Origin of the sequence: Ovoidimarina sediminis, assembly GCF_032586175.1 — a bacterium.
Taxonomy (GTDB): domain Bacteria; phylum Pseudomonadota; class Alphaproteobacteria; order Rhodobacterales; family Rhodobacteraceae; genus Ovoidimarina; species Ovoidimarina sediminis.
The window spans coordinates 1-54,799 of the sequence record NZ_JAWHTE010000006.1 but is presented as its reverse complement, the minus strand read 5'-3'; the positions used below and the strand labels follow the sequence as shown (position 1 = coordinate 54,799).

Genomic DNA, 54,799 nt, shown 5'->3' with positions numbered 1-54,799 from the left:
AAGAGGGCCCAATGACCCCTTTAGAGCTGATAACCGTTCTGTTTGCGGCGCTTTTGGCCCTGTGGCGCTGGCGGGCCCTGAATGGGCGCAGAGACAATCGCAAGAAAGACCCCAGACATCCGGGCAGGTAGGTCTTCGAAATTCTTGCTGTGTCCCGGCGGCCCGCGCTTTGGCGTGCGGAGCGGCGTCGGGCACCTTTCCGGCCGTCAGGGCCCCTGCATGTGTCGCCGATATGCTTCAGAAATGGTCAGTTCGGGGAAAATGCGCTGAAGAATTGCGCAATCAGACGGGTGGCGGGCGCCGGTGCGGCGCTGATCGGTGACTGGCCGCGGTGCCTCCGCATAGTTGAATGTGCAGGGCATCTAGGGTTCCGCCTCCTCCTCCTCCCGAGGGACTGGTCCGAGAGATGCCACCCGCGGCGGCAAACTCCGCCTCGGGACACGGCGGGGCAAAATCCCGGGAGAGTACTGCGCATTGGGAAGGGCCGGTCTCTCGAGTTCCGCCACGGGCCCCCAATCCTTGATGTTTCCGGCGGAACGCTGCCAAGGGAGCTTTCCCATGCTTAGATTTCGCCATATCGCGCTTGGAGCCGTTGCGCTGAGCCTCGGGCTTGGCGCCCCGGCCATTGCCCAGGAAAAAACAGAGTTTCGGGTCGCCTGGTCGATCTATGTCGGCTGGATGCCGTGGGGCTATCTCGAAGACTCCGGCATCATGGACAAATGGGCCGAAAAGTACGGCATCGATATCGAGATAGTGCAGATCAACGACTATGTGGAATCCATCAACCAGTACACCGCCGGCGCCTTCGATGGCGTTTCGGCGACGAACATGGACACGCTGTCGATCCCGTCAGGCGGGGGTGTCGATACGACGGCGCTGATCGTCGGCGACTTCTCGAACGGGAACGACGCGGTGATCCTGAAGGGCGAGGGCGATCTGGCGAGCCTTGCGGGCAAGCCCGTGAACCTGGTGGAGCTGTCTGTGTCGCACTACCTTCTGGCGCGCGCGCTTGACAGTGTCGGCCTTCGCGAGGCCGATCTTGCCTCGGTCATCAACACGTCGGATGCCGACATGATCGCCGCGTTCCAGACGGCGGATGTCGAGGCGGTGGTGACGTGGAACCCGCTGGTGTCCACGATCCTGGAAGATCCGAACGCGACGAAACTTTTCGACAGTTCGGATATCCCCGGCGAGATCATCGACCTGATGGTGGTGAACACCGAGACGCTTGAGGCGAACCCCGATTTCGGGAAGGCGATGGTGGGCGCGTGGTACGAGGTGATGGGGCTGATGGCGGCGGGCGACGCAGATGTGCTGACCGCGATGGCGGAAGCGTCGGGCACCGATCTTGACGGCTACAAGGCGCAGCTTGCCTCGACCGAAATGTTCTATGATCCCGCAGATGCGGTGGCCTTTACGCAGTCGCCCGAATTGCCGGCGACGATGGTGAACGTCGCGGAATTCCTGTTCGACAAGGGCATTCTGGGCGAGGGCGCGCCGTCGGCCGATTTCGTGGGCGTCGCCTATCCCGACGGGACGACGACGGGAGATGCGAACAACGTGACGTTCCGGTTCGACACGACGTACATGCAGATGGCCGCCGACGGCGCGCTTTGAGGCGGGCGGACTGACCGCGGGGCAGGGCGATGCGGCTTATCAACCGGCAGCCGGGCGTCGTTCTGAGAACGGCGCTTGTCGCCTTGCCCTTCGTGCTGGTCTTCGTCGCCTATTCGATAGGCTCGGAGATCCGCCTTGCGGCCAACCCGTCGGACAAGCTTCTGCCCGCGCCCTCGACCATCGCGGCGACGGCGGAGCGCCTGTTCACCGAACCCGACCGGCGGTCGGAGCGGATCCTCCTCTGGCATGACACCGCGGCGAGCCTGATGCGCCTTGGCCTGGGCGTCGGCATCGCGGCGGCGCTGGCCACGATCTTCGGCCTGCTGATCGGGCTTCTGCCCCATGTGCGCGCGACGCTTGCAGGCTTCGTCGCGGTACTGTCCATGATCCCGCCGCTCGCCGTTCTGCCGATCCTCTTCATCGTATTCGGGCTGGGCGAATTGTCCAAGGTCGTGCTGATCGTGGTGGGCATCCTGCCCTTCCTGATCCGCGATCTGAGCCAGCGGGTGCTGGAGATCCCGCGCGAGACGATCGTGAAGGCCGAGACGCTGGGGGCGTCGTCGCTCGTGATCGCGCTGCGGGTCGCGCTGCTGCAGCTTCTGCCCCGGCTGATCCAGGCCGTCCGGCTATCGCTGGGCCCGGCGTGGCTGTTCCTGATCGCGGCGGAGGCGATCGCGGCGGAGCAGGGGCTGGGCTACCGGATCTTCCTGGTGCGCCGGTTCCTCGCGATGGATGTGATCCTCACCTACGTCATATGGATCACCTTTCTCGCCTTCCTGATGGATCTGGCGCTCAGGTGGCTGTCGCGCCGGCTTTTCCCGTGGACGGAGGCGGGGCTGTGAGTTTCGTCGTCGCCGAGGATATCTTTCAGTCCTACGGGGCGCGCCCGATCCTCGAACGGGTGAACGTCACCGTAAAGGAGGGGGAGTTCATATCGATCGTCGGTGCCTCGGGCTGCGGGAAATCGACCTTCCTGCGGCTTCTTCTGGCGCAGGAACGGCCGACCCGGGGGGAGATCCGCGTGGCCGGTGCGCCGCCCGCCGACGAGCCGGGGCTCGACCGGGGGGTTGTGTTTCAGAAATACTCTGTCTTCCCGCATCTGACGGTGCGGGAGAACATCGTGGCCGGCGAAAGCTTTCGCACGCGGTTCGGCTGGTTCCGGGGGGCGGAGCGGCGCGCGGCGCGGGAGCGCGCGGACCGGACGCTGGAGCGGATCGGGCTCGACCACGTGGCCGATCAGTTTCCCGCCACGCTGTCGGGCGGGATGCAGCAGCGGCTTGCCATCGGACAGGCGCTTGCCGCGAAGCCGCGCATTCTGCTTCTTGACGAGCCCTTCGGCGCGCTCGATCCCGGCACGCGGCTGTCGATGCATGACTTCCTGTCCGAGTTGCGGGCCGAGACCGGCATGACCGTCTTCATGGTGACCCACGACCTGGAAGAAGGGTTCAAGCTGGGCGACCGGGTTCTGGTCTTCGACAAGCCCCGCTGGGATCCGACCGATCCCAACGCCTACGGCGCCACCATCACATATGACTTCGATGCCCGCGACGGCGGCATCCCCTTTCAGCGTATCGAGGAGGATACCCATGTTCTTCGCCCCGCGTGACCGGTCCCGGTCGCACAACCCCGCGGATTTCGGCCATGACGCGCGCCGCTTTCACCATCCGGATCTGACCCGGCTTCAGGGCTGGAAGTCGATGAAGGCGGAGGCCGATCTTCCCGAAGGCCGCTGGGACGAGGAACGGCGCTGGGCCTTGCGGATGGGGCTGACGGGGGCGGATTCGATCGAGGACAAATCGATCCCCACCTTCGCGCGGGGCGAGCTGCCCCATTACGCGGGCATCAACACCTTCCTGAAAGCGCCCTATGCCGAGGACGTGACCGAGGTGAAGGATTATGACGCCACCGTTCTGGGCATCCCTTTCGACGGCGGCACGACCTATCGCCCCGGCACGCGGTTCGGACCGCAGGGGGTGCGGAAGATCTCTGCCCTCTACACGCCCTACAATTACGAAATGGGGGTGGATCTGCGGGAGCAGATGACGCTTTGCGATGCGGGCGATGTGTTCACGATCCCCGCCAATATCGAAAAGAGCTTTGACCAGATCAGCCGGGCGGTCAGCCACGTGTTCAGCTCCGGCAGCCTGCCGATCATGATCGGGGGCGATCATTCGATCGGCTTCCCCTGTGTGCGCGGGATCGCGGAATGCACTTCGAAGAAGATCGGGATCGTGCATTTCGACCGGCACGCGGACATCCAGGAAAAGGATCTGGACGAGCGAATGCATACGACCCCGTGGTTTCATTCGACGAACCTGCCGAACGTGCCGGCGAAGAACCTCGTGCAGGTGGGCATCGGCGGCTGGCAGGTGCCGCGCGAGGCGGTGAAGGTGGCGCGGGAACGCGAGACCAACATCATCACCATGTCGGACATGGAGCGGATGGGCATCGACCGCACCGCCGAAATGGCGCTCGAGATGGCGTGGGACGGGGTCGACATGGTGTATATGTCATTCGACATCGACTCGATCGATTGCGGCTTCGTGCCCGGAACCGGCTGGCCGGAACCGGGCGGGTTTCTGCCGCGCGAGGCGCTGGCGCTAGCCTCGAAGGTTGCCGCCGAGGGGATCTGCGGGATGGAGCTGGTGGAGGTCAGCCCGCCCTACGATACCTCGGACATAACCGCGCTGATGGGCACCCGCGTGATCGTCGATGTGCTGGGCTCGATGGTCGCGAGCGGGAAGCTTGGCGCGCACAAGCCCCATATCGACAAGCCGGTGACGATCCCCCACGGCGAGTTCGAAGGAAAGAGGTGGTCCAATGCCACATGACATCGTGAACGGGCATATCGGGCACAATCACGGCCACGATCACCTGCACAGCCACCTGCCGCCGGAGGATACGGCCGCCGCGCTTCAGGTGCTGGCCACGCAGTTCATCGACGGCTTCGTGCAGGCCGCGGACAAGACGGCCTACCTGCGCCTTGCCGGGGTTCCCTTCGAGCGGCCCGGGGCGGGCGGGGCGACCGCGCTGAAACTCGTCGACGTGTCGCTGACGACCGAGTGGCAGGTGGGCACAGCCTCGCCCTCGTTCGGATCGCGGGAACTGAGTTATCTGCCGTTCCCCGGGGAGATGGTGCGGGAGCGGACGAACATGGCGCTTGTCTATGTTTCGACGGAAGAGAAATCACTGCTCGATATCCGGGAGTTTCTGGCGGCGAGACAGCAGGAGTACGACCTGTGAGGCCCCCGGTGCTTGGCCTGGCTCTTTTGCCGGTGGCGACGCCGGCCAGCGGGTTTGCGCGCGGCGTGGCGGAGGAGGCCGAGGACAGACCGCTGCCCTGGTATCTGCCATTATCCGCCTGGTTCTCGGGTGACGCCGTAAAGGCCGCTGAGGTGCCCGGCCCATTGTGCCAACCGGTCACTGATAGAGTTCGAGTCGGGGGTCATGGAGGGAATGACGGCTTTCGCTGAAAGCGGACGCTTTTCAGAACCGGCCCGATGCCCGGGATGCGGGACAAAGCTTACTGTCCAGGTAGTCTTGCGATTTCCGCCTGCCTGCGCTTCGCGCGTTCGGAAAGACAGTTGATCGAGATCAACGATCTGAACACCGCCTCCTATCATGATTTCCGGAAGAAGCGGCGCGGCCATCTAACTCGTTCGAATTAAGAGAAAGCTCAATAGAGTTGAACTTCTATTCCGTTTCATTTGCGGCCGGTGTTGTCGGGCTGTCAGTCTTGCCTGGCGCGGCCCGGGCCGATTCAGCCGTGTATTTCTACCGGGCCAATACCACGATCGAACAAAAGCACGCTGATGCGACACGATGCGCTGATTTGGCTCAGAAGAAGATGCCTAATGCTGACAGCACGAACGTTGATTTCATCACAGCTGTGATCCAATGCATGCGATCCAAGAAATACAGCTTTGGCGTTTTCCCGGAATGTGAATCGAAGGCCGTCCAGAAAAGCCTTGTTCCTATCCTTCGGAACAAATCGCGTCCGCCGCGCGAAGGCGCCTGCGTCATCCAAGTGACTGGTCGCACGGGAAATCTCGTTTACGCCGACGAGCAGTGATGTCCTCGAACCCTCTGTTCAAGAGGGGCCCGGCGTGCTCGCCATCGGCCGCTCTGGGCTCTAAGTGAACTTCTGACGGATTCGGCCAGGCTTTCTTGGCTGCTCTTACGCCTCGATGACCGCTTTGCGGACGAAGTGGCCTTCGGACTCTGACCTGCGGATGTCTGTTTTGCGCTCTCGGCGATTGCTCAGTACAGGAACAATGGGCAGAGGCCGGCACTCTTTCTGCGAACGCGGATGCATTGCCTTTTGAGTGGCGCCGCGTCGACTGGGTGCTGGTTTGGTCAGGCGCGCAGGCGTTCTCTGTCCAGTGTGAAGTCGACCACGCCACGTGCCTCGATGCAGGCGGCGGCCTCGTCTGCGGTCATGGGTTGTTCGAAGTGGAAGGCCTGGAACAGGGTGCAGCCCATATCCTGAAACGTTTTGACGTCTTCGTCCGAATCCACGCCTTCTGCCAGGACCCCGACCCCGAGATTTGTAGCCATTTCAATCATGGAGGATGCCAAGAAACGTTTGCGCGCATCCTCCGCGACGCCGGCTGCGAAGGCTCGAACTATCTTCACCAGCGCAATCGGCAGGTTCGCCAGGCTGAGAACCGAGGCGTGACCGGTGCCGAAGTCGTCCAGTGCAAGGGTAGCCCCCCTGCCAACAAGCCGTTCGCAGGCCTCAGCGATTTCGGTCCCGTTCTCGTCGAAGATCACCGATTCAACCATCTCCAGAACCAACCGTTGCGGCTCGATGTCTCTGGCGTCCAGATCCCACAGCAGAGCATCGCTGAAATCGGGGTTGAGCAGGTCTTCGCTTGTCACGTTCAAGCTCAATTTCGGCACAACCAGCTCGCGGCTATCCCATTCAGCAAGTTTATCCAACGCGAACCTGCGCACCTCGCGATCCAAGGCCTGCAGCAATCTTGACCGTCGCGCCGCGCTTAAGAAATGGTCGGGACTCAAGAGCCCGTGTTGCGGGTGGTTCCACCGCATCAGCGCCTCGAACCCCACCAAGGCGCCACTTTCCGCATGCACCTGAGGCTGGAAATACGCAATGAACTCGTGCGCGCCAAGCCCCCGGCGAATGTCTGCTGACAAACCCTGGAACGCCGAATGCGCGCTTAGCATATCCGGTGTGTACAGTTTTGCGCATCCCCGTCCGCTGCGCTTGGCTTCGTAGAGCGCAAGATCGACGCGGTGCATCAGCTCGTCCGCTGAAAGACCATCGCTGGAGATGGTTCGGGCCAGACCAACGCTCGCACCGATCTTCAGATGCTCGCCTCTGAACTGAAACGGCGCGGATACCGCCGCAACCACGGCCTGGCCGAACTCTGCAAGCTTGGCCTCCTGCGCAGCCCCCCTCAGCAGCACCACGAACTCGTCGCCGCCCAAGCGGGCGCACATGGCTTCGTCTCCGAACACCGAACGCAGGGCAGAGGCCGCATGCTGCAACGCCGCATCTCCGGCCGCATGGCCGTAGGTGTCGTTAATCTCCTTGAATCGATCGAGATCGACGTGAACAATAGTCAGAGGTTCCTTCTGCGCCACATCGCCAAGTTCAATCATCAATGCGCGGCGGTTCGGCAAGTTGGTCAGTGTGTCGTGGAGCGCGATGCGCTCGGCCTCGTCATAGGCGCTCTTCAGGCGGACGGCGGCCCGCTTGCTGTCGGCCGCCATCTCTTCTTGCATGGCCAGCAGGGGCAATAAATCGGGACTTCCGTCACCCGCGCTGAAATCGCACGTCCGTAGGCCTTGCTCCTCTATGAGCCTGCGCGCATTCACGCCAGGGGTCATCACCAGCGCCACATGAGGCAGACCGTCGATAGTGATATTGAAGGCCATGCCGAATACGGACACGGGGCCGTCGTTTCCGGGCGTTTGCACTTCCATGGTGATCCGCGCACCAACGACGTCCTGGAAAACCAGCTCCGGCTTCAACAGACGGGGTTTCCTGAACGAAAAGACCTCGAACACCGGCCGCCCAACCCCGCAGGCCGAGCCGGCGATCTTCTGCAGGCTTGGCCCGAGGTTGCGCACAATGCCACCGGCATCCACGATTACGCCGAACGGCACGATACGCTCGAACGTCTCCATGGAAAGGCTGAGCGCCTGAGGCGCCTCGGCCGTTGTCATAAGATCAGGCCGCTGCCTCGGATGTCATGATGGACAGTCCGAACACGTCATGATCCGCTCCATCGGCCTTGGCAACGAGGTGATCGATCCGCACTTCGATGCCGCACTCCTCGGCAAGGCCGTGCAGCAGGCCCACGACCATGGGCGCAAGCCCGTTGCGTGATGAATGGTAGTGCAGCCTTCGGCTGCCGTCGGGCATATCTTCCAGATCGAAACCCGGAGGATCGAGCTCCGGCATGGTGTTCCGGATACGCTCATGCATGTCGTCCAGGCCGCGAAGTCGATCCCAGAATGTGTTGCCGCTCATGTCGATGAGTTTGCCGATTGCGGTGGATTGGGCAAACCCCACCCAGTAGCGACCGAACACTTCCAGCACCGTCTCGACCGTGAGGCCCAATGTCTCGCTCACAGCGCCTACCATGGCGTTGGTGATTGCGTCGTCGTAAGCGGTCATGGTTTCGAACTCTTGCTCGTCGACGCCGGCCTTGGCGCAAATCGCGCTCCAGCACGCTGTGCCATGATGCTCGATAACGTAAGTACGCACCCCGTTGTTCACCAGACCGTACATGTCCCATCTCATGCTGATATATGTGTGTTGGTCTTGGTACCAAACGAGTCTTTCGCCTTCGTAAAGCGCCCTCTCAGGGATCAATGCCCCCACCAGAGACCTACCGCCGGAAACCGGTTCTTCCGGCTGCGCCGATCACGCGCAGCATCTGGTTGCGTGCCGTGGCCATGCTGCGAACTGTTCGCCCCAAACGAAGGTCGGCGCGACGTCGCAGCCGCACAGGAAGGGGCACGTCAGATGGACCTGCGGACGAATAGACGAGGACGGCGAAAGGTTCGTTACCGAGGCAGCGAAGGCACCGTCTTGATCAGTGGAGAAGGGCCGCTTCTTCTTGGGCCAAGGTCAGCTTTGCGAGACGCGTCGTCATCAGTCCCGCGCGGCATTCAGGAAGTGGGGGCTCAAGGCCGTCATGGGGTTTGGCTGGATGACCGCTGTTCGGCGCTGAGCGGTTATCCAGGGTCGTCGAGACGCAGTTTCGGGCCCCAACGTCCGCTTCGGCCGACGTCAGACATTCCCAGCATCAGGCTCGAAGACCGCTTTGCGGGACGAAGCGGCGCTTCTTCAACCTTCCGTCGCGTACCCGCAATTCATCACAGGATTCCCCAGAGATCGGCGTCGTCGATGCGGGCGTAGCTTTCAATCTCCGCCAGGTCCGACCGATCGTCGAGCAGCACCACGGTCTCGACGCTGCGTATTTCGATACCGATTTCGACGAGGGCATCTGCAAAGTACGCGCCAAGATCGAGTGCGGCGTTCACGGTGTCCCGGGCCGCATTGCCCAGCGCAAGATAGAGCGTGTCCACTCCGCCACCGCCGGCCACGAGATCATGATATGCGCCAGTGCCATCGCCTGTAAGAGCAGGATCGATGAAGACGAAGGCATCGTCTCCTGCACCGCCGAAGGAACGGTCTGAGCCAAGCCCACCCACGATAAGGTCGTTTCCGGTTCCACCGCGCAGGACATCGTTACCGTCGTTCCCGGCAAGAACATCGTGCCCGGCCCCGCCAAGGGCGATGTCATTGCCCGACCCGCTGAGCACGAGGTCATCACCCGCACCGCCGACTGTCCTGTCGTTTCCCAGTCCGGCCAGGATGGTGTCGTCACCATTTCGGCCGAGGCAGAGATCGTTGCCGCCAGAAGCAAGGATGAGATCGGCGCCGCTGGTTCCCCGAAGCATATCGGCACCGTCCTGGCCGTTGATCGTCTCATGGGTCACGACTGCGCCCTGGTAGGCGGCAATCACCCCGTGCCCGGCCTCCGTCGGATGCACGACATCCCAGAACGCGAACTGATCTTCGTCGAACCCATCGACGGCCGGATTGAAAACCGGGTTCATCGCGTCGTCGAACCCGACAACCTTGAACGCGCCGAGAGGTGCGACGAAGCCAAAGGCGGTCGGGTCCGCCGTGATCTCGTCAGACAATACCTGGAGGTCGATCAACTCCACATCCAGACCTGCCGCCTGCTGACTGGCGATCAGGCTTTGGAGCAATGCATTGTGCAGTTCGACGCCGAACTCCGCCAATCCACGGATGGGGGCAGGCGCATTGGCCGTGAACGGGATGAAGCCGGCGCTGGGCAGGTTCGTGATGTAGATTTTCGCGATCCCGGCCTCCGCGAGCCTTTCGATCTCGGCCCCGATTGACGAAACGACGGTGGTGACCAGGGCCTGCCCCTCGGCCGGGCCGGGGTTCTCCGAGGTCAGGATGAAGTTCAGGTAGTCGTTCAGCCCGGCAAAGATCCATCCAGCCGTAGACGAGAGATCCGCGCCCCCTGCATCGGCAAGAAAGCGGTCCACCTGGGCGCCAAGATTGATGTCGTAGGACAGCGAGGGATCTTCCGGTGCCACCGCGAGGAGCCCCGTCAACTGCCGAAGCGCCAGGTATTCCAGCAGAGGCTGCGTTCCGGCAGCTTCGGCCCCCCCGACTGCATAATTCGCATCGTCGACGCCGAGCGTGTCAGACAGGATCTCGGTCCATATGTCGCCATTTGAGAAGCTTTGCTGATAACCGAGGATGTCGAACGGATACGGCAACCAGAGGACATCGCCGGTCAGGCTGTAGATGCGGCCCGTATCACTGTAACTGTCTCCGAAATATGCAAACCGTTCGGCGGTAACATCATCAGACATATCATCCCCTTTCGCGTGGCGGGGCTGGATCGCAGGCCCGTCCTCTGCTGTTGTCAGGATCAGGTCATCGGGGGGAAATGCGAACGCGGGTGGATTTCCATGGATGTGTTCGCGGCGCGGTCACACGGGAAGGATGCGCATCCATCACAGGTACTGATCGAAATGGAACAACCTAAAGAACGTGGTCACGGCGCCGTCCATGAACGACCCGACCGGTTCGCTGCTTCGGCGGCGGATCCCGTTGCGGTCCCGGTACTCCCATAATTCGGCACCGTCCGGAGCGATCTTCAGCCGATAGCCGTAGCGTTCCGCCACACGACGATACCGGTCGAGAAGCCAGGCCGCCAGGGCAGGGCTTTCAATTCGCATCAGGAGTTCCGCGTTCTGCTGCAGCGATCTGGGATCGAAGTTCGGGGAGCCGATCAGGGATACGGTTCGGTCAATCACCGCGAGTTTCGTGTGCATGACCACCTTGGGGTGGTACGCGACACCGCCCTCTTCGTATCGGCGCACTGCATGCCCCCGAAACTCATGGATACCGACGCCGGCATTCAGCAGCCTTTGCCGATACCGCATATACCCGGCATGGACCGAGGGGTGGTTCGTTGACGCGTGAGAGTTCGTAAGGATCGTGACCGATACACCGCGAGCCGTCAGGGCCTCCAGCAGGCGGGCGCCATGCGGCTCCGGAATGAGGTAGGGTGTGACGATGAAGACGTCTGACCGCGCTGTGGACAGGGCCGTCAGGAAAGCGGCCTCCACGGCCCCCGCCTGTCCGGATTGGGCCGCGCGAATGCGGGCGGGAGGATCGGCGTGCAGACTCGCCCGGGCCTTGAATGTGGGCAGGTTGCGATGGCTTGCGGCGTCTTCGCCCGGAGCCGCCCCGTGGGGTTCAGATCGTGTGGAGAGCAAGAGATTTTCGTCTTTGCCGCTTCGCTCGGATTCTCGGTAGCGGGCGCTCAGGTCGTCCTGCCAGAAGGCTTCGAACACCGCACTGAAGCGGCCGACATCGGCCCCTTCGATCCGAATATCGAAATCGGTGAAATACGTGTCCGGATCCTTCAGAAAGTACTCGTCCGCGATATTCCGGCCGCCGACAATCGCGAGATTGCCATCTATCAGCAGCATCTTGCTGTGCATCCGGCGGTTCAGGCGCGGGAATTCCGCGAAGAAGCCGAGGGGCGCAGGCAGCGCCCGGCTGTGCGGATTAAAGAGCCGCAGCGTGACATTCGGGTGGGCCCCCAGTTGCGAAAGATCGCCGCCTTCCCAGCGGTGAAAGAAGTCGTCAAGCAGGACCCGCACCCTGACCCCCCGATCCGCAGCAGCAAGCAGCGCATCCTGAACTGCAAGCCCGACCGGATCAGACCGGAAGATGAAGGTCTTGATGTCGATCGATTGCGTCGCTTCCGCGAGTGCCTCCAGCCAGGCGTCCAGGGCTTCCGGGCCGTCCGGCAATGGCTTTACCTCAAGGGCGATGCCCTCCAGGCGCGAGACCGGCTCGACAGCCCCGTGCGGGAGGTCACTGTCGAGCCGGCTTGTCGGCGGCCCGGGACGCGCCGCCGACCGCTCGGAAAGCGGGCTGCACGCGGCGATCGCAGCGGCAAGAACCCCCACAAGTGCCATCTGCAAACCGGTCATACCACTCTCCTGACTGTCGCGCCGGTGGAGGCGCGCGACGTTCGGCGTCGGGCCAATGCCAATGCTAGGAAGCCGCGGCAGGCAGACCGAAGTTTCTTGCCCTTCCACAGGCGCCGAGCGCTTGGTCGCGGGGAGTTGAACGCGTCGGCACCCGTGACCCTTCGGGCGTTCCGTCACGCAATGGATTTCCAGGGCCGGGGCGTACGGTGTCCGCACTCAAAAGGAGTAAGGACATGTACGCAAAACTCTTCCTCTTCCTGGCAGTTTCGAGCCCGTTGCTTCTGACGGCCTGCGAAAGCTGGATGAAATGAAACCGGGGCAGGCTCTGAGCAGGGGCCTGCCGCCAACCTGGGATCCGGGGAAGACGGCAGCGTCGCATGCTGCAATACATCCTGATCGTGACGTTCCTGATATTGCCGGGATGCAGAGACCCCGCCGTGGGCGGGCGCTTTCTTTTCCGGCACGGCATGCCGGGTTCCTGCGTCTGATCCCCGGCAAACAGAGCTTGCGCCCTGCGCCCCCGCCCGTACGGAAAGGGGCGCAATGGTTTTGCAGATGCCTCAGGCCATTCGGCGATCGAGCACGACCTTGCGTTCGTTGACGACCCGGCGGTAATCGCCCCTGATCCAGCGCTGTTCGACCCCCCAGTATTCGTCGCTGCGGCGGTTGATCAGCACCGAGTTTGCCGCAAGCGTCATCAGGATGGCCTGACCTTTCTGGGTGCGGATCGTGGTGCGGGGCACCCCCGCCCAGTCGATCACGATGTCGAGCGACCGGCCGCTTGCATCCCGCGCATAGGGGCGGAAGTAGGCATCGTCGGCGCTGGTGAGCGTTCTGACGCCAGAGGTCGTCTTGACCCTGATCCTGTCGGATGGCCGGTGGACGACGGCGTAAAGCGTGAAGCCGTCCCGATCCGCCGTGCGGACCGCCGTCAGGACATAGCGGTCGGCGTCGGCGACACCATAGGCGCGCAGCACCGACCTGAAGTGATGGGTGGCCTCGCGCATGTGCCGGAAGATCTGGCCCGTGTCGCCGTCGGGCGTAACCCGATCAATCGAAGTCTTGTAGGCTGCCCTATAGGTCCGGTCGAGATTGACCTGGGACTTGGAGGCCACCATCGCGTTGTTCATCTGATGAAGATCGGCGTCGAGAAAGTATGGCACCGCAGCAATGCCTTCGACCAGGCCGACGAGGATCAGAAGCGGCGACGCCACGATGTAGCCAAGCCCCACGCCGATTGCGTGTGCCGGGTGCGTGACCTGAGGTGGCGGCGGCGCGGCGCAGGCCGCCAGCGATACGATTGCGACCATGGCCGACGTGTTCTTCAGTGCGTTCAGGATCATTTTCCTTCCCCCTCGTTTGGTGTCTCTTCGTTGTTGAAAGATCCCGGGCCCCTGGCGCAGGTCGCAGCACGGGACGGCCCCGGATCAGTGCCTGTGGGCTGCAACAGGGTTCTCAGGTGACGCTCGGATACGGGCATTCGCGCACCTGACTTGAACGCCTCCCAGAGATACGCCTGAGGCGTGCCGGAATAGCGTCGCGGCATATCGCCGGACCTTGCATCACGCGGCCAGGCCGTTCCCTCGTACCGTTGGGCGAGGCGGCGAATATGCGCAGCCTGTGCCGAAACGGTGAGCCCGGGAAAGTACAGGCGCGCGAGTTCCCTCAGGGCCTCGTCGCGCTGTCTTATACCCCGCTCGAGCCACCACGGAACGCCGCCATGCGCCTGCACGATTCCGAAGGATTCGTTGAGATCGTCACATTCCTTGGTCAGGAATTTTTCGATGGATCCAGCCAGCCAATCCCCGAGTTCGGGTGGCAACGGTTGTTCTGTTTGACAGCATTCCCGGACGGCGTCCAAGGCGGCAATTGCGTGTAACATGCACTCACCTCATCACATTGAAAGTACTGATAATTATAGACAAATTGCCGCCAATGCATCGTCAATCCAGGTTCCTTGACGGCGTCAAGAGGAACGTCAATTCGCGTCAATCCGTGCCGTTTGCTGTCAACGAAAGTCAGGAATTCCAAGTCGGTTTGCTTGGCGTGCCCCTTTGGCTAGTCTGATTCCCGATCCGCACGACTGAAACCGGGAGGGCGGATGAGGGACAGAAGAAGAAACATGTGGCGTGTCATTGGCGAGCCTAACTGGCCGGTCGCCTCGGAAGACATCGCGGCAAGCCTTGGAAACAAGCCCAAGGCCTTGCTTGCGTATCTTATCGTATCGGGCGCGGAGGTCACACGGCAGGAGATAGCCGAAGTGCTGTGGCCGGATGTCGAGCAATCGCGCGCCCGGCACAATCTGCGTCAGGCGCTTCTGACGATCCGCCAGGCCCTTGGTGATGCCCAGGCTTATCGTCTGGGCGCCAGCGGAGATATCCTGACCTTTGACATGACGGGGCTGGATAGCGACCTGGCGCGACTGGCCGAGATCGAAAGTGGCGCCCCGTCAAGTGCCGAGGAGATACTCGAGCTTTGCCGGGGCCCGCTTCTGAACCGGCTGGATGCACGATCGGCGACATTCGATGATCGCCTGCGGGAGTGGAGGGGCGCCCTGGACCTGCGCGTGGCGGCACTTCTGGGCCGGGCGCTCGACGGCAGCCTCGGACCGCTCAAGCCACGCACCGAAGAGAGACTGCGCCTGCGCCGGGCGGAGATTGCGGGATCCACCGGGACCGGTTCGGCGCGAGGGGGGCATCCTGATCCGGTTCTTTCGTCAGGCCCCCGGGGCCGTGGCCCGTTCTACTGGATCATTGCCGGTGCCGCGGGGCTGGCGACCGGTGCCGGCATTTTTCTTGCAGCTTTTGCCTTTTCACCCGACTTTCGCGTGCTTCTGAGAGACGCATTCCTGCATTCCGCCCAGTCGAGCCCAAGGATAGCCGTCCGGCCATTCACCTCGGTGAACGCGGTGGAAAAGGAGCAGAACCTCGCGGGAGGCGTCACGATCGGCGTGACCTATGCCCTTTACGCCATAACCGCCCGCGAGCTTTTTGTCGTAACGGTGCCACCAAGCAGCGACGGCGCTTTGACGAGGGACGCCCGCGATCTGGCGGGTGATCTTGGTGTCCGGTACCTCATCAGCGGCGCCCTGGAATGGGACGGCAACATCGTGCGCGTCTTCGTCAGGTGCTATGATGCGGAACTGGATGCGGATGTCTGGCAGGACAGGTTTGACAGTGATGTCACGGAAGCTTTCAGGCTTCAGGATGAAATCACCCTCCGCATTCTGAGAGGCCTGAACATCGATCTCAGTTCTGCGGAGCGCAACCGCATCCAGTATCTCGACGATACCGAGAGCCTTGAAGCGTGGCTTCTTGCCGCAAACGGGGTGCGGAACCTCATCAAGCTCGATCCGAAGAACCTCGACGAAGCCTATGCAAGCTATCGGCGCGCCCTCGACATCGACCCGGATTACATCAGCGCGCGCCGGGGGTTGGCGTGGCATGACTTGCTTAATGTCAGGTTCGGGAGTTCCCGAACCCCCGAAGCGGATTTGCGCGAAGCCCGCAACCACATCGACGTCATCCTCAGAAGGCGTCCTGAAGACGGGATGAGCCGTGCGATCGAAGGTCTGATGCTGCTTTTGGAAAACAACTGGGAGCAGGCCATTGACTCCGGGCTGGAAGCAACGCGCCTCCTGCCCGGATCGGCCGATGTCTGGGCGGTGCTCGCGCATTCCTACACGTTTGCCGGAGAGCCGGAGCGCGCGCTTGACGCGATCGAACGTGCGATGGAACTCAGCCCGGGGCATCCGGATTTCTACAACTGGATCAAGGGCCGCGCGCTGCGCCTCTCCGGATCGCACGACGCCGCCATCGAGTTGCTGGAGCGCAACCTGAAGGCAAACGGGAATGCAATCGTTCAGCTGGTGGAACTTGCAGCGGCCTATGCCGCCACCGACAGGATTGATGATGCAAGGCGGATCGCCAGGCTGGTGCGCCAGATCGAGCCCTCATTCTCGTCCTCTGAATGGGTGCTGCATCCGGCAATGTCATCTTCCGATGCGCAGAGCATCGAATTCGAGCTTCTGTCAAAGGCCGGGCTTTAGGCGGTGACGGATCAGGACACCCCAGATCAGGGCGACCCCGCGATCCAACTGCTGACGGGCCGCGATCTGACCTTTACGGGACCGGCAGCCCAGACCCGGATAAACGGCAAGATGCAGCGTGCCCTCTTCGTCGCGCTGGCGCTTGATGCCGGTCGCGAGCTTTCCCGTGACTGGCTGGCCGATCTTCTGTGGTCGGATACCGACCAGGCCACCGCCCGAAAGCGGCTGCGCATGACAATCCTGAACCTCAGGCGCAGTCTTGCGGATCGGCCGGAGATGCGGATTGCGGGATCTGCCGAGACCCTGTTGCTTGATATCGACCCCGCCGATGTCGACCTGCTACGCCTTCTGTCCCGCGGCGAAACGGATGACATGCAGACAAGGCTCCGTACCACGGAGCTCTACAAGGGCGATCTGCTTCCGCAGTTTCCGGAGATTTCAGACGTTTTCGACAGCTATCTGTCGGAGCGGCGCGCGGCTGCGCGCAGCCATTGCCTTGTGCTCCTCCACAGTATCTTGCGCGACGCGACTGAAGGCAGAAACGAGCGGGTGTTCGGCCAGGCATTCGGCGCGGCGACGTCACTTGATCCCGGCGACGAGACCACGGTGGAACTCGGCATGCGGTTCTGGGCCGGTTTGGGCAAACCAGACCATGTGAACCAGGTCTTTCAGGGCCACGCGACCCATGTGCGGGGGGTGCTTGATGCCGATGTCTCCGCCGACGTCGCCTCGCTGCGGGACAGCCTGATGGATGCCGCAGAAATAGCGCAGGTCCGGCGCAATCGGGTTGCACTGCGGGAGGCACAGCCAAACCCTGACCATCCGTTCCCGGCGATGGATCACGCCACCCTTGCCGGTCCGAAAACAGGCCTGCGTTCGCGTCAGATCGCCTGGATCACGACGGCAATCGCCATCGCAGTTGCGCTTGTCGTGTTCGCCGTCTCGCCGAAGCCTGCGCCGGGGCCGGTGTTTCTGATACGTCAGGCCGTTTCGGAGTACCCGCCATGCGACTCGGCGGAGCAGGTCAACCGACACGAGGCCACGCTGCTCGAGGCACTGGAAAGGATCGAGGACGGTACCATCCTCATCGGCCGGCTGCGCAGCCCGTTTGTCCGCTCGAATGTCGGTGTATTCATCGTTGAGCACTCCATAAGCTGCTCCACCGCCGGGGTGCGCTCGACCATCACGGTTCACGAGCGGGGAACGCGAACCGTTCTTGTCAGTCTCAGGATCGATGCAACGTCGGCTGACGCCGTGGAACTGCGCAATGCGATCGCCACGCATCTTCCGGGACAAACCTAGCATTGCGGGCGTCTTGCGGAACACATATGCAGGACCGCCGTGCCCTCTTATGGAACGCATTCGGACGGTGTTGCTGAAAAAGGATCGTGCGCTCGGGGCTTAACGCGGCCGTCTGACGGTATCGGTCAGACGCCTGCTATGCCAGCGTAACCAGTCATCTGCGGCCGTCGATTCCGGGCAATGCGGGCGCAAAACGGCCGTTGGCTGCGAGAGACCCAGACGTTTGCTTCTTGCTGATTTCTGGAGGAAGGGCGGGATATGATTTTCGCCGTATCTGCCTGTTCCGTGGGAACAAATGCGGGGACCACTTGATCAGAGGACCGCATGTTCCAGCCAAAACAGCGGTTCTTCATTTTGTGTGGCGGAGACGAAGGGATTCGAACCCTCGAGACGGTTTCCCGCCTACTCCCTTAGCAGGGGAGCGCCTTCGACCACTCGGCCACGTCTCCGCTGGCGGGTTTACCACTAAGACTCGGAGAAACAAGGGAAAAAGTATCGGTTGGGCTATCCAACTGAGATCACGATATTTTTTGCTTATCTCATTATGTTTCGATGTGTCTCAGATTATGGCCAGCGCAGAACGCAAAGTGGTGCAAAATCGGTGCAAGACAATCGGAGCTAACCAACTGATACTTCAAGAACAATTTGCAGTTTGTCTCAAAATGGCGTCGCAACCACATTTTGTGCCTTAAGTTTGTCTCACTATGTCGGTGCAAAAACGCGTACTCGCGCCTGCTCGCCGATCTTAAGTATCTATAACTAAATGTTTTTTTTGAATGGCAGCTCCCATATCAAGGGAGCGTCCTCAGCCTTGCCTACTCGCTGCATGTCCAGCGCACAGAAACCGTACCGGCCCAAATATGGTTCAAGAGCGAGGCGAGAGCGGGTTGCGCAGACGAACCAAACAAGTTCCGATAGCACCTTGATCAAGACAGGACATCCGAGGTCGCCAAGGCCGCCATAGAGCAAGGTGTAGATACGATGGAGATGCTAGCCCGCACGAGAGCGCTGGATAAGATCTACAAACGGCGTGACCGGTATGAGATCCCTGACTGGCAACGAGAGGAGGTATGGGGCACGCCTAAGTAGCAGGCACTGATCGATACCATCTTGCGTGGGTGGAAGCTTCCCAAGTTCTATTTCTTGAAGACGTCCGACAATCCCGCCGAGTTCGAGGTCCTCGATGGTCAGCAACGTTTGTCGGCGATCTGGGAGTTCATGGACGGTCAGCTTACGCTATCAACCGAAACCGCTAACCTGGTTGGCGGAGCGTCAAAATACCATGATTTGCCGGACACTTTCGCCGACGCCTTTGACGATTATGAAATTGAGTACGACGAAATTTCTGACGCGTCGGACGAAGAGTCCCGCGAGTTCTTCCAGAGACTGCAAGTCGGTCTGCCGCTGACCAGCAGTGAGCGTCTCAACGCCGTTGTCAGCAAGCTTCGCAATTTTTGCAGAAAGCAGGCCGAGCATAGCTTCTTTACCGAGACAACTACCGTCTCAAGCAAACGATACGGTCACTTCGATATCCTGACCAAAATCGCCGCTATCGAGATTGAAGGCCTCGATTCCGGCGTTCGGTGTGATGATATCAAAAAGATATTCGAAGAAAATTCGAACTTTTCCTCGAACTCAGCCGCTGCCAAGCGGATCAAGGCAGCGCTGGATATGTCGAGAAAGATTTTCGGGAAAGACTATAGCCCGCTAAGAAATCGAACACTGGTACAATCGACCCTTAAACTTATCTGTCACCTTAATAATGCCGGATTAAAGGACGGTTCGGAGAAGGAGCTCCGCGCATTTTTTGATGATTTCTTCAGTCACCTGGGCGCGCAAGTGGAGCTTGGTCAAGATGCTACTGACGTGGCAATGCTTAAGTTTCAACGCACGGTCAATGCCAATGTCCGCGGGGGCGCGAGGACAAGGCAAACGATCCTTCTCTCTCGACTATTCCGAAAGTATCCTCAGCTATTCAGCGTCTTAAGCAACTCGACTGAATTATCTCAGGATATGGACTCAGAGATCGTGAATTTAGCCAAGGAGATTAGTAATAGTATCGCGACGACAAATGAGTTGTACTCGGGCTCAGAGGGAAAGGACCTTTTCAAAGCGACGAATAAAACTGCATCTGCGCTCTCGCGGATCGGAAAGCCCATCAGTTCATTGGACGAATATAAATCCTTGATCGACGATCTCTATTTCGTTTTTCGGGAAAGCGTTGGCCAGAGGCTCGAAGACGATGTTCCGGTGCCCTTTATGGATGTAACCGCACTAAGGACCCAAATCCGACACGACACAGATCATGGAAAGGCGAACAAAGTCGCAAAGAAGAAGAAGGACTTGGCCGCAACGTTTCGAAAATACGCTGGTGGCGGGTCTCCAGAGAGTTCCGACCCCACTTCGCTTAAGCTGGCTCAAGCCAATCTCTTGTCTGAATTGGCCGATGAGTTGAAAAAGCTCATGAAGAAGTTTGGCTGATCTAAAGGACTAAAAGGCGTGCTAAATCCGTGCATTTTGGACAACCTGCCCTGCAACTCCTTGAAAGTAATGAATAAAATATGATAATGCCCATCCTTAGCAGGGGAGCACCTTCGACCACTCGGCCACGTCTCCGCCGGCGGGTGTAGCGAAGGCGGGCGGGCGCGGCAAGGTGAAATGCCGCGCCGGGGCCGGGCTTTCGGTCAGACGTAGCTCATGACGCCGACGACGTCCTCTTCGATGGCGAAGAGGTTCATGCTGTTCAGATCGCCCTCGGCGAGGCCCGCGAGGAAGACGGAGCTGTCGTCAGCGACCTGAACGAGGAGCCCACCATCGACGGTCTGCACGAGCGAGAGCGGATCGAGGGGGCCCAGCCAGGCGTCGTATTCGATCAGCATCACGTCCTCGAGCGGGTTGAAATCGAGGATCACGTCGTTGCCGTGGCCCGTGGTGCCGCCCAGCCCGTCATCGTCGCGGTCGAAGTAGAATTCGTCCGCGCCCGCGCCGCCGGAGAGGATATCGTCGCCGAAGAGCCCGGCGATCTGGTCGTTGCCGTCGCCGCCCAGCACCTCGTCATCGTCGAAGGACGCAAGGATCAGGTCGTTGCCCGCGCCTGCGTCGATGTAGGTGACGGTGTTCGTGGTGATGAAGAAGGCGTCGTCGTAATCGGTGCCGATGATGCGCTCCACGTCCTCCAGCAGGCCGCGCTGGGTGTAGGGATCGGGGTAGCCGTAGGGATCGTAGATCTCGACGACAAGCTGCGGTTCGAATCCGTAATCTTCGTTGAAGATGCCGACGCCGGTTTCGAAGCCGGAGTAGTCGGCCGTGTCGGTGCCCTCGCCGCCCCGGAAGTTATCCTGGGTCGTGACCGCTAGAAGCGTATCGTTGCCGAGGCCGCCGTCATAGATCGCGTAGTCGAACTGGCCCTGGAAGATGTCGTCGCCATCGGTGCCGTAGACCCATCCGCCGGTCAGCGTGACGGGGGTGGCGGTGACGGCGAGGTTGTCGCTTTCGTCGTCGAACGGCCCGGAATAGGGGGTGTCCGGGTAGACGACGGAGATCACGTACCAGTTGCCGCTGGGGAAGTATTCGCCGAGGTCGTACTGGGTGAAGAGTTCGCCCGTTTCGCCGAGGCCGACCGAGATGTATTCGGAGCCCATCTGCAAATCGTCTTCCGAAAGCACCGCATCGCGCGAGAAGAAGGTGGTGACGCCGAAGCTGGTGGGCCCGGTGTTGCCGTCGTTCGAAATCACGTGGCGGACGTCGATCGTTGCCCCGTAGAGGCCAATGGCCGGATCGGGGTTGAGGCTGGTGTAGGAGGTTGGCAGGACCTCGACGCTTTCCATCGCGAAATCGGTGATCTGGGGATCGATGGTGATCTGCGTCCAGCCCGAGAGGTTGTCGGTCTCATCGCTTTCGGCGAGGTCACCGCCCGCATCGGCCACCGCTGCCACGTAATAGGTGCCGGGCGCGAGACCCGTGGTGTCGAGGGTACCCGAGAAGCTGCCCGTGCTGCCGGTGGCGAGGGTGCCGGTGTTCTGCAGGCCGAAGATTTCGACTACGCTTCCCATGTCGGGGGCGGTGGCGATCACCAGCTGGGTGGTGGAGGGGGCGGCGTCGATCACGCCGTCGGAGCCCACGGACCAGTCGAAGGAAATCGGTTCGCCCTCGATCACCGTGGTGCCGCCCTGGGCCGTGACCGGCCCGGCGGAGAGGTTCGGGTCGCGGGGCACGATGACCTCGGCGAAGCTTTGGGTCATGTCGGTTAAGGCGAAGCTTTCGACATTGGTGATGGTGTCGGTGCTGCCGTCGGGGGCGGTGATCTGCACGGTGACCGCATCGATCTGGGTGACGGTGTAGTCGTCGCGGGGGCCGTCGAATGTGACGGTGTCGAGCCCCGCGCCGCCGTCGATCTGGTCGGAGCCAGCGCCGCCCGTGAGGCGGTCGTCGCCGAGCCCGCCGTCGAGCACATCGTCATCGGCGCCGCCGTCGAGGATATCGGCGCCGTCGCCGCCGAGCAGGATATCGAGCCCGATGCCGCCGAGGAGGGTGTCGTTGCCGAGGCCGCCGTCGAGGCTGTCATCGTCGGCGCCGCCGTCGAGGGTGTCCGCGCCGTCGCCGCCGAGGAGGGTGTCGAGCCCGGCGCCGCCGAGAAGCGTGTCGTCGCCGGTGCCGCCGTCGAGGGTGTCGCTGCCGCCCAGGCCTTCGAGGATGTCGTTGCCGTCGAGGCCGAGGATCACATCGTCGTTTTCGGTGCCGATCAGGTGATTGTCGCGCTTGTTGCCCTTGATCTCGCCGTTTCCGCTGCCCTTGCCGCCTCTTGCCATCCCGCGTCTCCGATATCCCTAGGGTTGAAAAGTGCCGAAGGGTTTACCGGGAAATGGGGCGGAAATGTGGCGATCGCCGGATTTTCGGGCCGTCAGGAGAGGAGGCGGAGGAGCCGTGCCGCGTCTGCCTCGCTGAGCCGGGCGGCGAAGGATTTTTCGAGCGCGGCCCGATAGATGGGCCACATCGCGTCTTTCACCGTGCGGCCCGCGTCGGTGATGCGGACGATCTGGCCGCGCCCGTCGCTGTCGCATTCCTCACGCGTGGCATAGCCGGCTTTCACCACACGGGAGAGCAGGCGGGAGAGGTTGTATTGCCGGATCAGCATTTCGGACTGGAGCTGGAACGGGCGGAGCCCGTTTGGGCCGGCGCGGTCGAGCTCGAGCAGGAGATCGTACCAGAGGAGCGGGGGAAGGCCGGCGGATTTGAGCGCGGTCTCGATGTCCTGGCGGACGTCCTCGGTCAGGCGGAGGGCACGGGCCCAGGCCTTCACGTGGCTGTCGGTGAGGGGCGTGTCTGTCATGGCCCCGGCGTAGCAAATTGATGCAGTTGCATCAAGATTGACATTACGTGCATGTGCATTTATATTCATGCATCTGCATATTCATGGAGGCCAAGATGGCAGAGACAGTTTTTCCCCAAGCCGGTGCGCCTGCGGCCCGGCCCGGCGGCCCTATCCAGCTGGCCGGGCAGGGCGGGGTGCCGCGGCTGACGCTCGTCAGTCACAAGCTCTGCCCCTATGTGCAGCGGGTGGCGATCGTGCTGGCGGAAAAGGGGTTGCCTTACGAGCGGATCTATATCGACCTTGCGCATAAGCCCCGGTGGTTTCTGGAGCTGTCGCCGCTCGGGAAAACGCCGCTTCTGAAAGTCGAGACGGGTACGGGCGATGCCCATGTGGTGTTCGAATCCGCCGTGATCGCGGAGTTTCTGGAGGATGTGTTTTCTCATCCGATGCACCCCGTCGATCCGCTGGCGCGGGCGGGGCACCGTGGCTGGGTGGAGGTGGCGTCGTCGATCCTGAACGGGATCGCGCGGCTTTACGGCGCACGAGACGCAGAGGTGTTCGAGCGGGAATGGCAGGGGCTGAGGGCGGCCTTCGAGCGGGTCGAGGCGGAGCTGTCGCAGGCAGGGCGCCGGCCCTATTTCGGCGGGTGACGGCGTGGCGGCGCGCGCTGGCCAAGCGGGAGAGCGTGCGCGGGGCGGTGACGCGGGATTACCCCGATCTGCTGGCGGCGTTCCTGATCGGGCGGAAAACCGAGATCTCGCGCCGGATGGCGTGAGGGGCCGGGATCAGGTGTTGAACAGGAAGTGCAGGACGTCGCCGTCCTTCACGACGTAGGATTTGCCTTCGGCGCGCATCTTGCCTGCGTCCTTCGCCGCCTGTTCGCCGCCCAGGGCCACGTAGTCGTCATAGGCGATGGTTTCGGCGCGGATGAAGCCGCGTTCGAAATCGCCGTGGATGACGCCGGCGGCCTGGGGGGCTTTCGTGCCCGTTGGGATCGTCCAGGCGCGGGCCTCTTTCGGGCCTGCGGTGAAATAGGTCTGGAGGTGCAGAAGCGCGTAGCCCGCGCGGATCATGCGATCGAGCCCCGCCTCGTCGAGCCCCAGCTCCTCGAGGAACATGGCGGCCTCGTCGGGATCGAGCTGGCTGATCTCCTCCTCGATCTTGGCCGAGATCACCACCGAGGCCGCGCCTTGGGCCGCGGCCATTTCGGCCACGCGGGCGCTATGGGCGTTGCCGGTGGCGGCCTCGCTTTCATCGACGTTGCAGACGTAGAGGACGGGTTTCTGCGTCAGAAGCTGAAGGCCGAGCCAGGCCTTGCGGTCTTCGTCCGAGACCTCGACCGTGCGGGCGGGGCGGCCCTCTTCCAGCGCGGCCTGGGCGGCCTTGAGGAGGCGTTCCTGCAGCACCGCCTCCTTGTCGCCGCCGCGCACCTTGCGGACGATGTTCTGGAGCCGCTTTTCGATCGATTCGAGATCGGCGAGCATCAGTTCGGTTTCGATCGTCTCGGCATCGGCGATGGGATCGACCCGGCCTTCCACATGGGTGACGTCGCCGTCTTCGAAGCAGCGCAGGACATGGGCGATGGCGTCGCATTCGCGGATGTTGGCGAGAAACTGGTTGCCGAGCCCTTCGCCCTTCGACGCGCCTTTCACGAGACCCGCGATATCCACGAAGGTCATCCGCGCGGGGATCACCTGTTTCGATTTCGCGATCTCGGCGAGCCGATCGAGCCTGGCGTCCGGGACCGAGACCTCGCCCACGTTGGGTTCGATCGTGCAGAAGGGGAAGTTCGCGGCCTGCGCGGCCGCGGTGCGCGTGAGCGCGTTGAAGAGCGTTGATTTGCCGACATTCGGCAGCCCGACGATCCCGGTTTTGAAGCCCATGAACATTCTCCTCTGGCGCCGCGCTACTTAGGGCGGAGGTTGGCGGGGTGCAAGGCGCGTTGGGGGATGGGCGCGGGCTGTGGCACACTCGGCCGGTAAGACCGGAGGAGTGCGAGATGAGACCGACCCCCTACCTGAGCTTTCAGGGCACCTGCCGCGAGGCGATGGAGACCTATGCCGGGATTTTCGGCGCGAGGTGTTCGACACGCTCGCCGATGGCGGGCAGGTGCGGATGGCGTACAAGCCCACGTTCCGGTCGCCCGGCTTCGGTACGCTGACCGACCGGTTCGGCGTGCACTGGATGGTGTCGAGCACCGAGCCTGTCGAGGGTTAGTACTCGTCCCGGTCGCGCATGATGCGGCGTTCGCGCCGGTCCTCGCGAGCCTGGAAGATCAGGATCCAGGCGAGGACGATGAACATCGGGTGGGTGAGCCCGCCCGAGAAGATCAGCGCCGGGATCCAGATGATGAAGACGATGATCGCGAGAATCGGCCGTCCGGTCAGCAGGATCGAGAGCGGCGGCAGGAGGAGGGCGAGGATATAGTTCATCGCGTTAACATGGGAGCTTTGGCGCCCCGCGCCAAGCCCACCCCTTGCATCCGGCGCGCCCTTGGGCGACAGGGAAGGCGAACCGCGAAGGGGGCGGAGCGATGAGCCGGATCGACAGGAAATTTGCAGAGCTGCGCCAGGCCGGGCGCAAGGCCTTCGTGGCCTATATGATGGCGGGCGATCCCGACCGGGACACCTCGCTTCAGGTGATGCGCGGGCTGCCGGAGGCGGGGGTGGACGTGATCGAGCTGGGCCTGCCCTTCACCGATCCGATGGCCGATGGCCCGACGATCCAGCTGGCCGGGCAGAGAGCGCTTGAAGCCGGGCAGACGCTGCAGCGCACGCTCGACATGGTGCGGGCGTTCCGCAAGGACGATGGCGACACGCCGATCGTGCTGATGGGCTATTACAACCCGATCTATTCGCGGGGGGTGGACCGGTTTCTGAAGGATGCGACGGAGGCCGGGGTAGACGGGCTGATCATCGTCGACCTGCCGCCCGAGGAGGACGAGGAGCTGTGCATTCCGGCGCAGGCCGCCGGGCTGAACTTCATCCGGCTGGCGACGCCCACGACGGATGAAAAGCGGCTGCCCACGGTGCTGCAGAATACATCCGGCTTCGTCTATTACGTGTCGATCACCGGGATCACCGGGGCGGCGGATGCCGTGGCGGGCGACGTGGGCCCCGAGGTGGCGCGGATCAAGGCCTCGACCGACCTGCCGGTGGTCGTGGGCTTCGGCATCAAGACGCCGGAGGCGGCGGAGCGCATCGCCTCGGTCTCGGACGGGGCGGTGGTGGGATCGGCCATCGTCGAGCGGATCGGGCGGGGCGACAGCGCCGCCGATGTGCTGGCCTTCGTGAAAACCCTGTCGGACGGCGCGCACCGCGCCTGACGTTTCAGGCGCAGTTGCGGCAGCGGGGCGCGTGCGGCACGGCGTCGAGCCGTTCCGGCGAAATCTCGTCGCCGCAGTTCACGCAGATGCCGAATGTGCCGTCCTCGATCCGCTTCAGTGCGGCTTCGATCATGCGGATCTCGGCGAGGCCCGCGGTGCCCAGGCTTTCCAGCATCTCATCGGATTCGCGTTCGGTCGCGCGTTCCTCGGCATCGGGGCTCGGGCGTTCGTCGAGCGCATCCTCCACCTCGTGAAGCCTGTCGTTCAGCTCCGCCAGCCGGGCGCGCAGTATGGTTTCGTAATGGTTTGCGTCCAACATCAGGCCCTCCCGCCGATTGAGTGATCCATTCTTGCGCGGCTCCGGGGGGGGGGGCATTGATTTGGATCAGGTGGCGGGAGCGCCCTGCGCGCAAGCGCCAATCGCCGCATTGCGCCGGAATTGCGGTGTTGCTAGGCCCGATGCAGCTAGGAAGAAGGACCAGCACGATGCCCGTTATCGCCGAAATCGCGGACCTGAAGCGGATCTACAAGCGCCGGGTGCCGAAGATGTTCTACGATTACGCGGAATCGGGGAGCTGGACGGAACAGACCTTCCGCGAGAACACCACCGATTTCGACAAGATCCGCCTGCGCCAGCGGGTGGCCGTCGACATGACCGGGCGCACGACGAAGACGCAGATGATCGGGCATGACGTGTCGATGCCCGTGGCGCTGGCGCCGGTGGGGATCACCGGCATGCAGCATGCCGATGGCGAGATCCTGGCCGCGAAGGCGGCGGAGAAGTTCGGGGTGCCCTTCACACTGTCGACCATGTCGGTCTGTTCGATCGAGGATGTGGCGTCGAACACCTCGGCCCCGTTCTGGTTTCAGGTCTACACCTTGAAAGATGACGATTTCATGCGCCGCCTGATGGCGCGGGCGAAGGACGCGAAATGTTCTGCGATCGTCATCACGCTGGACCTTCAGGTGCTGGGCCAGCGGCACAAGGATATCAAGAACGGGCTGTCGGCCCCGCCGAAGCTGACCGTGAAATCGGTGGCGAACATGGCGACGAAATGGGGCTGGGGGCTGAACATGCTGCAGACCCACCGGCGGAGTTTCGGAAACATCATCGGGCATGTGGACAGCGTGTCGGATCCCCGGTCGCTGTCGACCTGGACGGCAGAGGCGTTCGACCCCGCGCTGAACTGGGAGCGGGTAAAGGAACTGCGCAGGATGTGGGACGGCCCGGTGATCCTGAAGGGCATCCTTGACGTGGAGGACGCGAAGAAGGCGCTGGACGTCGGCGCCGATGCGATCATCGTGTCGAACCATGGCGGACGGCAGCTTGACGGCGCCCTGTCGGCGATCCGCGTCCTCGGGCCCATCGTCGACGCGGTGGGAGACAAGATCGAGGTGCATTTCGATTCCGGCATCCGCTCTGGTCAGGACGTGCTGAAGGCGATGGCGATGGGGGCGAAGGGCACGTATATCGGCCGCGCCTATATCTATGGTCTGGGCGCCATGGGGCAGGCGGGCGTGACGAAGGCGCTTGAGGTCATCCATAAGGAACTCGACACGTCGATGGCGCTGTGCGGGCGGACGGATATCACCGATGTGGATCGCGATATCCTTATGATCCCGGAGGATTTCGAAGGGCGCTGGGCGAACCGCTGACGGCACGGCGCGTGCAGATCTTCCTCGACCCTGGCTTTGCCTTCCTCGCGGTTCCGAAGACGGGATCGACGGCCTACGAGGCCGCGATGCGCCCCTTCGCGGATATCGACGTGACGCGCCCGCCGCGCGACCGGCACATGACGGCGCGACGTTTCGACAGGACGTGGCGGCGATCGGTGCGGTCGCAATGGGGTGTCGAGGTGGAGACCGTTGCGGTGCTGCGCGATCCGCTGGAGCGGATGAAAAGCTGGTACCGCTACCGCAGCGCGCCGGAGCGGCGGAACACGGTGACAGGGATGAGTTTCGATGCCTTCGTGACGGCCGCCTTGCAGGACACCCCGCCGCCTGCCGCGCGGATCGGATCGCAGGACAGTTTCGTGTCGTCGAAGCGAGGCAGGATCCTTGTCACGCATCTTTTCGCGGTGGAGGCGCCCGAGCCCCTCGTCGATTTCCTGTCGGGGCTGATCGGAAGCGCGATCCGGCCGGGGCAGATGAACGTCTCGCCCGCCGTCGATGTCAGCCTGAGCCCCGAGACGGAGGCGCGGTTCCGCGCCGGGCGCGCGGCGGAGTTCGCGCTTTACGAGGCGGTGCGCGCCGCGGGGCACCTGGTGACGCGCTAGCGCACCGGTTGCAACGTTCCGTCGTCAGCGCCCCGTGATCCGCCGCCAAAAGCCGCGAAGCCGCCCCCGCGCCTCTTCGGAGGCGTCGTGCAGTTCATCCACCATCGGTTCGATCCGCCGCGCGCGGAACCGCCGCCAGACGCGCCAAAGCCAGAACACGACCCCCGCAAGAACCACGAAGAACAGGATGTTGAACCAGTTCATCGCTTTCGCGTCGGGCCCCGTCACGGGCCGCACCGACACCGCGTTGGGGAAGATCGAGAACCATTCGTTCCGCCAGCCGTAATGGCGCACCTCGACCCATCGCGGTTCGGCCTGCGTCGACACCAGATCGCGGGTGATCGCCTGTAGGTTCGCGCTGTCGAACTTGAAATAGGGCGGCCAGCCCCAGCCGGTATCCTCGTTGCGGTAGACGATGGGTTTGCCGTTCGGGCGGATCGCCTCGATGAACGGGATGTCGCGGTTGATCGTGCCCACCGCATCGCCGGAGCCCGCCGTGCCCCAGAAGATCGAATTCGCGCCGAAATCGACGCGCCGCACCTCGGTGTTCACGACGCGGACGATATCGTGCTGTGGCAGGGTGTAGTGCAGGACGGAGCCGATCAGCAGGACGAAGACGGCAAGCAGGGCCCAGAGCACATAGCGCATCGGAAATCTCCAAGGGTGGGGTGCCCCATACATAGGAAGACCCCGGCCAGGGGGCAATCGGCATCAGCCGTCTTCGCCATCGGGATCGCGGGCCGCGATCCTCTCTCCCTTCCGACGTTCGACGCCCTGGGCGAGCCCGATGCCCACCAGAACGAGGATCGGCGCCCAGACGAGTGCGGCCTTGAGCCCGAGGGCCAGGAAGTGCCGCAGGCTGTCGCCGGGCCGGGCGGCCAGCGCGGAGAGGCCGATGCCCGCATCGGAATAGATCGCGACGAAGAGCACTGCGCCCAGAAGGACGAGCCCCGCCGCGGACAGCGTCAGCGCCTGGGCGAGGCCGTGCAACGTATCGGGGAAGCGCCGCGCCAGCATGACGGGCAGCACCCCGCCCGCGAGGCCCAGGGTAAGGATGGGAATGACCGTCGATACCGTCCAGTCCATGGCCCCAATCTGGGGCGCGCGGACGCCGCCGCCAAGGGCGAATCCCGCTTTTCGAACGTCCCGTTTCGTGAAACACACGTGCCATGAGACTTGAGGGAAAAACCGCGATCGTGACCGGTGCGGGATCGGGCTTCGGCGCCGGGATTGCCCGCGCCTTTGCCCGCGAGGGGGCCGAGGTTCTGGCCGCGGATATCAACGGCGATGCCGCGCAGGCCCTGGCCGAGGAGATCGGGGCGCGCCACAGCGCGACGGATGTGGCCGATGGCGAGAGCGTGCGCGCGATGGCCGGGGCGGCGCTGGAGGCGTGGGGGCGGATCGACATCCTGGTGAACAATGCCGGGATCACCCATCTGCCCGCGCCGATGGAGGAGGTGTCGGAAGAGGATTTCGACCGCGTCCTCGCGGTGAACGTGAAATCGATCTACCTGACCGCGCGCGAGATCGTGCCGGCGATGAAACATGCCGGCCAGGGCGCGATCCTGAACATCGCCTCGACCGCGGGCGTGTCGCCGCGCCCCCGGCTGAACTGGTACAACGCCTCGAAAGGCTGGGTCATCACCGCGACGCGGGCGATGGCGGTGGAACTGGCGCCCTCGGGGATCCGAGTGAACGCGCTCAACCCGGTGGCGGGGGAAACGCCGCTTCTGAAATCCTTCATGGGCGAGGATACGCCCGAGATGCGGGCGAAATTCCTCTCGACGATCCCGCTGGGGCGGTTTTCGACACCCGAGGACATGGCGAATGCCGCGCTCTACCTCTGTTCCGACGAGGCCAGCATGGTCACCGGCGTCGCGATGGAGGTGGATGGCGGGCGCTGTATCTGAGGCGAGGGCGATGCGGCGCAACCTGATCACCGATGTCGAGGGCGTGCTGGTCGGGAATGCTGCCGACGGGCGGGTGAAATCCGGTGTCACGGTGCTGACGTCGGACCGGCCCTTCACCGCCTCGGTGCACGTGATGGGCGGCGCGCCGGGGACGCGGGAGACCGACCTTCTCGACCCAGCGAATACCGTGCAGGAGGTGGACGCGCTGGTTCTGTCGGGGGGATCGGCCTTCGGGCTCGACGCGGCCTCGGGCGTGTCGGAGGCCCTGAGGGCCGCGGGGCGCGGCTTTCCGGTAAGCGATCATGTGCGGGTGCCGATCGTGCCCGCGGCGATCATCCTCGACGTGGGCCGGAACGGCGGCGCGGTCGACTGGGACGACCCGCCGTGGCGGGCGCTCGGGCGGGCGGCCTTCGGGGCCGCATCGGAAGAGTTCGGGATCGGAACGGCGGGGGCCGGCACGGGGGCCACCTGCGTGAACCTGAAAGGCGGGCTTGGCTCGGCGTCCGCCCGGCTCGAAACCGGGGCCATGGTCGGCGCGCTCGCGGTTGCGAACCCGATCGGGCAGGTCACGGTGGGCGAGGGGCCGGAATTCTGGGCCGCCGCCTTCGAGGATGGGGCGGAATTCGGCGGGCGCGGCATGGCGGCTGCCCCGGGCGCACCGCCCCGCACCAAGGTCGAACCCCGCAGCGCCACGGCGATCGCGATCGTCGCGACCGACCTTCGGCTCTCAAAGGCGCAGTGCAAGCGCATGGCGGTGATGGCCCATGACGGGATCGCGCGCGCCGTGGTGCCGTCGCACACGCCGTTCGACGGGGATGCGGTCTTCGCCGCCGCCACGGCGCGGCGCGGGCCCGCCAGCGATCTCGACATGATCCGCGTGGGCCATGCCGCCGCCACCTGCCTCGCACGCGCGATGGCGCGCGCCGTCTATGCCGCGACCCCGGCCGAGGGCGATCTTCTGCCCACCTGGCAGGCCCGTTTCGGGGGCTGACCCGCCCCTTCATGTGGCCTGAAATATCCCGGGGGGCCGACCGTCAGGGAGGCGGGGGCAGCGCCCCCAAGTGGCCCCGGGGCCACGGTTTTCGCCCCGATTGCGCAGGGAAACCGCCCCGGGCCTTCGTTTCGTCGCATTTCTCGGGCAAGCCGGTTGAAACCGCGCGCGCGGCCCGGAACCCCGGGCGGCGCCGCGCGTTCGCAAGATGATATGGACCGGAGCACGCTATGTTCTCGAGACTGATCAAACGCCGTCCCGCCGCGGGTGACGCGGCATCGTCCAAAGGCTCGGACGATATGCCCGAGATCGACGACGACGCGCTTTTCATCGACGAAGTCAATCCCGAGCGGCTTCTCGGCCCCGGGCACAAGCCCGAGGAAAAGGATATGTCCTGGCTCGACGAGGCCCCGGTTGGCGATCGGCCCGAAGCCGCGCCTGCCGCGAAACCTGCCCCGGCGGCTGCAGCGCCGGTTGCGCGGGGCCTCGCGCGGACGCCCCGGCGTGCGCCCGAGCCTGAACCGCAGCCCGAACCCGCGCCCGTCAAGCGCCCCGCCCCGAACGCGGAAGCGGCCGCGCGGGCGCCCTTCCCCCATGGCTGGCTCGTGGTCGTCGAGGGGGCCGGGACGGGATCGTGGTTCGTCCTGGAACGCGGCTTGTCGCAGATCGGCACCGCGGAAGGCCAGGCCGTGCGGCTTGGCTCAGGCGATGACGGGATCGCGGCGGAAGGCCATGCGGAGCTTTACTACGACGAGCCGCGGCACGCCTTCGTGCTTTATCGCGGGGAAGATCGCGCGGTGCGGCTCAACGGCATTCCGGTGACGCAGCCTTCTATCCTGCGCGATGGCGACGTGATCGCGCTGGGCGGCACGGCGCTGCGGCTTGTCGCGCTCTGCAGCCAGAATTTCAGCTGGACGGCGGAAATGCGGGGCTGACGCCTCAAAGCCCGAATGCGCTGAAGGGCAGGTAGCGCACCGGGTCGCCCGGGGTGATGACCTCGGCCGCGTCGCCGATTTCGACGAGGCCGGTGGCCCAACTCAGCCCCGAGATCCGGCCCGATCCTTCGGATTTGAAGACTTCGACCGCGCCCGCCTCGTCGAGCCGGGCGCGCAGGTATTCGCGGCGCCCCGGTTTCTTGTTTTTCGAAAAGGCAGCAGGGCGGGTTTCGCCCCGGGGTGTGCTCCACGCCGCGCCCGCGAGGCGCGAGAGCGCGGGGCGCGCGAAGATCAGCGCGCAGACGAAGGCCGCGACCGGATTGCCGGGCATGCCGATCACCGGCACGTCCTTCCAGTGGCCAAGCATGAGCGGGCGGCCCGGTTTCAGCGCGATGCGCCAGGCGGTGACGCGACCCTGTTCACGGAGGATGCGGGACATGTGATCTTCGTCGCCGGCGGACGCGCCGCCCGAGGTGAGGATCACGTCGGCCTGGCGCGCGCCACGGTCGAGGGCGGCGATCACCGCTTCTTCGTCGTCTGGCGCGATGCCGAGATCGACGGGCGCGTGATGCCAGCGGTCGAGGAGCGACAGAAGCATGGGGCGGTTCGCGTCGAAGATCTTGCCCGGCCCGGCGGGGGTGCCCGGGTTCAGGAGTTCGTCGCCAGTGGAGAGGACGGCGGCGCGGAGCTTCGTGCGGACGGTGACGGTGCCGAGGCCGAGGGCCGAGAGAAGGGCGAGATCCTGGGGCGCGAGGCGGCGGCCCGCGGGCAGGGCGAGGTTGCCTTCGACCACGTCCTCTCCCGCCTTGCGGGTGTTCGCGCCGGGCTTCACCGGCCCGTCGAAAGCGATGTGACCCTCTTTCACGGTGGTGTCTTCCTCGAGGATCACAGTGTCGACACCGTCGGGGAGCGCCGCACCCGTCAGGATACGCAGTGCGCGGCCTTCGGGGACGCGGCCCGCGAAGGGCACCCCCGCCGCCGCGCGGCCCGGTTCAAGGGGCAGGATCTGCGCCCCCGCGCCGGTGGCGGCATGGGCGAAGCCGTAGCCGTCGACGGCCGCGTTGGGGGTGGGCGGGTTCGAGCGCAGCGCGTGGTGATCTTCGGCGAGGATCCGGCTATCGGCCTCAGCCACGGGCAGGATTTCGGTGGCCGTAACCGGGGTGAGGGCGGATTGCAGGCGTTCGAGCGCCTCGTCGACCTGCACCCAGTCGACCCCGGCGGGAAGCGCGAAGCAATCGTCGCGGAGTTTCGGAGGCGCGATGTCGGGGCGGGCGGCGGCAGCGAGTCTGTCTTCGATCCCGGTGCCGAGGATCCAGCCTTCGCGCGCCGCGCCGGGCGGGCGCCGGGCGGCGAGAGCCTCTGAGAGGCCGTCCCCTGCCGCGAGGCGCGAGAGGGCGCGGGCGAGGAGGCGGACCTGCGCCCTGTCCTTGATCTCGTCCGGGTCGGTCTGAAGTGCTGCGGACACCGCATCGCGCAGCATCGAGGGATAGATTTCGGCCAGTACGATACCTGCCTCGGGTGCCTCGAAGGGCCAGACGGCGATATCGCCCGCGAAGCGGGTGCGCAGCTTGGCAAGCCGGGCGAGGCCGGTCAGAAGCTGGGAGCCGACAGCCCCCGCGCCGCCCAGTTGCCAGGGGGAGAAGGCGCCCGGCACCACCTCTTCCGCCGCGCGGGTTTCGGACACGCCGAAGGGCCCGCTGCGGTCGAATTTGCGGTGGGGAAGGCCCGGGATCTCCTGCCCCGTGCCGTTGAACCAGAAGGGTCCGTGGCCCGGGAAGAGGGCGTTGAGGCGCGCGGCGAGGGCGTAGCGGTCGTTTGTCTGGCCCGTGTCGGTGAGGTTGGCTTGGAGCCAGTCCCAGAGGCTCAGGGGATCATCCGCGCCGGTGATGGTGCGGGTTGTGCCGTCGGGCAGGCCGAAGGGAAAATCGAACCCCGCGAGGACGCGGCGACCGGCCGCGCGTTCGTTTGCGAGGAACGAAACGATCCAGTCCATCGCCGCGTCGCGGTTGCGGTGGTAGAGGGGCGCGTCGCCCGCGCCCGCGCGGGCCGCCGCCGTCCAGATCGCGTCTTTCCGGGGCCGCGGCCCGGTGTCGTTGCCGCCGGACCAGTCGACGACGAGAACCGTGTCGAACCCGCTCACAACCCCAGCTCGCGCGCGATGAAATCGGCGATCCCGGCGGTGTCGTCGAGATCGAGGCGGGGGCAGGGCCCGGTGTCGAGCGCGCTGTCGGCGGCGATGGCGCGGATCGTGGGATTGCCCGGCGCGATCAGGGGATGGCCGGTGGCGGCGCGGTGCGCCTCTATCTTCGGATGGTCGGCGGTCTTGAAGCCTTCGACCAGCACGAGATCGGCGGGCGAGAGGCGGGAGAGGAGATCGTCGAGCGTGGGTTCGGCTTCGTCTTCGCCCAGTTCGTGCATGATGGCCCAGCGGCGGCCCGAGGAGATCAGCACCTCGCGCGCGCCTGCGGCGCGGTGGCGGGCGCTGTCGGTACCGGGGTGGTCGATGTCGAAGCCCGCATGCGCGTGCTTGATCGTGGCGACGGTGAGCCCGCGGCGGGTGAATTCGACGACAAGTCGTTCGACGAGGCCGGTCTTGCCCGCGTTCTTCCAGCCGGTGACGCCCCAGATCTTCACATCGCCTCCAGCATGGCCTCGGCCCGGGCGAGATCTTCGGGCGTGTTGATGTTGAAGAACGGATCGAAGGGATCGGCGGGGAAGAGCGCGGTGGCCGCGCCGTGCCGGTCTGTCCAGAGGACGACCTTGCGGGTGCCGTCCTGGAGTGCCGCGCGCAGGTCGTCGCGGAGCGCGACGGGCCAGAGGCCGAAGGTCGGATGGCGGATGGTGCGGCCGTCGCCGGGCGTGGCGGCAAGCGCGATGGGGGTGGCTTGCGCCTCTGCCGCCGCGGTGAGGCGCTGGGCGAGGGTTTCGGGGAAGAAGGGCGTGTCGGCGGCCACGGTGACGATGTGGGAGGCGCCGCGTTCGGCGGCGGCGTCGAGCCCGGCGAGGACGCCCGCGAGCGGCCCCGGGTAATCGGGCAGGGGATCGGCGATCACCGGAAGCCCGTGCCCGGCGAAGCGCGCGGGATCGCCGTTGGCGTTCAGGAGTATCTCGTCGACCTGGGGGCGGAGGCGTTCGATGACGCGGTCGAGAATCGGAATGTCGCCCAGAATGTTCAGCGACTTGTCGCCGCCGCCCATGCGCCGGGCGAGGCCGCCCGCGAGGATCACGCCGATGGCCATGCCTATTCCACCGCGCTCTTGCGCCGGTGCTTGCGGTCTTCGGCGGGGATGCTTTCGACATCGGCGTCGCGGATCAGGCGATCTTCGCCCGAGAGGCACACGAAGCGCTGGCCGCGCATCCGTCCGATGAGGGTGAGCCCGACCTCGCGGGCGATTTCCACCCCCCAGGCGGTGAAGCCCGAGCGGGAGGCGAGGACGGGGATGCCCATGAGCGCTGTCTTGATCACCATTTCGGAGGTGAGCCGGCCGGTGGTGTAGAGGATCTTGTCGTCGCCGGCTTCGCCTTCGGACAGCATCCAGCCGGCGATCTTGTCGACCGCGTTGTGGCGCCCGACATCCTCCATGTAGACGAGGGGCCTGTCTTCGCGGCAGAGGACGGTGCCGTGGATCGCGCCCGCCTCGAGATAGAGGCTGGGGGTGCGGTTGATGGTGTGGGCGAGCGTATAGAGCCAGGACGTGCGGACGGGGGCGGCGGGCAGGGTGAGGCCCTCGAGCCCCTCCATCATGTCGCCGAAGACCGTGCCCACGGCGCAGCCCGAGGTGCGGGTCTTCTTCCGAAGCTTTTCCTCGTAGAGCGTGGTGCCGTCGGTTCGGACGATGACGGTTTCGAGATCGTCGTCGTAATCGACGCGCAGCACGGTTTCGTGCGGCCCAAGCATGCGCTGGTTCTTCAGGAAGCCGAGGGCGAGGTATTCGGGGTAATCGCCGATGGTCATGGCCGTCACGATTTCCTGCCCGTTGAGGAAGATCGTGAGGGGCCGTTCCTCGACCACCGAAATCTCGGTTTCCGCGCTGGTCTGGTCGTGCCCCGTGACGCGGCGGGTGAGCCGGGCCGAGGCCGGATCGGGAGCGATCAGATATTGATCGGTCAGATCACGCGTTGTCATTTGCACCTCTCCGCGCCCCGCGATAGTCCGGGCGCGGACGTCACTTTAGGCCCGGGACATGTCATCCTCCACCCCCAAAACCGCGTTCTGGAACGGCACGCGCGATGCCGCGCCGATGCTGGTGGTGATCGGCCCCTTCGCCATCGTGTTTGCGGTTCTGGCGACCGAGCAGGGCCTGAGTTTCGCGCAGACGATCGGGTTTTCGCTTCTGGTGATCGCGGGGTCGGCGCAGTTCGCCGCCCTGCAGCTCATGATCGAGGACGCGCATGTGGCGCTGGTGGTGACGGCAGCCCTGGCGGTGAACCTGCGGATGGCGATGTATTCGGCCTCGCTCGCGCCGCATCTGGGGGCCTTGCCCGTCGGGCAGCGGATGGGCGTGGCCTATATGAACGTCGACCAGACCTTCGCGCTGAGCGTCGCGCGCTACGAAGCGCGGCCCGAAGAGCCATTGGCGGTGAAATTCGCCTATTTCTGGGGGACGGCGGCGCCGATATTCGTGGTCTGGGCGGGGAGCAGCGTGGCGGGGGCCCTAGCGGGCGGGCTGATCCCGCCTGAACTGTCGCTGGAGTTCACGGTGCCGATCACGTTTTTCGCGCTTATCTCGATGATGCTGAGGACGGCGGCGCATTGGTGTGCGGCGGTGGTGTCGGTGGTGGTGGCGCTGGTTCTTTACGACATGCCCTACAGTCTGGGGCTGCTTCTGGCCGGGGCGGCGGCGATGGTGACGGGCGCCGTGGCCGAGACGGCGATGGGGCGGCGGGCATGAGTTATTCCACAGCGGAAATCTGGCTGGTGATCGGGCTCCTGGCCGCGGGGACCTTCGCGATCCGGTTTTCTTTCCTGGGCCTGATCGGAGACCGGGATCTGCCGCCCGTGGTGCTGCGGCTTCTGCGCTACACGCCCGTGGCGATCCTGCCGGGGCTTGCGATGCCCTTGGTTCTGGCGGCCCCCGAGAGCGCGGGCTGGACGGCGGACCCTTTGCGGCTTGGCGCGGCGGCGGCGACGCTGATGGCGGGGTGGTTGACGAAGAACATGCTGGCCGCGATCGGGGCCGGGGCCTTCGTGTTCTACGGGCTGGGGGCGGTGTTCGGGCTTTAGCCCGGGCTGGCCGCAGCGGCGGCGATCAGCACGCCATGATTGTCGTCGGCATCGTCATCGGTCACGAGACGGCCGGAGACGCCGGGGCGCCGGGCCATCCAGTCGGCGGTGCGGTTCGGGTAGTAGCCGCGCGGCACCTCGGCAAAGCCCGGAAGCTGCGACAGGATGCGGGTGACGGCGATGTTGCAATGGGCCTTGGGGACCGCGCCGTGATCCTGAATAAGCTGAAGCGCGAGGGCGGCGGTATCGCGGGAAACCGCGACCTCCTGGATGCGGACGTCATAGGTCTCGCGCGCATGGTAATCGATGTAGACCGAAAGCACCCGGTCGGTGACGCCGTAGATCACGTCGTTGCGTTCCGGTGCGCCCGGCATGCGGAAGGTTCCTGCCGGATCGAAGAGCGCCCGGTGTGCGCCGCTGACCATGAGCGCGGAATGCGCGCCCTGCCCGCTGCGGGTGCTTTGGACCGTGAAGAGGGTGAGTTTCGTGGGCCCCTCATAGGGGCGGATCGCTTGCTGAATCTCGGCTTCCGGGGCCCATGATTGTTCCGCACAGCCCGCGAGCGCCAGAAGAGCCGCGATGGCCGCGAGACGGAGCGGCATCATGGGCGCGCGGGCCTAGCTGTTGAAGACCGCAAGGAAGATCAGGACAGCGATAGAGAAGATGACGACGCGGATCGTCCAGCGGACGAAGCCCTCGAAGGTCTTTTCCTGCGCAGTGATGTCCATCGTGCCGTGCTCGTGCTCAGCCATGTCGGTTCCCCGGGTTATCTTTGTTTCGCAAGCGATCTAGCCGATTCAGGGGGCCATGTCACGAGGCAGCGCCCGCGCGATCTGGCCGCAGGTTACCCGTCGTCGATCTCTTCGAAAAGGCGGAAGCCGATGCGGCGGGCCTCGGGCACGTCGCCGGGTTTCGGGATCGCGCGCAGCGCCACGGAAAGCTGGGTGACATGCTGAATGAGCTGGCTGCGCGCCGGTCTGGTCGGTGCCGTAGAAGGTGACGATATCGGGATCGAAATAGCCGATGCCCTCGATCCGGAGGATGCCGGTTTCGGTGCCTGTGACGCCGATGGCGACCTCGTGTTCGGGATCGAGCCGGGATTCGAAGTTCTGGATATAGAGGATGAGCCGCTGATAGGCCCATTCCGCCGGGCTTTTCTGGGTTGGCGGGCGGCGGGCGACCTCGGGCGGGAGGGGCGCCTGTTCGGGCGTAAGCGGCACGTCGGGATCGGTGTGGACGGCGCGGCCCTTGGGCGCCTCCGTCAGTTTCAGGTCGTCTTCGGAGAGGTTCTTCTTTGCCACAGCCACGCGCCCTCTTCACTTTCCGTCCGGTCTACCTCTCCCTGATGCCAGAGATGGAGGCAATGGGCCATGGCCTCGACGAGCGCGAGCCCGTATTCGGCGACGCCGATCCTGCGGAGGAAGAGGGGCTGGAAGCATTCTGCCGCAGTGCGGGGCGTGTCGAGAAATCCGCGCAGGCGGGAGAGTGCGCCGTGGTGGTTTTCCTCGAGCTGCCACATGCGGTGGGGCAGGCCGGTGAAGGGCATCTTGTGGCCGGGCAGGACAAGCTGGCCGTCGCTGGCGAAGGCCGAAAGGCGCGTGCAGCTTTCGATCCAGTCGGCCACCGGATCGGCCTCGGGTTCGGTCGCGTAGACGCCGAGATTGGGGGAGATCGAGGGCAGAAGCTGATCTCCGCCGATGACAAGATCGCCGTCGGCGGACCAGAGCGTGGCGTGTTCGGGGGCGTGGCCGTGTCCGATGCGCACCGTCCAGTGCCGGCCGCCCGCGGTGACGGTATCGCCTTCGCGGATGCGGGTGAAACCGAGCGGCATCGGGGCCACCATATCGGCGAAGTTGAAGGGCCGTTCGTCGAGCCTCTTGGCGAGGATATCTGGCGCCATCCCGGCGCGGCGCCAGAAAGCGACCGTTTCCGGGGTCGGGCGATCCTGTTCGTCGAGCTGGAGCATCCGGGCGAACAGCCAGGCGGTGCGGGTGGTGACGAGTTCGGCCCTGTGTTCGGACTGGAACCAGCCCGCGAGCCCGATGTGATCGGGATGGTGATGGGTAACGAGGACGCGGGAGACGGGCCGCCCGCCGAGGGGACCGTCGAGGAGGCTTTGCCAGATCCCGCGGGTCTTGCGGCTTGCGAAGCCCGTATCGACCAGCGTCCAGCCGGCGCCATCGTCGAGCGCGTAAACGTTGACGTGATCGAGCGCCATCGGAAGCGGCAGGCGCATCCAGAGGATGCCGTCGGCCACTTCGATGGCCGCGCCCGGCGCGGGCGGGGTGTCGAAGGGATAGTCGATCCGGCCCGGGGACGCGTCCATCAGATGCCGAGCGCTTCGGGCGTGACGTCGAAGAGATCGGTGGCCCCGACCGTCGCCTCGGCCAGAAGCCCCACATGTTCGGGGAGCTGGCGGCGTATGAAGGCGCGGGCGAGGGCGGTGCGGGGCCCGGGTTCGGCCTCGGACATCGCCGCGCGAAGGTGAAAATGCGCGCCGAGGACGAGCCCGAAGGCCTGGAGATAGGGGAGCGCGCCCGCGAAGCGTTCGACCGGTTCGGGTTGCCCGGCCATCCATTCGGTGGCTTCGCGCAGCGTTTCGGCCGCTTCCCAGACAGCGCCCGCGAGATCGGCACGTGTGGCGCGGGCCGCTTCGGCGCCTCCCTCGATCTCGTCGATAAGGGCGAGCGCGGCCTCGCCCCCGTCGCGCATCTTGCGGCCCACGAGATCGACCGACTGGATGCCGTTGGTGCCTTCGTAGATCGCGGACACGCGGACATCGCGCAGGTATTGCGCCGCGCCGGTTTCCTCGATCACGCCCATGCCGCCGTGGACCTGGATGCCCATCTGGGCCACGTCGATGCCGACCTGGGTGGAGAAGGCCTTGGCGATCGGGGTGAGGAAGGCGGCGCGTGCCTGCCACTGGGCGCTGCCGGTGACGGCCGCCATGTCGAGCGCGGTGGCACAGGAAAGCGCGACGGCGCGGGCCGCAGTGACGCGCGCGCGCATCCAGACGAGCATGCGGCGCACATCGGCGAATTCGTGGATCGCGCCGGTTTCGCCGCCCGTCTTGCCCTGCTTGCGGTCGGCGGCGAAGGCGGCGGCGTGCTGATAGGCGGCTTCGCCCACGCCCACGCCCTGCATGCCGGTGCCGAGCCGGGCCTCGTTCATCATGGTGAACATGGCTTCGATGCCGCCGTTTTCATGACCGACGAGCCAGCCCGTTGCACCGTCGAATTCCATCACCGCGGTGGGGGAGCCGTGGAGGCCGAGCTTGTGTTCGAGGCTGACGACGCGGACGCCATTGCGGGGGCCGGGCCCGCCTGACGCGTCGGGCAGGAATTTCGGGACGAGAAAGAGGCTGAGCCCCTTGGTGCCCGCGGGCGCGTCGGGCAGGCGAGCGAGGACCAGATGCACGATGTTGTCGGTCATGTCGCTGTCGCCCCAGGAGATATAGATCTTCTGGCCCGAGACGCGGTAGGTGCCCTCGCTGCCGGGTTCGGCCTTGGTGCGGAGTGCGCCGAGATCGGAGCCCGCCTGCGGTTCGGTCAGGTTCATCGTGCCCGCCCATTCGCCGGAGGTGAGCTTCGGCAGGTAAAGCGCCTTCAGCGCGTCGGAGGCGTGAGCCTCGAGCGCGCCGATCTGTGCCTGGGTGAGGAGCGGCTGAAGCTGGAACGACATGCAGGCGCCCGCGAGCATGTCATGCACCCCCATGGCAACGCTGACGGGCAGGTTCATGCCGCCGTATTCTTCCTTGCCGAGCATGCCGACCCAGCCGCCTTCGGCGTAAGCCCTGTAGGCCTCGCCAAAGCCCGGGGAGGCGCGGACGACGCCGTTTTCGATCACCGGTGGCTGAAGATCCCCGACGCGCTGGAGGGGGGCGATCACCTCGTTGCAGAGGCTGGCGGCCTCGTCGAGGATCGCGGCGAGAACGTCGGGGGCCAGCGCCTCTTCGCCCGCGGCCTCGCGCAGGCTGTCGAAGCCGCAAACGGTTTCGAGCAGGAAACGGATTTCATCGGCGGCGGCGCGGTACGGCATTCGCGTGGTCTTTCCAATTGGCCCCGACTTGGCAAGGCAGACGGGGTACTTTAACGGCTGGGACAATGCGGGCGACGATGCGACGAGCGGAGGCGCGCCACAACAGGAACGCTGCGTCAGAGCGATGGAAAGCTACGAGACCAGAGGGCTGGCCCCCGATGCGGAGGGGATGCGCGCGGCGGCGGAGGTGCTGCGCGCTGGCGGGCTTGTCGCCTTCCCGACGGAGACGGTTTACGGGCTGGGCGCGGATGCGCGGAACGGCATTGCGGTGGCGCGGGTCTATGCCGCGAAGGGGCGGCCGGCGTTCAACCCCCTGATCGTGCATGTCGCGTCGCTGGAGGCCGCGCGGGGGATCGCGGAATTCGGGGCGGAAGCGGAGCGGCTGGCGGGCGCGTTCTGGCCGGGCCCCCTGACGCTGGTTCTGCCGGTCAGGGAAGAGAGCGGGTTGAGCCCCCTCGTGACCGCGGGGCTTCGGACGGTTGCGGTGCGGGTGCCGGCCCATCCCCTGGCGCGGGCGCTTCTGGAGGAAGCAGGGTGCCCCGTCGCGGCGCCGTCGGCCAACCCCTCGGGCCGGTTGAGCCCGACCACGGCGGCCCATGTGATCGAGGGGCTTTGCGGGCGGATCGAGGCGGTTCTGGATGGCGGGCCCTGCGAGGTGGGGCTGGAATCGACGATCGTGGCGCCCGGGCCGCCGCCGCGGCTGTTGCGCCCCGGCGGCCTGCCGGCGGAGGCGATCGAGGCGTGTCTTGGTGTGCCGCTTCTCCGCGCAGGCGTCGAAGGCGGGGTGGAGGCGCCGGGGCAGCTTCAGTCGCATTACGCGCCGGGCGCCGGGCTGCGGCTGGAGGCTGATGGGCCCGGGCCGGGAGAGCGGATGCTGGGCTTCGGCGATGTCGCGGGGGAGCTGAACCTTTCACCCTCGGGCGATCTGACCGAGGCGGCGGCGCATCTTTTCGACTATCTCAGGCGGTTGGACGACGGGAAGGGCGGCGCGATCGCGGTGGCCCCGATCCCCGAGCGGGGGCTTGGGCGTGCGATCAACGACCGGCTGCGCCGGGCGGCGGCGCCCCGGCCCGATCAGGCGTGACCGGCCGCTGAAGACAGCGTGTGCACGTCGATCCCGAGAGTTTTGAGGGCCGCGACCCATTTGCCGCCCGCATCGGGATCGAAGACGATCTCTGGCGGGGCATCGGCGGTCAGCCAGCCGTTGGCCTGGAGTTCGGTTTCAAGCTGGCCCGGCCCCCAGCCCGAGTACCCGAGTGCCAGAAAGGCCCGGTCCGGCCCGTCGCCCGCCGCGATATCCTGCAGGATGTCGAGCGTGGCCGTCATGCCGACCGTTTCGGTGACGGGCAGTGTCGAGGTGTTCCTGTCGTAGTCGCGGGAATGCAGGACGAAGCCGCGCCCGTGTTCCACCGGCCCGCCGAAATGAACCTTGAGGCCGTGGAAGCCCGGCCCCGTTTCGATTCCCAATTGTTCGAGAAGCTCTTCCGGTTTCACGTCAGGCGTTGGTTTGTTCACGATCAGGCCCATCGCGCCCTTCGCGGAATGCTCGACCAGGAAGATCACGCTTTTTTCAAAGCGCGGGTCCGACATGCCGGGCATGGCGATCAGAAGCTTGCCTGTCAGGTTTTCGGGGGGCGAATCCGTCATATCCCCACTCTGAGGCGAAGGCGGGCGGTGATGCAAGCGGGCCGCGCACGCATTCCATCGCCGTATTGTGATTTCACCGGAGCGGCAGGGTGCTTATGTTCGCTGCGATGAGAGTTTTGCAGATTATCCCCGCCGCGCTGACCGCCGCGCTTCTTTCGGCCCCTGCCGTCGCGCAGGGCATTGCCGACGTGGTGAATGCGCGGATTCTGCCGGGCTGGCGGATGGAGGACGGCCGCCACATGGCGGCGGTGCGCCTCGCGCTGGAGCCGGGGTGGAAGACCTATTGGCGCGCGCCCGGCGATGCCGGCATCCCGCCGCAGATCGTCTGGTCGGGGGGTGGGAACGTGCGCGGGATCGAGGCGCATTGGCCGGTGCCGGTGGTGTTCTGGCAGAACGGGATGCGCAGTGTAGGGTACAAGGGCGAGGTCGTCGTGCCGATCGAGATCGCGAGCGAGCGGGCGGGTGAGGATATTCACCTGGACGCGCGGCTCGATATCGGTGTGTGCGAGGATATCTGCGTGCCGGTCTCGCTGGAACTTTCAGGTGTGTTGCCCGCGTCCGGTGCGGCGCCCAATCCGGTGATCCGGGCTGCGCTGGCAAACCGCCCGATGACGGCGGACGAGGCCGGCGTCGGTCGCGTCGTCTGTGCGACAGAGCCGATTTCCGACGGGATTCGGGTGACCGTATCGGTCGATATGCCGCGGCATTTTCCGGAGGAGGAGACGGTGGTGGAACTCGCCGACCGGAGCGTCTGGATCTCGGAGCCCGAGACCCGGCGGGACGGGGGGCGCCTGGTCACCGCGGCCGAGATGGTGCCGCCGGATGCGAAGCCTTTCGCGATGGCGCGGTCGGATGTGCGGGTGACCGTGCTGGGCGGCGGACAGGCAGTGGATATCCGAGGCTGTACCGGCAGCTGAGCCGAGACCGGTTATGCGCGGCGGACTGCGAGACCCGCCGCAATCCAGACAATGAGGACGAGGGCGAGGACGCCCGTGGTGAAAAGCCCGAGCGCCGCCAGGAGCGGATCGGCACCCGGAAGTGTGCCCGTGAGCCAGGCTGGCGCGTTGCCGAGGAGGACGGGCCCTACGGTGGCTGCGAAGATCAGCGCGGCGACGGCACCGGTGCCGCGGGCGATGCGCCCCGCGGCGCCGCCCGCGCGGAGCGCGCGGCGGAAGGCGCGCATGGCGTCGCCCACGTCGCGCTGGATCGCGAGGAGGGCCGGGACGACCAGAAGGACGAGCACCATCCCGAAGCCGAGGCCGTAGACGAGCGTGATGACCGTGGGTTTCAGGAACTCCGCCTGCCGCGAGCCTTCGTAGAGAAGGGGCGTGAGCCCGAGGACCGTTGTGAGCGTCGTCAGCAGGACGGGCCGCAGCCTGTCTGCCGCCCCGTCGATGATCGCAGGCACCAGCGCGCGGGACTGCGCGTGTTCGTCCACCGTTGTCACCAGAACGATGGAATCGTTGATGATGATCCCGGTCATGCCGATCAGCCCGACGATCGAGAACATCGAGAGCGGCAGTTCCCACAGCGCATGGCCGTAGATTGCGCCGACAAGCCCGAAGGGAATGATCGCCATGACGATCACGGGGCGCGACCAGCTTGAGAACACCCAGGCGAGGACGAGGTAGATCCCCGCGAGGCAGAGGATCAGGCCCTGAAGCGCATCGGCGAGGAATTCGTTCTCTTCCTCCGCAAGGCCGGAGAGTTCGGTGACGACGCCGTAACGTTCCTCGATGTCGCGCAGGATCTCTCCCGAGAGTGCCGCGTCAACGGCGGCGGCGCGGGCGGGATCATCCTCGTTGATGTCGCCGGAGACGGTGACGACGCGCTGGCCGTTCTCGCGCCGGATCTGGGAGAAGCCCGTGCGCCTTTCGACCGTTACGATATCGGAGAGCGGCACGTAGGCGCCTTCGCCGGCGCGCAGGATGATCCGATCCATGAAATCGGCGGAGATTTCGCCCAGCGGGAGTTCGACCCGGATCGACGCCGTGCGTGTGCCGGCGGGGTAGGTGGCGGCCTCGACCCCGTTGAGGCGGTTTCTGAGGATGCGCCCCAGTGCGTCGATGTCGAAGCCGAGCGCCTGGCCGCGCGGGGTGAGGTTGAGGATCAGCTCCTCGCGGTCGTAGGAGAGGCTGTCTTCGAGAGCGGAGACTTCGGGGAAGCCCGCGAGTTGCGTCTTCAGGTCTTCCGCCGCGGCCTTCAGGGTTTCGGCATTGGCACCGAAGATTTCGACCTCGAGCGCGTTGCCCTCGGGCCCCGAGCGCCAGCCTCGGAAGCTGATCGTTTCCGACATCGGGTGACGGCGCAGCGCATCCTGCAGATCGCCCACGATCTGGAAGCTGGAATAGGGGCGGAGATCGGCGTCGATCAGCTCGATCGAGATCGAACCGAGCTGATCGGGTTCCTTGGTGTCCGAGCCCGCGAGACCGCGCCACGAGACCCCGCCGACCTCGGCCAGGACGTAGCTGACCGGGCTGGTGCCGTAGGTTTCGACATAGCGCGCCTCGACCTCGTCCACCGTTTCCTGCAGCAGGCGGACCTGTTCGAGTGTATCCTCGCGCGTGGCGCCGGGCAGCATGGAGAAGTTGCCGGTGATCGAAGCACGTTCCGGCGGGTTCCAGAAGCGCCACTGCACCTCGCCCGAGATGAAAAGCGTGACCTGGCTGGCCAGCACGAGGATCGTGCCCGCGATGACCGGGTAACGGAGCCAGATGACGCCAGCCATGAGCGGGCGGAAAAGCTGTTCGCGGACCCAGCGGAAGCCCCGGTTCACCTGGCGCGAGGGCCAGTCGTACCAGTGTTCCTTCGCGGAATGGGCGAGGCTGTGGGCCATGTGATTGGGCAGGATCAGAAAGCATTCCACGAGGCTTGCGACGAGCACCACGATCACGGTGAAGGGGATGTCCTTGATCATCTCGCCAAAGCGGCCGCCGATCACCGTGAGCCCGAAGAACGCTATGATCGTCGTGAGCGAGGCCGCGAAGACCGGCGTGAACATGCGCGTGGCGGCGCGTTCGGCGGCGGTTGGGGGGCTTTCGCCGAGACGGCGGGCGCGGTTGTCGGCGTGTTCGCCGACGACGATGGCGTCGTCGACCACGATGCCGAGCGTGATGATCAGCGCGAAGAGCGAGACCATGTTGAGGGTGAGCCCAGCGGCGTACATCATCGCGATGGCCGCAGTCATCGCCACGGGGATGCCCGCAGCGACCCAGAATGCGGTGCGCGCGTTCAGGAACAGGAAAAGCAGGAGGACGACGAGGCCGAGGCCCATGAGCCCGTTGTCGAGAAGGATGTTGAGGCGGGCCGAAATCGCCTCGGCCCGGGTGCGGATCAGGTCGATCGACACGCCGGCGGGCAGGGTGGCCACCATTTCGGCGGCGACCTCTTCGACGGTGCGCTGGATCTTGATGGCGTCGCCCTGGGCGGAGCGGTCGACCCGGATCGAGATCGCCGGATCGTCGCCCACGAAATAGGCGCGCTCGCGGTCGACGCCCTCGACATAGACCGTCGCGACATCGCCGATCGTGAGCGTCGTGCCATCGGCCTCGCTGCGGAGTGCGATGGCCGCGATATCCTCGCCGCGGCGCTCGGTGCCGGTGCGCAGGCGCTGGGCGCCGGTGACGGTTCCGGCGGGATCGACCGCGGCCTCGGCGGCGATGGCATCGGCGATCTCTGCCATCGACAGATCGTGGCGGATCAGGTTGATCGAGGGCACCTCGACGATCGTTTCGGGCGCCGCAACGCCGCGGATCGTGACATTGGTGACCCCCACCGCGAAGAGGCGGGCGGTGAATTCGTCGGCGAAGCGGGCCAGCTGATCGACGCCCACCGGCCCGGTGATGACGACATCCGTGACCCTGTCCCACCAGGTGCTGCGGCGGATCGTGGGATCGTCGGCATCCTCGGGTAGATCGCTGATGGTTTCGATCGCCGCCTGCACGTCGTCGGCGGCCTGGGCCATATCCCAGTTCGGTTCGAACTCAAGCTCTATCCGGGCGCTGCCTTCGCGGGCGGTGGCGGACACCTCGGTGACACCGGTGACGGCGGTCAGTGCGGGTTCGAGGACGTCGATGATCGCGCGGTCGACATCGTCGGCCCCCGCGCCGTCCCAGCGGACGCTGACGTCGATGTCGTCGACCACCACGTCAGGGAAGAATTGCGCCCGCATGTTGGGGAAGGCGGCGAGGCCGAGGATCAGGAGGACCGCGAGGAGCAGATTCGCCGCCGTGCGGTGGCGGGCGAAGTAGGAGAGGATGCGGGAAGGGGCCATTGGCCTAGCTGCCCATCCGCGCTTCGATCCGGGCGACGGTGCGGGCGGGAACGCGGGCCTGGCGGAGCTGACCCAGCACGCGTTCCTTCGCGTCTGGGGGCATCGCCTCGCTGGCCTCGATGAAGGCGATCAGGCGGGCGCGGCGGGCCTCGTCGAGTTCAACCATTTCGTCGTCTTCCGCGCTGTCGGCGTTTTCGGCTTTCGGGCGAACCGCGCGGACCTTGATGCCTTCGCCGAGAAACGGCGTGCGTTCGGAGACGATGATCTGCCCGGCGAGGCCGGGGGCGCGGACGATCACCTCGTCGCCCTGGCGGCGCAGAAGCTCGACCGGCGTGACGCGGAGCCTGTCATCCTCGCCGATCATCAGCACGGTTTCGGAGGCATCGAGAGCGGCGGAGGGCAGGGTGGCAACCTGGGTGAGTTGCGGTTCTGTGACGCGGACGGTGACGAAATCGCCGGGGCGGAAGCCGCGGGCGGCCTCGAGCCGGGCGAAGATGCGCCGCCCGGTCTGGCCCGCGCCGACCGCGGGGCTTTCGCGCGTGATCCGGCCCGAGGCGACGATATCGATATCGGCGACGTCGAGGGAGACGGAAACGGGGGCGCGGACAATCCCGCCATCCGCGCCCATGAGGCGCGCATACTGGCCGGTCGAGAGGGTGAAGGCGACTTCGAGATCTTCGGGCGCGACCAGCACCGCGAGGCGTTCATTCTGGGCGACGAGCCCGCCTTCGACGGCGGCGACCTCGTCGAGGACACCGGTGAATTCCGCCGTGATCTCGGTTTCCGCGAGCCGGCGCTCGGCCTCGGCCAGCGCGATGCGGCGGCGGTCGAGCATGGTGCGGGTCTGGTCAACCCGCGCCTCGGCCTGGGCCACCGCCTGCTGGCGGGAGAGAACGGCCTGATCGGCGGACTGGGCGGCGAGTTCGGCGGTTTCGACCGCCGCTTCGGTGCCCACGCCGCGGTTCAGAAGATCGCGCTGGCGAGCGAGGGCGCGGGCGCGGAGCGCCGCCTGATCCTCGGCGGAAGCCTGTTCGGAGCGGGCGATTTCGAGCGAGCGGCGTGCGTCGCGGAGATCGGCCTCGGCTTCCGCCAGATCTGCCTCGGCGGTGTCGCGGCGGCCGATCGCGTCCTGCGGATCGATCTTGAGGATGGTCTGGCCCGCAAGGACGGGCGCGCCGTCTTCGAAGGAGGCCGAGCGCCAGACGATTTCGCCCGAGGCCGGGGCGCGGATTTCGAGCGACCGGCGGCTCTGGATTTCCCCGAAAGTGACGATCTCGGGAGAGACGGAGCCCAGCGTGACCTCGACCGGGGTAACGGCGAAGACGCGTTCGCGCACCGGGCGGTTCGGGCCATCATCGGCCATCCGTTCCTGAAGCGCGCCGCGCACGAGATCGACCGCGAACACCACGAAGGCGGCGGTGAGTGCGAAAAGGAAGAGGCCTGTGAGACTGCGTCTCAGAAATCTCATGCTGCCATCCCGGGCACTGTTACCGACCTAAGGTAAGGCCAGTTCAGGATTTTTCCAAATCCTTCACGCATACGTGCGGGCGGGCTATTTCCGTCGCAGATGTTCGTCGAGGCGCGGCATGATTTCGACGAAGTTGCAGGGCCGGTGGCGCGCATCGAATTGATATTGCAGGATTTCGTCCCAGGCATCCTTGCATGCGCCGGGGCTTCCGGGAAGCGCGAAGAGATAGGTGCCGTTCGCGACGCCGCCGCAGGCGCGGGACTGGACCGCCGATGTGCCGATCTTTTTCATGGAAACGATCGTGAAAACCGTGGCGAACGCGTCGATTTCCTTTTCGTAGACGTCGCGGTGGGCTTCGACCGAGACGTCGCGCCCGGTGAGCCCCGTGCCGCCGGTGGAAAGCACCGCATCGATTTCAGGATCGGCACACCAGGTGCGGAGCTGATCCGCGATGGCGTCGCGTTCGTCGGGGAGGATCTTGCGGTCGGCGAGGACGTGGCCCGCCGCCTCGATCCGGGCCACGAGGGTGTCGCCCGAGCGGTCATCCTCGAGACTGCGGGTGTCGGACACGGTGAGCACCGCGATGCGGACCGGGTGGAAGGGGCGGGTTTCGTCGATCTGCGACATGGGTCAGAGCGTCCTCAGTCTGGCCTGAAGTTCCAGCATATCGGCCCAGGCCTCGCGTTTCGCGGCCGGGTTGCGCAGGAGATAGGCGGGGTGGAGCATGGGAAGCGCGGGGCGGCCCTGCGCCTCGGCCCATGTGCCGCGAAGCCGGGTGATGCCCTTGCGGCCCAGGAGCGCCTGGCAGGCGTGGTTGCCGATCAGGACGAGAAGCTCGGGCTTCGCGAGCGCGATGTGGCGTTCCACGAAGGGGAGCATCATGGCGATCTCTTCGGGTTTGGGATCGCGGTTCTGGGGCGGTCGCCAGGGCAGGACGTTGGTGATGTAGAAGGCGCGGTCCGGATCGGGGCTGGCGCGGTCGAGGCCGATTTCGCGGAACATGATGTCGAGAAGCTGGCCCGCGCGGCCCACGAAGGGTTTGCCGGCGATATCCTCGTCGCGCCCCGGGGCCTCGCCGATCAGCATGAGGCGGGCCTCGGGCTGGCCATCGGCGAAGACGAGGTTGCGCGCGCCCTTGGCAAGCTCGCAATGGGGGTAGGCGGCGAGCGCCATCTGAAGCTCTTCGAGCGAGGTTGCCCCTTCGGCCATCGCGCGGGCGTCGGCGATGGGATCGGATTCGGTCACGGGGGGCGGGGGCGCGGCCCCGGCCACGCGAACCGCTGGTTTCGGGGCGGCGGCGGGCACCTCGAACCGGTTCACCGGCGCGTCGCCAATCGCCTCGGTCGCGCCGAGTTCGATCTGCCATTCCAGAAGTGCGCGCAGGTTCGCCGTCGTCATGCCGCGACCCTAGGCCCGCGCCGGGGCGAGGTAAATCCTTGTCGCCGCCGCGCGGGCTTTCTATAGAAGGCTCCGAATGAGCGGGTCTGTCTTTTCATGAGCTTCAGCCAGCGGCACCTTCTGGGGATCGAAACACTCTCCCCCACCGAGATTCGCACGCTTCTGGATTTGTCCGAGACCTATGTGGATCTGAACCGAAGCGAGGCGAAGCATGCCGACGCGCTGAAGGGCCTTACCCAGATCAACATGTTCTTCGAAGCCTCGACGCGGACGCAGGCGAGTTTCGAGCTGGCAGGCAAGCGGCTTGGGGCGGATGTGATGAACATGACGCTGCAGGCCTCGTCGATCAAGAAGGGCGAGACGCTGATCGACACGGCGCTGACGCTGAACGCGATGCATCCCGATCTGCTGGTGGTGCGGCATCCGCATTCGGGCGCCGTGAACCTTCTGGCGGAGAAGGTGAACTGCGCGGTGCTGAATGCCGGAGACGGGCGGCACGAGCACCCGACGCAGGCGCTTCTCGACGCGCTGACGATCCGGCGGGCGAAGGGGCGGCTGCACCGCCTGAGAATCGCGATCTGCGGGGATATCGCGCACAGCCGGGTGGCGCGGTCGAACATCTTTCTTCTGGGCAAGATGGAGAACCGGGTGACGCTGATCGGCCCGCCGACGCTGATGCCCGCAGGCGTGGCGGAGTGGGGCGTGGAAGTCACCGACGACATGGCCGCGGGGCTGAAGGATGCGGACGTGGTGATGATGCTGCGGCTTCAGAAAGAGCGGATGGATGGCGGGTTCATCCCCTCGGAGCGGGAGTATTACCACCGGTTCGGGCTCGATGCCGCGAAGCTGGCGTATGCCGCCGAGGATGCGATCGTGATGCATCCCGGGCCGATGAACCGGGGCGTGGAGATCGACGGGACGATTGCCGACGACATCAACCGGTCTGTCATCCAGGAACAGGTGGAGATGGGCGTGGCCGTGCGGATGGCGGCGATGGAGCTTCTGGCGCGAAACCTGAAGGCATCGCGGGCCGATGGCGGGGTGATGGTCTGATGGAGGAGCCGCGCGATCCGAAGATGTCGGGCCGGATCGCGATGCTGGCGCTTCTGGTTATCTTCGCGATCGTGGCGATCGTGATCTGGGTGTCGGCGCAATGACCGGCGGGCGCGGGGAAACCGGGCGCCGTCTGGGACGTTCCCTTGTTTTGGGAGCTTTGAAATGACCGATGATTTGACAGTTGCACGCGACGAACATGGCGTGGTGCGCGTGTTCGCGCTGAACCTGGATGAGGGTGCCGCGACACCGTGGACCGAGGGCGATGGCGCGGCGATGGCCGAGGCGCTGGGCCTTGGCGGACTTGACCCGAAATATGTGGAGGTCGTGCGGCCGCAGGAGATGAAGCCGATGACCCTGAGCGATTACCTTGTGGAGGGAATCGGGCTGCCGCGCGAGGAGGTCTCCGGCGCGCGCTCGCGGCTTGATGCGCTGTCGGGCCATGTGCTGATTGTTCTGTCGGGGGCCTTCGGGGGGCGGGAGGCGACGCTTGCGCCCACGCCCGTGCTGACACATATCGGGACGTTCCGAGAGCCCGCCCCGGTGCCGTCCTTCGACCGGCTGTCGTTGGAGAGCGCGAAAGGCGCGCTTGACGGTGCCGGCCCCGCCGGCTCGGTGGACGGGAAGGGACGAAGCTGGATTCTGGCGCTTCTGATCGGTGCGGCGGTTTTGATCGCCCTCGTCCTTGTGCTGATGAACTGAGATTTGCCCATGACCCGAACGCTTTTCCGGAACGCGCGCCTGATCGACCCCGATGGAGGGGAGAGCACCGGCGCACTTCTGGTGGAGAACGGGGAGATCGCCGCGGTCGGGCTCGATCTTGCGCCCGAAGGCGGAATGGAGACGGTGGATTGCGGTGGCAAGTGCCTTGCGCCGGGCATCGTCGATATCGGGGTGAAGGTGTCGGAGCCCGGGGAGCGGCACAAGGAAAGCTTCGGCTCGGCAGGGCTGGCCGCCGCCGCGGGCGGGGTAACGACGATGGTGACGCGGCCCGATACGCTGCCGGCGATCGACACTCCCGAGACGCTGGAATTCGTGACCCGGCGTGCGAACGAGGCGGCGCCGGTGCGCGTGCTGCCGATGGCCGCGCTGACCAAGGGGCGGCAGGGCCGCGAGATGGTGGAGATCGGGTTTCTGCTGGATGCAGGCGCGGCAGCATTCACCGATTGCGACGCGGTCGTCACCGATACGAAGGTATTTTCGCGCTGCCTGACCTATGCCCGGTCGCTGGGCGCGCTGGTGATCGGGCATCCGCAGGATCCGGGCCTGTCGGCGGGGGCCGCCGCGACTTCGGGCAAGTTCGCCTCGCTGAGGGGCCTGCCGGCAGTGTCGCAGATGGCCGAACGCATGGGGCTCGACCGGGATCTGGCTGTCGTGGAGATGACCGGCGTGCGCTATCATGCCGATCAGATCACCACCGCGCGGGCGCTGAAGCGGCTGGAACGGGCGAAGGAGGCGGGGCTCGATGTCACCGCCGGCGTGTCGATCCATCACCTGACGCTCAATGAACTAGACATCGGGGATTACCGGACCTTCTTCAAGGTGAAGCCACCGCTTCGATCGGAAGACGACCGGCGGGCGGCGGTGGAGGCCGTGGCTTCGGGCCTGATCGACGTGATTTCGTCGATGCATACGCCGCAGGACGAGGAATCGAAGCGCCTGCCCTTCGAGGAGGCGGCTTCGGGAGCGGTGGCGCTGGAGACGCTGTTGCCCGCCGCGCTGCGGCTTTACCATTCGGGGGACCTGAGCCTGCCGCAGCTGTTCCGCGCGCTGTCGGCCGCGCCCGCGCGGCGGCTGGGTTTGCCTGGCGGGCGGCTGGCAGCTGGCGCCCCGGCGGATCTGGTGCTGTTCGATCCCGATGCGCCCTTCGTGCTGGACCGCGCGACGCTGAGATCGAAATCGAAGAACACGCCCTTCGACGGGGCGCGCCTGCAGGGCCGGGTTCTGGGAACCTGGGTTGGGGGCAACCGCGTTTTCGCGCCGTGAGCGGGATCCGGGCCGCGCGGGAGAGCGATCTCGAGGCGCTGAGTGCCCTGTGCCTGAGGTCGAAGGCCGTCTGGGGCTATGACGAAGCGTTCATGGCGGCCTGTGTCAAAGAGCTGACGCTGAGGCCCGAAGAACTGACCACCACGAGGATTGCGATGATCGACGGGCCGCAGGGGCCCGTGGGCGTGGTCCAGATCAGGGGGGAGGGGGCGGTCGCAGATCTTCTGAAGCTGTTTGTCGATCCGGCGGCGATGGGTGCCGGGCATGGCCGGCGCCTGTTCGACTGGGCAGTCGAGGCGGCGCGGGTGATGGGCGCGGGGCGGATGACGATCGAGGCCGATCCCGATGCCGCGCCCTTCTATCGCAGTATGGGGGCGGTGGACGTGGGGGAGGCGCCCTCGGGATCGATCCCGGGGCGGGTTCTGCCGCTTCTGGAGCTTACGCTCCGAGCCCCCGGGGGTTGCCAAACGGCGCGCGAGACCGGATGAAGGCGCGACGCTCCTTCGGGGAAGACCGCCGCCCATGCCCGCACTCGACACCGCCCCGCTTCTTCTCGCGCTGACGGCGCTTTGCGCCTATCTCCTCGGCTCCGTCCCGTTCGGGATCGTGATCACGCGGGCGCTGGGGCTGGGCGATCTGAGGCAGATCGGATCGGGGAATATCGGGGCGACGAATGTTTTGCGCACGGGCCACAAGGGCGCGGCGGCGGCGACGCTTCTGCTTGATGCCGGGAAGGGCGCGATCGCGGTTCTGATCGCGCGGGCGCTCTTTGCGGACGATGCTGCGCAGTTGGCGGGCGGGGCCGCGTTTCTGGGGCATCTGTTTCCCGTCTGGCTTGGGTTCCGGGGCGGGAAGGGCGTGGCGACCTTCCTTGGCACGCTGATTGCGCTGGCCTGGCCCGTGGGGATCGCGGCCTGCCTGACCTGGCTTGTGGCGGCGGGGATCGGGCGGATTTCATCGCTTTCCGCGCTGGTCGCGGCGGTGGCTGCGCCGGTCTGGGCCGTGATGCTGGGCTGGCCCCAGGGCGTGGCGCTGGCGATCTGCCTTGCGGCGCTGGTGATCTATCGGCACGCGGCGAACATCCGGCGCATCCTGGCGGGGACGGAGCCCCGGATCGGGGCCGGGAAGTGAGCGTCGATCCGGCCTTTCTGGCCGCCTTCGACGCTTTGCCTTTCGGGGGCTATGGCGGGACGTACGAAGGCCGCCGTTACCGGATCACGAAATCACATTTCGCCGCTGCGCGGAGCCAGAAGCTCGAGGCCGAGGAACTGGGCGGGCCGGATTACATCAGCCTGAACCTCTACCGGCTGGCGAGCGGGGACGCGCTTCTGAAGCCCTGCGAGATGCCAGAGGAGAAGGTGCGGGCCTTCGTTCTGGACGTCGTCGCGGACTAAAGCATCCGACTGAAAACCTGAATCGCGGGGATTCCTGTTGGAGCTGATTTGTGATTCATCCTGTCTGGGAGGA

55 protein-coding genes, 1 tRNA gene, 1 pseudogene and 1 riboswitch are annotated in these 54,799 nt (G+C 65.4%); of the genes and pseudogenes, 28 read left to right on the top strand and 29 right to left on the bottom strand.

The window, feature by feature from the left end; translation table 11 throughout:
* Positions 1–351 precede the first annotated feature (351 nt).
* Positions 352–465, top strand: a riboswitch (guanidine-I (ykkC/yxkD leader).
* Between the two features lie 93 nt (positions 466–558).
* The 5 genes from RXV90_RS09135 to RXV90_RS09115 are packed head-to-tail and all read left to right on the top strand — an operon-like array spanning position 559 to position 4,860.
* Complete coding sequence (locus tag RXV90_RS09135; RefSeq protein ID WP_316648296.1) at positions 559–1,617, top strand: putative urea ABC transporter substrate-binding protein; 1,059 nt, start codon at positions 559–561, stop codon at positions 1,615–1,617.
* Between the two features lie 29 nt (positions 1,618–1,646).
* Entirely contained in the window at positions 1,647–2,459 is an 813-nt protein-coding gene (locus RXV90_RS09130; RefSeq protein WP_316648295.1) for an ABC transporter permease, read from the top strand.
* Entirely contained in the window at positions 2,456–3,223 is a 768-nt protein-coding gene (locus RXV90_RS09125) for an ATP-binding cassette domain-containing protein (RefSeq protein WP_316648294.1), read from the top strand. The genes RXV90_RS09130 and RXV90_RS09125 overlap by 4 nt, the downstream gene beginning before the upstream one ends.
* Positions 3,204–4,448, top strand: a complete 1,245-nt coding sequence (locus RXV90_RS09120; protein ID WP_316648293.1) for an agmatinase family protein — start codon at positions 3,204–3,206, stop codon at positions 4,446–4,448. Before RXV90_RS09125 ends, RXV90_RS09120 begins: the two co-directional genes overlap by 20 nt.
* A complete protein-coding gene (locus RXV90_RS09115; protein ID WP_316648292.1) occupies positions 4,438–4,860 on the top strand; it encodes a hypothetical protein in 423 nt (140 codons plus the stop codon). Before RXV90_RS09120 ends, RXV90_RS09115 begins: the two co-directional genes overlap by 11 nt.
* A gap of 110 nt (positions 4,861–4,970) precedes the next feature.
* Here RXV90_RS09115 and RXV90_RS09110 read toward each other — a convergent pair whose 3' ends face one another.
* Positions 4,971–5,267, bottom strand: a complete 297-nt coding sequence (locus RXV90_RS09110) for a hypothetical protein (RefSeq protein ID WP_316648291.1) — start codon at positions 5,265–5,267, stop codon at positions 4,971–4,973.
* A gap of 35 nt (positions 5,268–5,302) precedes the next feature.
* Here RXV90_RS09110 and RXV90_RS09105 point away from each other — a divergent pair, with 35 nt between their 5' ends.
* Positions 5,303–5,689, top strand: a complete 387-nt coding sequence (locus RXV90_RS09105; RefSeq protein WP_316648290.1) for a hypothetical protein — start codon at positions 5,303–5,305, stop codon at positions 5,687–5,689.
* Between the two features lie 284 nt (positions 5,690–5,973).
* On the opposite strand, the gene RXV90_RS09100 is transcribed toward RXV90_RS09105, so the two are convergent.
* The 6 genes from RXV90_RS09100 to RXV90_RS09075 form a co-directional block, all read right to left on the bottom strand.
* Positions 5,974–7,809 (bottom strand): putative bifunctional diguanylate cyclase/phosphodiesterase, encoded by a 1,836-nt coding sequence (locus RXV90_RS09100; RefSeq protein ID WP_316648288.1) that lies wholly within the window; start codon positions 7,807–7,809, stop codon positions 5,974–5,976.
* 4 nt (positions 7,810–7,813) lie between these two features.
* A complete protein-coding gene (locus RXV90_RS09095) occupies positions 7,814–8,377 on the bottom strand; it encodes a heme NO-binding domain-containing protein (protein WP_316648287.1) in 564 nt (187 codons plus the stop codon).
* Positions 8,378–8,967: 590 nt separating this feature from the next.
* Positions 8,968–10,509, bottom strand: coding sequence for an SGNH/GDSL hydrolase family protein (locus RXV90_RS09090; protein WP_316648285.1), 1,542 nt, complete (start codon positions 10,507–10,509; stop codon positions 8,968–8,970).
* Positions 10,510–10,653: 144 nt separating this feature from the next.
* Entirely contained in the window at positions 10,654–12,147 is a 1,494-nt protein-coding gene (locus RXV90_RS09085; protein ID WP_316648283.1) for a phospholipase D-like domain-containing protein, read from the bottom strand.
* Between the two features lie 560 nt (positions 12,148–12,707).
* Positions 12,708–13,490 (bottom strand): hypothetical protein, encoded by a 783-nt coding sequence (locus RXV90_RS09080; RefSeq protein WP_316648282.1) that lies wholly within the window; start codon positions 13,488–13,490, stop codon positions 12,708–12,710.
* Positions 13,487–14,029, bottom strand: coding sequence for a hypothetical protein (locus RXV90_RS09075; RefSeq protein WP_316648281.1), 543 nt, complete (start codon positions 14,027–14,029; stop codon positions 13,487–13,489). Before RXV90_RS09075 ends, RXV90_RS09080 begins: the two co-directional genes overlap by 4 nt.
* 240 nt (positions 14,030–14,269) lie before the next feature.
* On the opposite strand from RXV90_RS09075, the gene RXV90_RS09070 reads away from it, so the two are divergent.
* Positions 14,270–16,195, top strand: a complete 1,926-nt coding sequence (locus RXV90_RS09070) for a hypothetical protein (protein ID WP_316648279.1) — start codon at positions 14,270–14,272, stop codon at positions 16,193–16,195.
* Positions 16,196–16,198: 3 nt separating this feature from the next.
* Positions 16,199–17,497: an AfsR/SARP family transcriptional regulator gene (locus tag RXV90_RS09065; protein WP_316648278.1), complete on the top strand. Its 1,299-nt coding sequence runs from the start codon at positions 16,199–16,201 to the stop codon at positions 17,495–17,497.
* A 359-nt stretch (positions 17,498–17,856) separates the two neighbouring features.
* Here the strand turns inward: RXV90_RS09065 and RXV90_RS09060 are convergent.
* A tRNA-Ser gene (locus RXV90_RS09060) sits at positions 17,857–17,946 on the bottom strand.
* Between the two features lie 646 nt (positions 17,947–18,592).
* Here RXV90_RS09060 and RXV90_RS09055 point away from each other — a divergent pair.
* Complete coding sequence (locus RXV90_RS09055) at positions 18,593–19,978, top strand: DUF262 domain-containing protein (protein WP_316648482.1); 1,386 nt, start codon at positions 18,593–18,595, stop codon at positions 19,976–19,978.
* A gap of 203 nt (positions 19,979–20,181) precedes the next feature.
* Here the strand turns inward: RXV90_RS09055 and RXV90_RS09050 are convergent, their stop codons facing one another.
* A complete protein-coding gene (locus RXV90_RS09050) occupies positions 20,182–22,305 on the bottom strand; it encodes a hypothetical protein (RefSeq protein WP_316648276.1) in 2,124 nt (707 codons plus the stop codon).
* A gap of 92 nt (positions 22,306–22,397) precedes the next feature.
* Entirely contained in the window at positions 22,398–22,826 is a 429-nt protein-coding gene (locus RXV90_RS09045; RefSeq protein ID WP_316648275.1) for a MarR family winged helix-turn-helix transcriptional regulator, read from the bottom strand.
* 95 nt (positions 22,827–22,921) lie between these two features.
* Between RXV90_RS09045 and RXV90_RS09040 the strand changes: the two genes are divergently transcribed.
* Both RXV90_RS09040 and RXV90_RS09035 read left to right on the top strand, forming a co-directional pair.
* Positions 22,922–23,458: a glutathione S-transferase family protein gene (locus tag RXV90_RS09040; protein ID WP_316648274.1), complete on the top strand. Its 537-nt coding sequence runs from the start codon at positions 22,922–22,924 to the stop codon at positions 23,456–23,458.
* Complete coding sequence (locus tag RXV90_RS09035) at positions 23,455–23,583, top strand: hypothetical protein (RefSeq protein ID WP_316648273.1); 129 nt, start codon at positions 23,455–23,457, stop codon at positions 23,581–23,583. The genes RXV90_RS09040 and RXV90_RS09035 overlap by 4 nt, the downstream gene beginning before the upstream one ends.
* 10 nt (positions 23,584–23,593) lie before the next feature.
* On the opposite strand, the gene ychF is transcribed toward RXV90_RS09035, so the two are convergent.
* Complete coding sequence (gene ychF / locus RXV90_RS09030; protein WP_316648272.1) at positions 23,594–24,691, bottom strand: redox-regulated ATPase YchF; 1,098 nt, start codon at positions 24,689–24,691, stop codon at positions 23,594–23,596.
* 109 nt (positions 24,692–24,800) lie between these two features.
* On the opposite strand from ychF, the gene RXV90_RS09025 reads away from it, so the two are divergent.
* Entirely contained in the window at positions 24,801–25,025 is a 225-nt protein-coding gene (locus RXV90_RS09025) for a VOC family protein (RefSeq protein WP_316648271.1), read from the top strand.
* Here the strand turns inward: RXV90_RS09025 and RXV90_RS09020 are convergent.
* Positions 25,022–25,240, bottom strand: a complete 219-nt coding sequence (locus RXV90_RS09020) for a hypothetical protein (RefSeq protein WP_316648270.1) — start codon at positions 25,238–25,240, stop codon at positions 25,022–25,024. The genes RXV90_RS09025 and RXV90_RS09020 overlap by 4 nt on opposite strands.
* A 101-nt stretch (positions 25,241–25,341) precedes the next feature.
* Here RXV90_RS09020 and trpA point away from each other — a divergent pair, with 101 nt between their 5' ends.
* A complete protein-coding gene (gene trpA / locus RXV90_RS09015; protein WP_316648269.1) occupies positions 25,342–26,133 on the top strand; it encodes a tryptophan synthase subunit alpha in 792 nt (263 codons plus the stop codon).
* A 4-nt stretch (positions 26,134–26,137) separates the two neighbouring features.
* On the opposite strand, the gene RXV90_RS09010 is transcribed toward trpA, so the two are convergent.
* Positions 26,138–26,452: a TraR/DksA family transcriptional regulator gene (locus RXV90_RS09010; protein WP_316648266.1), complete on the bottom strand. Its 315-nt coding sequence runs from the start codon at positions 26,450–26,452 to the stop codon at positions 26,138–26,140.
* Between the two features lie 167 nt (positions 26,453–26,619).
* Between RXV90_RS09010 and RXV90_RS09005 the strand changes: the two genes are divergently transcribed.
* Together RXV90_RS09005 and RXV90_RS09000 are read left to right on the top strand one after the other, a co-directional pair.
* Positions 26,620–27,789 (top strand): alpha-hydroxy acid oxidase, encoded by a 1,170-nt coding sequence (locus tag RXV90_RS09005; RefSeq protein WP_316648265.1) that lies wholly within the window; start codon positions 26,620–26,622, stop codon positions 27,787–27,789.
* 11 nt (positions 27,790–27,800) lie between these two features.
* Positions 27,801–28,409 carry a sulfotransferase family 2 domain-containing protein gene (locus RXV90_RS09000; protein ID WP_316648264.1) on the top strand — a complete coding sequence of 203 codons (609 nt, stop codon included), beginning with the start codon at positions 27,801–27,803 and terminating at the stop codon, positions 28,407–28,409.
* A gap of 24 nt (positions 28,410–28,433) precedes the next feature.
* On the opposite strand, the gene RXV90_RS08995 is transcribed toward RXV90_RS09000, so the two are convergent.
* Positions 28,434–29,057, bottom strand: a complete 624-nt coding sequence (locus RXV90_RS08995) for a DUF1523 family protein (RefSeq protein ID WP_316648263.1) — start codon at positions 29,055–29,057, stop codon at positions 28,434–28,436.
* A gap of 63 nt (positions 29,058–29,120) precedes the next feature.
* Positions 29,121–29,495 carry a hypothetical protein gene (locus tag RXV90_RS08990; RefSeq protein WP_316648261.1) on the bottom strand — a complete coding sequence of 125 codons (375 nt, stop codon included), beginning with the start codon at positions 29,493–29,495 and terminating at the stop codon, positions 29,121–29,123.
* Between the two features lie 83 nt (positions 29,496–29,578).
* Here RXV90_RS08990 and RXV90_RS08985 point away from each other — a divergent pair, with 83 nt between their 5' ends.
* The 3 genes from RXV90_RS08985 to RXV90_RS08975 all read left to right on the top strand — a co-directional run bounded on the left by RXV90_RS08985 (position 29,579) and on the right by RXV90_RS08975 (position 32,245).
* Positions 29,579–30,319 (top strand): SDR family oxidoreductase, encoded by a 741-nt coding sequence (locus RXV90_RS08985; protein ID WP_316648260.1) that lies wholly within the window; start codon positions 29,579–29,581, stop codon positions 30,317–30,319.
* Positions 30,320–30,329: 10 nt separating this feature from the next.
* Positions 30,330–31,310, top strand: coding sequence for a P1 family peptidase (locus tag RXV90_RS08980; RefSeq protein ID WP_316648259.1), 981 nt, complete (start codon positions 30,330–30,332; stop codon positions 31,308–31,310).
* A gap of 230 nt (positions 31,311–31,540) precedes the next feature.
* On the top strand, positions 31,541–32,245 hold the full coding sequence (locus RXV90_RS08975) for an FHA domain-containing protein (RefSeq protein WP_316648258.1): 705 nt from the start codon (positions 31,541–31,543) through the stop codon (positions 32,243–32,245).
* Positions 32,246–32,249: 4 nt separating this feature from the next.
* Here RXV90_RS08975 and RXV90_RS08970 read toward each other — a convergent pair whose 3' ends face one another.
* From RXV90_RS08970 to RXV90_RS08955, 4 genes are read right to left on the bottom strand one after another with little or no spacing between them, the layout of a single operon-like run.
* Complete coding sequence (locus tag RXV90_RS08970) at positions 32,250–34,385, bottom strand: molybdopterin-binding protein (protein WP_316648257.1); 2,136 nt, start codon at positions 34,383–34,385, stop codon at positions 32,250–32,252.
* Positions 34,382–34,879: a molybdopterin-guanine dinucleotide biosynthesis protein B gene (gene mobB / locus RXV90_RS08965; RefSeq protein ID WP_316648255.1), complete on the bottom strand. Its 498-nt coding sequence runs from the start codon at positions 34,877–34,879 to the stop codon at positions 34,382–34,384. The genes RXV90_RS08970 and mobB overlap by 4 nt, the downstream gene beginning before the upstream one ends.
* On the bottom strand, positions 34,876–35,484 hold the full coding sequence (mobA, locus tag RXV90_RS08960) for a molybdenum cofactor guanylyltransferase MobA (protein ID WP_316648254.1): 609 nt from the start codon (positions 35,482–35,484) through the stop codon (positions 34,876–34,878). Before mobA ends, mobB begins: the two co-directional genes overlap by 4 nt.
* 2 nt (positions 35,485–35,486) lie before the next feature.
* Positions 35,487–36,371 (bottom strand): formate dehydrogenase accessory sulfurtransferase FdhD, encoded by an 885-nt coding sequence (locus RXV90_RS08955; RefSeq protein ID WP_316648252.1) that lies wholly within the window; start codon positions 36,369–36,371, stop codon positions 35,487–35,489.
* Between the two features lie 58 nt (positions 36,372–36,429).
* Here RXV90_RS08955 and RXV90_RS08950 point away from each other — a divergent pair, with 58 nt between their 5' ends.
* A complete protein-coding gene (locus RXV90_RS08950) occupies positions 36,430–37,137 on the top strand; it encodes an AzlC family ABC transporter permease (RefSeq protein ID WP_316648251.1) in 708 nt (235 codons plus the stop codon).
* A complete protein-coding gene (locus RXV90_RS08945) occupies positions 37,134–37,469 on the top strand; it encodes an AzlD domain-containing protein (protein WP_316648249.1) in 336 nt (111 codons plus the stop codon). Before RXV90_RS08950 ends, RXV90_RS08945 begins: the two co-directional genes overlap by 4 nt.
* Here the strand turns inward: RXV90_RS08945 and RXV90_RS08940 are convergent.
* The 5 genes and pseudogenes from RXV90_RS08940 to RXV90_RS08920 form a co-directional block, all read right to left on the bottom strand.
* Positions 37,466–38,071 (bottom strand): hypothetical protein, encoded by a 606-nt coding sequence (locus RXV90_RS08940; RefSeq protein WP_316648248.1) that lies wholly within the window; start codon positions 38,069–38,071, stop codon positions 37,466–37,468. The genes RXV90_RS08945 and RXV90_RS08940 overlap by 4 nt on opposite strands.
* Before the next feature lie 15 nt (positions 38,072–38,086).
* A complete protein-coding gene (locus RXV90_RS08935; protein ID WP_316648246.1) occupies positions 38,087–38,221 on the bottom strand; it encodes an aa3-type cytochrome c oxidase subunit IV in 135 nt (44 codons plus the stop codon).
* Between the two features lie 92 nt (positions 38,222–38,313).
* Positions 38,314–38,740 (bottom strand): annotated as a pseudogene (locus RXV90_RS08930) (hypothetical protein).
* Positions 38,737–39,795 (bottom strand): MBL fold metallo-hydrolase, encoded by a 1,059-nt coding sequence (locus RXV90_RS08925; protein ID WP_316648245.1) that lies wholly within the window; start codon positions 39,793–39,795, stop codon positions 38,737–38,739. The pseudogene RXV90_RS08930 and the gene RXV90_RS08925 overlap by 4 nt, the downstream one beginning before the upstream one ends.
* A complete protein-coding gene (locus RXV90_RS08920) occupies positions 39,795–41,507 on the bottom strand; it encodes an acyl-CoA dehydrogenase (RefSeq protein ID WP_316648243.1) in 1,713 nt (570 codons plus the stop codon). The genes RXV90_RS08925 and RXV90_RS08920 overlap by 1 nt, the downstream gene beginning before the upstream one ends.
* A gap of 124 nt (positions 41,508–41,631) precedes the next feature.
* Here RXV90_RS08920 and RXV90_RS08915 point away from each other — a divergent pair, with 124 nt between their 5' ends.
* Positions 41,632–42,591 carry an L-threonylcarbamoyladenylate synthase gene (locus tag RXV90_RS08915; protein ID WP_316648481.1) on the top strand — a complete coding sequence of 320 codons (960 nt, stop codon included), beginning with the start codon at positions 41,632–41,634 and terminating at the stop codon, positions 42,589–42,591.
* Here RXV90_RS08915 and RXV90_RS08910 read toward each other — a convergent pair.
* Entirely contained in the window at positions 42,582–43,154 is a 573-nt protein-coding gene (locus RXV90_RS08910) for a YqgE/AlgH family protein (RefSeq protein WP_316648241.1), read from the bottom strand. The genes RXV90_RS08915 and RXV90_RS08910 overlap by 10 nt on opposite strands.
* Positions 43,155–43,261: 107 nt before the next feature.
* Here RXV90_RS08910 and RXV90_RS08905 point away from each other — a divergent pair, with 107 nt between their 5' ends.
* On the top strand, positions 43,262–44,071 hold the full coding sequence (locus RXV90_RS08905) for a protein-disulfide reductase DsbD domain-containing protein (protein ID WP_316648240.1): 810 nt from the start codon (positions 43,262–43,264) through the stop codon (positions 44,069–44,071).
* Between the two features lie 11 nt (positions 44,072–44,082).
* Here RXV90_RS08905 and RXV90_RS08900 read toward each other — a convergent pair whose 3' ends face one another.
* The 4 genes from RXV90_RS08900 to RXV90_RS08885 form a co-directional block, all read right to left on the bottom strand.
* On the bottom strand, positions 44,083–47,427 hold the full coding sequence (locus tag RXV90_RS08900) for an efflux RND transporter permease subunit (RefSeq protein ID WP_316648239.1): 3,345 nt from the start codon (positions 47,425–47,427) through the stop codon (positions 44,083–44,085).
* A 4-nt stretch (positions 47,428–47,431) separates the two neighbouring features.
* Positions 47,432–48,895, bottom strand: coding sequence for an efflux RND transporter periplasmic adaptor subunit (locus RXV90_RS08895; RefSeq protein ID WP_316648238.1), 1,464 nt, complete (start codon positions 48,893–48,895; stop codon positions 47,432–47,434).
* Positions 48,896–48,979: 84 nt separating this feature from the next.
* Positions 48,980–49,522, bottom strand: coding sequence for a molybdenum cofactor biosynthesis protein B (gene moaB, locus RXV90_RS08890; RefSeq protein WP_316648237.1), 543 nt, complete (start codon positions 49,520–49,522; stop codon positions 48,980–48,982).
* 3 nt (positions 49,523–49,525) lie between these two features.
* On the bottom strand, positions 49,526–50,293 hold the full coding sequence (locus tag RXV90_RS08885; protein ID WP_316648236.1) for a uracil-DNA glycosylase: 768 nt from the start codon (positions 50,291–50,293) through the stop codon (positions 49,526–49,528).
* A 96-nt stretch (positions 50,294–50,389) separates the two neighbouring features.
* On the opposite strand from RXV90_RS08885, the gene RXV90_RS08880 reads away from it, so the two are divergent.
* The 6 genes from RXV90_RS08880 to RXV90_RS08855 all read left to right on the top strand — a co-directional run bounded on the left by RXV90_RS08880 (position 50,390) and on the right by RXV90_RS08855 (position 54,726).
* Entirely contained in the window at positions 50,390–51,346 is a 957-nt protein-coding gene (locus RXV90_RS08880) for an aspartate carbamoyltransferase catalytic subunit (RefSeq protein WP_316648235.1), read from the top strand.
* Positions 51,347–51,511: 165 nt separating this feature from the next.
* Complete coding sequence (locus tag RXV90_RS08875) at positions 51,512–52,048, top strand: hypothetical protein (protein ID WP_316648234.1); 537 nt, start codon at positions 51,512–51,514, stop codon at positions 52,046–52,048.
* A 9-nt stretch (positions 52,049–52,057) separates the two neighbouring features.
* The gene (gene pyrC, locus RXV90_RS08870; protein ID WP_316648232.1) at positions 52,058–53,332 is read left to right on the top strand and encodes a dihydroorotase; all 1,275 of its coding nucleotides are present in this window, start codon (positions 52,058–52,060) and stop codon (positions 53,330–53,332) included.
* The gene (locus tag RXV90_RS08865) at positions 53,329–53,820 is read left to right on the top strand and encodes a GNAT family N-acetyltransferase (protein ID WP_316648231.1); all 492 of its coding nucleotides are present in this window, start codon (positions 53,329–53,331) and stop codon (positions 53,818–53,820) included. Before pyrC ends, RXV90_RS08865 begins: the two co-directional genes overlap by 4 nt.
* Before the next feature lie 34 nt (positions 53,821–53,854).
* Positions 53,855–54,463, top strand: coding sequence for a glycerol-3-phosphate 1-O-acyltransferase PlsY (plsY, locus tag RXV90_RS08860; RefSeq protein WP_316648230.1), 609 nt, complete (start codon positions 53,855–53,857; stop codon positions 54,461–54,463).
* Positions 54,460–54,726: a hypothetical protein gene (locus RXV90_RS08855; RefSeq protein ID WP_316648229.1), complete on the top strand. Its 267-nt coding sequence runs from the start codon at positions 54,460–54,462 to the stop codon at positions 54,724–54,726. The genes plsY and RXV90_RS08855 overlap by 4 nt, the downstream gene beginning before the upstream one ends.
* Positions 54,727–54,799: the final 73 nt, after the last annotated feature.

Coding starts and splice junctions, on each gene's coding strand:
- moaB (WP_316648237.1), bottom strand. CDS start 49,522: ATGTCGCAGATCGACGAAACCCGCCCCTTCCACCCGGTCCGCATCGCG.
- RXV90_RS09090 (WP_316648285.1), bottom strand. CDS start 10,509: ATGTCTGATGATGTTACCGCCGAACGGTTTGCATATTTCGGAGACAGT.
- plsY (WP_316648230.1), top strand. CDS start 53,855: ATGCCCGCACTCGACACCGCCCCGCTTCTTCTCGCGCTGACGGCGCTT.
- RXV90_RS09005 (WP_316648265.1), top strand. CDS start 26,620: ATGCCCGTTATCGCCGAAATCGCGGACCTGAAGCGGATCTACAAGCGC.
- RXV90_RS08880 (WP_316648235.1), top strand. CDS start 50,390: ATGAGCTTCAGCCAGCGGCACCTTCTGGGGATCGAAACACTCTCCCCC.
- RXV90_RS09020 (WP_316648270.1), bottom strand. CDS start 25,240: ATGAACTATATCCTCGCCCTCCTCCTGCCGCCGCTCTCGATCCTGCTG.
- RXV90_RS09135 (WP_316648296.1), top strand. CDS start 559: ATGCTTAGATTTCGCCATATCGCGCTTGGAGCCGTTGCGCTGAGCCTC.
- RXV90_RS09070 (WP_316648279.1), top strand. CDS start 14,270: ATGTGGCGTGTCATTGGCGAGCCTAACTGGCCGGTCGCCTCGGAAGAC.
- RXV90_RS09075 (WP_316648281.1), bottom strand. CDS start 14,029: ATGTTACACGCAATTGCCGCCTTGGACGCCGTCCGGGAATGCTGTCAA.
- RXV90_RS08920 (WP_316648243.1), bottom strand. CDS start 41,507: ATGCCGTACCGCGCCGCCGCCGATGAAATCCGTTTCCTGCTCGAAACC.
- RXV90_RS09050 (WP_316648276.1), bottom strand. CDS start 22,305: ATGGCAAGAGGCGGCAAGGGCAGCGGAAACGGCGAGATCAAGGGCAAC.
- RXV90_RS09130 (WP_316648295.1), top strand. CDS start 1,647: ATGCGGCTTATCAACCGGCAGCCGGGCGTCGTTCTGAGAACGGCGCTT.
- RXV90_RS08915 (WP_316648481.1), top strand. CDS start 41,632: ATGGAAAGCTACGAGACCAGAGGGCTGGCCCCCGATGCGGAGGGGATG.
- RXV90_RS08985 (WP_316648260.1), top strand. CDS start 29,579: ATGAGACTTGAGGGAAAAACCGCGATCGTGACCGGTGCGGGATCGGGC.
- RXV90_RS08950 (WP_316648251.1), top strand. CDS start 36,430: ATGTCATCCTCCACCCCCAAAACCGCGTTCTGGAACGGCACGCGCGAT.
- RXV90_RS09045 (WP_316648275.1), bottom strand. CDS start 22,826: ATGACAGACACGCCCCTCACCGACAGCCACGTGAAGGCCTGGGCCCGT.
- trpA (WP_316648269.1), top strand. CDS start 25,342: ATGAGCCGGATCGACAGGAAATTTGCAGAGCTGCGCCAGGCCGGGCGC.
- RXV90_RS09040 (WP_316648274.1), top strand. CDS start 22,922: ATGGCAGAGACAGTTTTTCCCCAAGCCGGTGCGCCTGCGGCCCGGCCC.
- RXV90_RS08940 (WP_316648248.1), bottom strand. CDS start 38,071: ATGCCGCTCCGTCTCGCGGCCATCGCGGCTCTTCTGGCGCTCGCGGGC.
- RXV90_RS08925 (WP_316648245.1), bottom strand. CDS start 39,795: ATGGACGCGTCCCCGGGCCGGATCGACTATCCCTTCGACACCCCGCCC.
- RXV90_RS09120 (WP_316648293.1), top strand. CDS start 3,204: ATGTTCTTCGCCCCGCGTGACCGGTCCCGGTCGCACAACCCCGCGGAT.
- ychF (WP_316648272.1), bottom strand. CDS start 24,691: ATGGGCTTCAAAACCGGGATCGTCGGGCTGCCGAATGTCGGCAAATCA.
- RXV90_RS08895 (WP_316648238.1), bottom strand. CDS start 48,895: ATGAGATTTCTGAGACGCAGTCTCACAGGCCTCTTCCTTTTCGCACTC.
- RXV90_RS08945 (WP_316648249.1), top strand. CDS start 37,134: ATGAGTTATTCCACAGCGGAAATCTGGCTGGTGATCGGGCTCCTGGCC.
- RXV90_RS09080 (WP_316648282.1), bottom strand. CDS start 13,490: ATGATCCTGAACGCACTGAAGAACACGTCGGCCATGGTCGCAATCGTA.
- RXV90_RS08910 (WP_316648241.1), bottom strand. CDS start 43,154: ATGACGGATTCGCCCCCCGAAAACCTGACAGGCAAGCTTCTGATCGCC.
- RXV90_RS08875 (WP_316648234.1), top strand. CDS start 51,512: ATGACCGATGATTTGACAGTTGCACGCGACGAACATGGCGTGGTGCGC.
- RXV90_RS08905 (WP_316648240.1), top strand. CDS start 43,262: ATGAGAGTTTTGCAGATTATCCCCGCCGCGCTGACCGCCGCGCTTCTT.
- RXV90_RS08980 (WP_316648259.1), top strand. CDS start 30,330: ATGCGGCGCAACCTGATCACCGATGTCGAGGGCGTGCTGGTCGGGAAT.
- pyrC (WP_316648232.1), top strand. CDS start 52,058: ATGACCCGAACGCTTTTCCGGAACGCGCGCCTGATCGACCCCGATGGA.
- RXV90_RS08885 (WP_316648236.1), bottom strand. CDS start 50,293: ATGACGACGGCGAACCTGCGCGCACTTCTGGAATGGCAGATCGAACTC.
- RXV90_RS09100 (WP_316648288.1), bottom strand. CDS start 7,809: ATGACAACGGCCGAGGCGCCTCAGGCGCTCAGCCTTTCCATGGAGACG.
- RXV90_RS09110 (WP_316648291.1), bottom strand. CDS start 5,267: ATGGCCGCGCCGCTTCTTCCGGAAATCATGATAGGAGGCGGTGTTCAG.
- RXV90_RS08990 (WP_316648261.1), bottom strand. CDS start 29,495: ATGGACTGGACGGTATCGACGGTCATTCCCATCCTTACCCTGGGCCTC.
- RXV90_RS08995 (WP_316648263.1), bottom strand. CDS start 29,057: ATGCGCTATGTGCTCTGGGCCCTGCTTGCCGTCTTCGTCCTGCTGATC.
- RXV90_RS08900 (WP_316648239.1), bottom strand. CDS start 47,427: ATGGCCCCTTCCCGCATCCTCTCCTACTTCGCCCGCCACCGCACGGCG.
- RXV90_RS09115 (WP_316648292.1), top strand. CDS start 4,438: ATGCCACATGACATCGTGAACGGGCATATCGGGCACAATCACGGCCAC.
- mobA (WP_316648254.1), bottom strand. CDS start 35,484: ATGGCCATCGGCGTGATCCTCGCGGGCGGCCTCGCCCGGCGCATGGGC.
- RXV90_RS09010 (WP_316648266.1), bottom strand. CDS start 26,452: ATGTTGGACGCAAACCATTACGAAACCATACTGCGCGCCCGGCTGGCG.
- RXV90_RS08935 (WP_316648246.1), bottom strand. CDS start 38,221: ATGGCTGAGCACGAGCACGGCACGATGGACATCACTGCGCAGGAAAAG.
- RXV90_RS08955 (WP_316648252.1), bottom strand. CDS start 36,371: ATGACAACGCGTGATCTGACCGATCAATATCTGATCGCTCCCGATCCG.
- RXV90_RS09085 (WP_316648283.1), bottom strand. CDS start 12,147: ATGACCGGTTTGCAGATGGCACTTGTGGGGGTTCTTGCCGCTGCGATC.
- RXV90_RS09095 (WP_316648287.1), bottom strand. CDS start 8,377: ATGTACGGTCTGGTGAACAACGGGGTGCGTACTTACGTTATCGAGCAT.
- RXV90_RS08975 (WP_316648258.1), top strand. CDS start 31,541: ATGTTCTCGAGACTGATCAAACGCCGTCCCGCCGCGGGTGACGCGGCA.